Source organism: Dehalobacterium formicoaceticum (assembly GCF_002224645.1).
Lineage (GTDB): Bacteria > Bacillota > Dehalobacteriia > Dehalobacteriales > Dehalobacteriaceae > Dehalobacterium > Dehalobacterium formicoaceticum.
In genome coordinates this window covers 1,929,903-1,987,573 of the sequence record NZ_CP022121.1, presented here as the reverse complement: position 1 = coordinate 1,987,573, position 57,671 = coordinate 1,929,903, and the positions used below count along the sequence as shown (strand labels likewise).

The 57,671-nt window shown below is 45.9% G+C and carries 44 protein-coding genes, 1 pseudogene and 1 riboswitch (2 of these 46 cut by a window edge); of the genes and pseudogenes, 1 reads left to right on the top strand and 44 read right to left on the bottom strand.

Going from position 1 to position 57,671, the window contains the following annotated elements:
* The 6 genes from CEQ75_RS09655 to CEQ75_RS09630 all read right to left on the bottom strand — a co-directional run.
* Positions 1-905, bottom strand: partial view of an APC family permease gene (locus CEQ75_RS09655; protein ID WP_089612582.1) — the 5' portion only. It extends 586 nt beyond the left edge of the window; 905 of the gene's 1,491 nt are visible here — the first part of the coding sequence; it begins with the start codon at positions 903-905; its stop codon lies off the left edge, out of view.
* A gap of 349 nt (positions 906-1,254) precedes the next feature.
* Positions 1,255-2,052, bottom strand: coding sequence for an ABC transporter ATP-binding protein (locus tag CEQ75_RS09650; protein ID WP_242965083.1), 798 nt, complete (start codon positions 2,050-2,052; stop codon positions 1,255-1,257).
* Positions 2,031-2,870, bottom strand: a complete 840-nt coding sequence (locus CEQ75_RS09645; protein ID WP_089610175.1) for an ABC transporter permease — start codon at positions 2,868-2,870, stop codon at positions 2,031-2,033. The genes CEQ75_RS09650 and CEQ75_RS09645 overlap by 22 nt, the downstream gene beginning before the upstream one ends.
* Before the next feature lie 4 nt (positions 2,871-2,874).
* Positions 2,875-3,666, bottom strand: coding sequence for an ABC transporter permease (locus CEQ75_RS09640; RefSeq protein ID WP_089610174.1), 792 nt, complete (start codon positions 3,664-3,666; stop codon positions 2,875-2,877).
* A 101-nt stretch (positions 3,667-3,767) separates the two neighbouring features.
* Complete coding sequence (locus tag CEQ75_RS09635; protein ID WP_157677401.1) at positions 3,768-4,868, bottom strand: ABC transporter substrate-binding protein; 1,101 nt, start codon at positions 4,866-4,868, stop codon at positions 3,768-3,770.
* A 109-nt stretch (positions 4,869-4,977) separates the two neighbouring features.
* Positions 4,978-5,730, bottom strand: coding sequence for an ABC transporter ATP-binding protein (locus CEQ75_RS09630; RefSeq protein ID WP_089610170.1), 753 nt, complete (start codon positions 5,728-5,730; stop codon positions 4,978-4,980).
* A gap of 343 nt (positions 5,731-6,073) precedes the next feature.
* Here CEQ75_RS09630 and CEQ75_RS09625 point away from each other — a divergent pair, with 343 nt between their 5' ends.
* Positions 6,074-7,465: an IS4 family transposase gene (locus tag CEQ75_RS09625; protein ID WP_420828388.1), complete on the top strand. Its 1,392-nt coding sequence runs from the start codon at positions 6,074-6,076 to the stop codon at positions 7,463-7,465.
* A 281-nt stretch (positions 7,466-7,746) separates the two neighbouring features.
* Here CEQ75_RS09625 and CEQ75_RS09620 read toward each other — a convergent pair whose 3' ends face one another.
* From CEQ75_RS09620 to CEQ75_RS09435, 38 genes and pseudogenes are all read right to left on the bottom strand, one after another.
* Complete coding sequence (locus CEQ75_RS09620) at positions 7,747-9,336, bottom strand: PucR family transcriptional regulator (RefSeq protein ID WP_198306496.1); 1,590 nt, start codon at positions 9,334-9,336, stop codon at positions 7,747-7,749.
* A gap of 360 nt (positions 9,337-9,696) precedes the next feature.
* Positions 9,697-11,439, bottom strand: coding sequence for a sulfoacetaldehyde acetyltransferase (xsc, locus tag CEQ75_RS09615; protein ID WP_089610166.1), 1,743 nt, complete (start codon positions 11,437-11,439; stop codon positions 9,697-9,699).
* 199 nt (positions 11,440-11,638) lie between these two features.
* Complete coding sequence (locus CEQ75_RS18945) at positions 11,639-14,680, bottom strand: NAD(P)(+) transhydrogenase (Re/Si-specific) subunit beta (protein WP_242965082.1); 3,042 nt, start codon at positions 14,678-14,680, stop codon at positions 11,639-11,641.
* Position 14,681: 1 nt separating this feature from the next.
* The gene (locus CEQ75_RS09605) at positions 14,682-14,960 is read right to left on the bottom strand and encodes an NAD(P) transhydrogenase subunit alpha part 2 (RefSeq protein ID WP_089610164.1); all 279 of its coding nucleotides are present in this window, start codon (positions 14,958-14,960) and stop codon (positions 14,682-14,684) included.
* Positions 14,961-15,043: 83 nt separating this feature from the next.
* Complete coding sequence (locus tag CEQ75_RS09600; RefSeq protein WP_089610162.1) at positions 15,044-16,216, bottom strand: NAD(P) transhydrogenase subunit alpha; 1,173 nt, start codon at positions 16,214-16,216, stop codon at positions 15,044-15,046.
* A gap of 285 nt (positions 16,217-16,501) precedes the next feature.
* The gene (locus tag CEQ75_RS09595) at positions 16,502-17,677 is read right to left on the bottom strand and encodes a M20 family metallopeptidase (protein WP_157677399.1); all 1,176 of its coding nucleotides are present in this window, start codon (positions 17,675-17,677) and stop codon (positions 16,502-16,504) included.
* A 200-nt stretch (positions 17,678-17,877) separates the two neighbouring features.
* Complete coding sequence (locus CEQ75_RS09590; RefSeq protein ID WP_089610158.1) at positions 17,878-18,129, bottom strand: hypothetical protein; 252 nt, start codon at positions 18,127-18,129, stop codon at positions 17,878-17,880.
* An 18-nt stretch (positions 18,130-18,147) separates the two neighbouring features.
* Positions 18,148-19,581 (bottom strand): sodium:solute symporter family protein, encoded by a 1,434-nt coding sequence (locus CEQ75_RS09585; RefSeq protein ID WP_089610156.1) that lies wholly within the window; start codon positions 19,579-19,581, stop codon positions 18,148-18,150.
* Positions 19,582-19,602: 21 nt separating this feature from the next.
* A complete protein-coding gene (locus CEQ75_RS09580; protein ID WP_157677398.1) occupies positions 19,603-20,448 on the bottom strand; it encodes an amidohydrolase in 846 nt (281 codons plus the stop codon).
* Between the two features lie 441 nt (positions 20,449-20,889).
* Entirely contained in the window at positions 20,890-21,594 is a 705-nt protein-coding gene (locus CEQ75_RS09575; RefSeq protein WP_157677397.1) for a thiamine diphosphokinase, read from the bottom strand.
* A 22-nt stretch (positions 21,595-21,616) separates the two neighbouring features.
* Positions 21,617-22,078 carry a 6,7-dimethyl-8-ribityllumazine synthase gene (ribH, locus tag CEQ75_RS09570; RefSeq protein ID WP_089610151.1) on the bottom strand — a complete coding sequence of 154 codons (462 nt, stop codon included), beginning with the start codon at positions 22,076-22,078 and terminating at the stop codon, positions 21,617-21,619.
* A 111-nt stretch (positions 22,079-22,189) separates the two neighbouring features.
* Positions 22,190-23,395 carry a bifunctional 3,4-dihydroxy-2-butanone-4-phosphate synthase/GTP cyclohydrolase II gene (locus CEQ75_RS09565; RefSeq protein ID WP_089610149.1) on the bottom strand — a complete coding sequence of 402 codons (1,206 nt, stop codon included), beginning with the start codon at positions 23,393-23,395 and terminating at the stop codon, positions 22,190-22,192.
* Positions 23,396-23,637: 242 nt separating this feature from the next.
* A complete protein-coding gene (locus tag CEQ75_RS09560; RefSeq protein WP_089610147.1) occupies positions 23,638-24,294 on the bottom strand; it encodes a riboflavin synthase in 657 nt (218 codons plus the stop codon).
* On the bottom strand, positions 24,179-25,402 hold the full coding sequence (gene ribD / locus CEQ75_RS09555; protein ID WP_242965080.1) for a bifunctional diaminohydroxyphosphoribosylaminopyrimidine deaminase/5-amino-6-(5-phosphoribosylamino)uracil reductase RibD: 1,224 nt from the start codon (positions 25,400-25,402) through the stop codon (positions 24,179-24,181). The genes CEQ75_RS09560 and ribD overlap by 116 nt, the downstream gene beginning before the upstream one ends.
* Positions 25,403-25,668: 266 nt before the next feature.
* A riboswitch (FMN riboswitch) is annotated at positions 25,669-25,785 on the bottom strand.
* A 173-nt stretch (positions 25,786-25,958) separates the two neighbouring features.
* On the bottom strand, positions 25,959-26,675 hold the full coding sequence (gene rpe / locus CEQ75_RS09550) for a ribulose-phosphate 3-epimerase (RefSeq protein ID WP_089610145.1): 717 nt from the start codon (positions 26,673-26,675) through the stop codon (positions 25,959-25,961).
* A 1-nt stretch (position 26,676) separates the two neighbouring features.
* Positions 26,677-27,552, bottom strand: coding sequence for a ribosome small subunit-dependent GTPase A (gene rsgA / locus CEQ75_RS09545; protein WP_089610143.1), 876 nt, complete (start codon positions 27,550-27,552; stop codon positions 26,677-26,679).
* Between the two features lie 18 nt (positions 27,553-27,570).
* The gene (gene pknB, locus CEQ75_RS09540; RefSeq protein WP_089610141.1) at positions 27,571-29,472 is read right to left on the bottom strand and encodes a Stk1 family PASTA domain-containing Ser/Thr kinase; all 1,902 of its coding nucleotides are present in this window, start codon (positions 29,470-29,472) and stop codon (positions 27,571-27,573) included.
* A gap of 42 nt (positions 29,473-29,514) precedes the next feature.
* Positions 29,515-30,234, bottom strand: coding sequence for a Stp1/IreP family PP2C-type Ser/Thr phosphatase (locus tag CEQ75_RS09535; protein ID WP_089610139.1), 720 nt, complete (start codon positions 30,232-30,234; stop codon positions 29,515-29,517).
* Positions 30,235-30,293: 59 nt separating this feature from the next.
* A complete protein-coding gene (rlmN, locus tag CEQ75_RS09530; protein ID WP_089610137.1) occupies positions 30,294-31,349 on the bottom strand; it encodes a dual-specificity RNA methyltransferase RlmN in 1,056 nt (351 codons plus the stop codon).
* A gap of 1 nt (position 31,350) precedes the next feature.
* On the bottom strand, positions 31,351-32,739 hold the full coding sequence (gene rsmB, locus CEQ75_RS09525; RefSeq protein WP_089610135.1) for a 16S rRNA (cytosine(967)-C(5))-methyltransferase RsmB: 1,389 nt from the start codon (positions 32,737-32,739) through the stop codon (positions 31,351-31,353).
* Positions 32,732-33,421: a zinc metallopeptidase gene (locus CEQ75_RS09520; RefSeq protein ID WP_089610133.1), complete on the bottom strand. Its 690-nt coding sequence runs from the start codon at positions 33,419-33,421 to the stop codon at positions 32,732-32,734. The genes rsmB and CEQ75_RS09520 overlap by 8 nt, the downstream gene beginning before the upstream one ends.
* Positions 33,422-33,426: 5 nt before the next feature.
* Positions 33,427-33,968: pseudogene (locus CEQ75_RS09515) on the bottom strand (DUF116 domain-containing protein).
* A 281-nt stretch (positions 33,969-34,249) separates the two neighbouring features.
* Positions 34,250-35,182, bottom strand: a complete 933-nt coding sequence (gene fmt / locus CEQ75_RS09510) for a methionyl-tRNA formyltransferase (RefSeq protein ID WP_089610131.1) — start codon at positions 35,180-35,182, stop codon at positions 34,250-34,252.
* Between the two features lie 36 nt (positions 35,183-35,218).
* Complete coding sequence (def, locus tag CEQ75_RS09505; protein ID WP_089610130.1) at positions 35,219-35,665, bottom strand: peptide deformylase; 447 nt, start codon at positions 35,663-35,665, stop codon at positions 35,219-35,221.
* 8 nt (positions 35,666-35,673) lie between these two features.
* A complete protein-coding gene (priA, locus tag CEQ75_RS09500; protein ID WP_089610128.1) occupies positions 35,674-37,920 on the bottom strand; it encodes a primosomal protein N' in 2,247 nt (748 codons plus the stop codon).
* 129 nt (positions 37,921-38,049) lie between these two features.
* Positions 38,050-38,883 (bottom strand): uroporphyrinogen decarboxylase family protein, encoded by an 834-nt coding sequence (locus CEQ75_RS09495; protein ID WP_089610126.1) that lies wholly within the window; start codon positions 38,881-38,883, stop codon positions 38,050-38,052.
* Positions 38,884-39,092: 209 nt separating this feature from the next.
* A complete protein-coding gene (locus CEQ75_RS09490; protein WP_089610124.1) occupies positions 39,093-39,779 on the bottom strand; it encodes a vitamin B12 dependent-methionine synthase activation domain-containing protein in 687 nt (228 codons plus the stop codon).
* A 149-nt stretch (positions 39,780-39,928) separates the two neighbouring features.
* Positions 39,929-40,855 carry a glycyl-radical enzyme activating protein gene (locus CEQ75_RS09485; protein ID WP_089610122.1) on the bottom strand — a complete coding sequence of 309 codons (927 nt, stop codon included), beginning with the start codon at positions 40,853-40,855 and terminating at the stop codon, positions 39,929-39,931.
* Positions 40,856-40,940: 85 nt separating this feature from the next.
* Complete coding sequence (locus tag CEQ75_RS09480; protein ID WP_089610120.1) at positions 40,941-43,337, bottom strand: glycyl radical protein; 2,397 nt, start codon at positions 43,335-43,337, stop codon at positions 40,941-40,943.
* 1,295 nt (positions 43,338-44,632) lie between these two features.
* A complete protein-coding gene (locus CEQ75_RS09475) occupies positions 44,633-45,163 on the bottom strand; it encodes a 4Fe-4S dicluster domain-containing protein (protein WP_089610118.1) in 531 nt (176 codons plus the stop codon).
* Positions 45,164-45,178: 15 nt separating this feature from the next.
* Complete coding sequence (locus tag CEQ75_RS09470; RefSeq protein WP_089610116.1) at positions 45,179-47,401, bottom strand: molybdopterin-containing oxidoreductase family protein; 2,223 nt, start codon at positions 47,399-47,401, stop codon at positions 45,179-45,181.
* 306 nt (positions 47,402-47,707) lie between these two features.
* Positions 47,708-49,588: an ASKHA domain-containing protein gene (locus tag CEQ75_RS09465; RefSeq protein WP_198306495.1), complete on the bottom strand. Its 1,881-nt coding sequence runs from the start codon at positions 49,586-49,588 to the stop codon at positions 47,708-47,710.
* A gap of 25 nt (positions 49,589-49,613) precedes the next feature.
* Positions 49,614-50,510 (bottom strand): glycyl-radical enzyme activating protein, encoded by an 897-nt coding sequence (locus tag CEQ75_RS09460; RefSeq protein ID WP_089610112.1) that lies wholly within the window; start codon positions 50,508-50,510, stop codon positions 49,614-49,616.
* A 62-nt stretch (positions 50,511-50,572) separates the two neighbouring features.
* A complete protein-coding gene (locus CEQ75_RS09455; protein WP_198306494.1) occupies positions 50,573-53,020 on the bottom strand; it encodes a glycyl radical protein in 2,448 nt (815 codons plus the stop codon).
* A gap of 138 nt (positions 53,021-53,158) precedes the next feature.
* A complete protein-coding gene (locus tag CEQ75_RS09450) occupies positions 53,159-54,208 on the bottom strand; it encodes a hypothetical protein (protein ID WP_089610109.1) in 1,050 nt (349 codons plus the stop codon).
* A 146-nt stretch (positions 54,209-54,354) separates the two neighbouring features.
* Positions 54,355-55,749 (bottom strand): monomethylamine:corrinoid methyltransferase, encoded by a 1,395-nt coding sequence (locus CEQ75_RS09445; RefSeq protein WP_089610108.1) that lies wholly within the window; start codon positions 55,747-55,749, stop codon positions 54,355-54,357.
* A gap of 78 nt (positions 55,750-55,827) precedes the next feature.
* The gene (locus tag CEQ75_RS09440) at positions 55,828-56,463 is read right to left on the bottom strand and encodes a corrinoid protein (RefSeq protein ID WP_089610107.1); all 636 of its coding nucleotides are present in this window, start codon (positions 56,461-56,463) and stop codon (positions 55,828-55,830) included.
* Between the two features lie 733 nt (positions 56,464-57,196).
* A protein-coding gene (locus CEQ75_RS09435; RefSeq protein WP_089610106.1) for a uroporphyrinogen decarboxylase family protein crosses the window boundary here: on the bottom strand, positions 57,197-57,671 show its final stretch. 578 nt of this gene lie beyond the right edge of the window; the window shows 475 of its 1,053 coding nt (coding positions 579-1,053); its start codon lies beyond the right edge, outside the window; its stop codon occupies positions 57,197-57,199.

Below are 57,671 nucleotides of genomic sequence, written 5' to 3'. Positions count from 1 at the left end.
ATTAATACTCCCGCGACCAAAATTGCCAATCCAATGGGTCCTAACATATCGGTCATGGCCTGACCGGTAGCCCAAATGGGGCTGGCACCCAGCAATTCCTGCCAGGGATGGGCAATAGCGGTAGATAAGGTTACCAGGACATACATAATAGCGCCAAAAAAGATGGCTAAAAAAATCAGATTGCGGCCTTGTTTGGGTGAGAAATTAAATTCTTCTGCCGCCTGAGGAATGGTATCAAAGCCCACGAATAACCAGGGGGAAATGGCAACGATCGCCAGAATTCCTGCAATAGCGCTGTTTCCCGGAGCAAAAAGTGGCTGCCAATTGCTGAAGGTTGCCCCAGGAGAGATTACGGCCCCGCCGGCTAATAAAAAGACCGAGCCCACTAAGATCACGACCATCAATAATTGGAATTGCCCCACCACATCAGCACCGCGATAATTCATATAGCCGAAGAACAGAATTGCCACACTTGCCACAACGACATCGGCTAAATGAACATCCCAGCCGGCAATGGTATATAAATAATACTGGCTGAAAATATCCGGTAAGATAAACTGCCCTAAAATGGGGATCGCCGTTGCATTAATAGGAACGATGGAAAAATAACCTAAAGATAATAGCCAACCGCAAAAATAGGCATGATATCTGCCAAAAGTACTGTAGGAATAAGCAAACTCGCCCCCGGCCACAGGAATGGTTTTAACCATAAAACCATAGCTGTTGCCAATAACCATCATCAAAAGACCCCCTAAAGCCAAACCGATGGCTGCCCCTAAGGGACCCGCGATTCTCATCCAATCACCTGGTAAAACAAAACAACCAAAGCCTATAATACTGCCCAGAGCCAGCGCCCAAACATTGGACGGTTTTAAATTTCGTTCTAATTGCGCCTTTTCTTGCAAAAAAAACCCCTCCCAAATTTTATAAGTTTCGTAAACTATAGCTTTCTCCTTATTCCCTCCTTTAAATATTTTGATTTTCGTTATCATAATTATACGATAATTGAAATTTCCTTTCATTAAGCACTCTGTTAAGATGTTAATAAGATGAAATAGACAAAGTGTCAGTTAATTTATGTAAATTTATAATTTTTAAAGTAAAAAAAAGACGCCCATCAGGCGCGCCTTCAAAATAAAGAAACTAAGTTTATCCTTGGAATCATATTAATATCAACAGATGAAAAAAATCAGCCCTGCTGTCAGATTGCTATTTTGATTATTCCCCATCCTGCCATCATACATCTTGCACATTCTATAATACTAATTCGGTTTCATCCGTTATTTGCTGTCGTAATTTCAAAAATTCCAGGTCGGTAAATTCCCTGGGCCGGGGCAAATTGACATCGTAACTTCTGTTCATACGACCAGGCAGCTTGCCGTCTAAAGTGATGATGCGATCCGCCAGGAAAATCGCTTCATCAATATTATTGGTGACAAAACAAATCGTCCTTTTGTCTGCTTCCCAGATCCGACTGATTTCCTGTTCCATTAAAATTCTGGTCTGTGCATCTAATTGGCCGAAAGGTTCATCCAAAAGAAGCAGCTTCGGCTCATTTACATAGGCTCGGGCAATCCCTACCCGCTGCTTCATACCCCCGCTCAGCTGATGGGGATAACGATCTTCAAATCCTTCAAGGCCAACTAATTTAATATAATGGGCCGCCCGTTCTCTTCTTTCTTTTTTGGGCACGCCACGTAGTTTCGGACCCATTTCCACATTTCCCAACACGGTTTGCCAAGGGAAAAGGGTGTATCTTTGGAAAACGAAACCTACGGAAGGTCCCGGTCCGTCTACTTCCTTACCATCCACATAGACCTTTCCGGTCGTCGGTTGTTCAAACCCGGCAATCATGCGGAATAGGGTGCTTTTCCCCGACTGCCCCGGTCCCAGGATGACAACAAATTCGTTTTCATATACGGAAAAGTCCATTTCGCTCAAGACTTTTTTCTCATCAAAATTCTTGGTCGTGCCGACGAATTCGATCATCTTTTTCCCTTCCGGAGCCGTCGATTTCTTTTGCGTCTTCTTTAATCCAGCGTTCTTTTCCATGGACAAAGCCACCTTTCCACATAGTTTATGGCGAGCGAACTAAGAAAAGATACGAGACAGATGACTAACATCCCGGCAATAATCATCGCCGTATTATCCACATTCATACCTTGAACGATAATAAAGCCTACCCCTTCTCTCGCTCCCACCAGTTCAGCAGCTACGACGCAGGTCCATGAGGTACTGAGGGCTACTTGCAATCCGGCAAAAATTGCCGGATAAGAGGCAGGAAAGGTCACCTGTATATGTTCCTGCCGATAATTGGCACCCAGATTTCTGATACAATCATACAGTTCCGGCTCCACTAAACGAATTCCGTTAAAGGAGTTAATGATCACAGGAACCACGGCTCCAATAAGAATAATAAATATCTTAGAGGTTTCTCCGATCCCAAACCATAAAATGGATAATGAAATCCAGGCAATAGGAGGCATGGGTTTGAAAAATTCAAAAATGGGTTTAATTATGGCATAGGCATATTTATTAAATCCCATCAGGACCCCAATGGGAATCCCGATTCCGGCAGCAATGAAAAAGGCAATAATTACCCGGCGAAAACTGATCCAGACGTGACCAATGATCGTTTTTCCTGCCAGTGGTTCTATAAGCATCTGATATAAAGACTGAACAACTTCAATGGGCCTGGGCATTAATGGGGCGAATCCGTAAAGCACCAGCAAATCCCAGATGCCTAAAAAGGAAAGGATGGAGATTAGATTTAAAACACGCTTATTGCGCAGAAGGTTTAATAGCTGATTCGGTCCTTTGTTGACATTGGCATCGGCCGGGCAGCTTGCTTCTAATGCTTGTTTGCTCACTTTTTTACCCCCTTCTTAGCCCTTTTACGAGGCGTTTCTCTACCTTGTCAATAATAATCGCCATAATAACCCCGGTGAGAGCAACCATGACCATACCTAAGATAATCATATCAGGCATGAGCAACCGTCTGCCCATAGTGATCAAAAATCCCAGACCGGCATCAGCCCCAACCAATTCTGCGGCAACCAAACAGGTCCAGCAAGCCGCCAGCGCCACCTGTAAGCCGCCAAATACCATTGGTAAAGCCGACGGTACACAAATATTTTTAAATATTTCCCAATTATTCGCCCCATAGGTTCGAGCCATACGAATAAAGGTGGGATTGGTCATTTGTACACCGGCGTAAGAATTGATGACACAGGGCACCAAGCCGCCGACGAAAATGATGAAGGCTTTACTGGCCAGTCCCGTACCAAACCAGATGATGCATAAAGGAATCCAGGCAACTGACGGAATCGGACGAACAATCTCAAAGATGGGACGAACCAAACCGTCCAGGGTTTTAAACCATCCCATGGCCAAACCAAGGGGAATACCAATAACCAAAGCCAAAATATACCCGGTAAGCCCCTCCATCAAACTGACTTTCGCATGATCCCAAAGAAGAGCACCGTCGGGATTAACATTGGTCAGCTTATCAATAAACAGGGCAACCACCTGGGTAGGGGACGCCAATAACTGGTTCGGCACTACACCAAACACAACAATCAGTTCCCAAAAAACAAAGAATAAGACGATGGTGATTAAAGGCAACACTCGCAAAAATAAACTATTGCCGCTATTTTTGACCTCCATTTTATCACTCCCAAATTGATGACATCTGAACTAAAGGTGCAGCAATGACTTGTTAAAACGGAGGTAGAAGGCAACACCTTCTACCTCCGAGAAGTACATCATTATTCAGCAGGTTTTACTTCTAAAGCTGCTTTTAAGTAAGCCGGGTTAATCCCAAATTTCTTTGCTTTTAATTGATCAAATTCTTCCGGTTTAAATTTGTTTTGGTTAACAAAGAAGTTGGCGGCATCCGTGAGGGAAGCTTCTAATTCGCCGCTTTCCATCATCGCAATTTGCTCTTCAATGGTATATAGTTTATGGGTTTCGATATCCAGTTTAACATCTGACTCCGAAATATCCATAGCTGCCCAATCCTTGTAATAGGTTTGAATTTCCGGGACTAAGGCTACCCCTTCACTAAGATATCTTTTAGTTTTTTCGTTATTGGCTGCCAGGAACTGAGCGACTAATTCAGGATGTTCTGCGGCAAAATCTTTTTCAGCCAGGAACATCATCAATGTGGTAGCACCAACCTGCGAAGCATCTGCTACTGTTTTCCAACCTTTTTCAAAGGCACGATACATATAGGGCGTCCATAATACCAGGAAATCTCCCTCGCCGCTTTCAAAGGCTTTGATCGCCTGAGCTTGTTCCAGGTTGTTAATGACAACATCTTTTTCAGTCAATCCCAGGGCTTCCAAATATTTTGATAAGGTGTAATGGCCGCTGGATACGGTGGTTACCAGGAAGGTTTTGCCCCGCACGTCATCCGCGCTGCCAAAAGCTTTCGGAAAATCAGGATTGGAACCTTGGGTTTTAAAGACCGCATTGTCTGCTCTGGCCATAACCGCATTGGCCGGGGATTCATCGGAAGCGATACCGACCATTTCCACATCATACCTTAAGCTGGCCATCAGAGAAGGCACACTACCGGCATCCGCGATCTGCCATTGTTTTGCCGGCAAGGTTTCAATCATGGGCATCCCGGAGTCAAAAAACATCATTTCGATATCCAAGCCATATTTTTCATCAGTACCGTCCATAGTTGCGGTATAGATGGGCCAGGCATCAATTTGACCTAAAAAGGCTGCATTTAATTTAGTAACTTTATCCCCATCTCCTGAATCTGTGCCATTAGAGCCGCCGCACGCGGTTAACGCAAAAGAAAACAAAATCAAGCCGAGGAAAACTGCCAATAACTTAAAAGAAGAGCATTTTTTCATGTTTCTTACCTCCATTTTCTTTTGGAAAATCATAAGAAAAATCAGCGCCAAAATCTTGATCCTTGAAACAAAAAAACCATAAGTTATTCTATCTCACTGAACCCAATAATCACCACCACCTTATTAATTCAGTAACTTCTTTTCTGATCCGAATAAATTCCGGATCAAGATAATTACGAGGTCTTGGTAAATCCACATGGACCTCGGCCTTGATCGTTGTCGGTTTATTGCTGAGGATTAAGATTCTTTCCGCCACATAAACAGCTTCTTCAATATTATGGGTGACAAAAAGTACGGTATTTCCAAATTCCTTCCAGATACGGATCAGTTCATCCTCCAGATAGAAGCGCAGCTTCACATCCAGTTGTCCATACGGCTCGTCCATCAGGAGCAGGTCCGGATTGACGGAAAAGGCCCTGGCAATGGCCACCCTTTGTTCCATACTGGAAGAAATCTGGTTGGGATAAAGATCGGCACATTCTGTCAGTCCTACCACTTCCATCACTTTATCCAATTCTTTTTTTAGTTTATCGGGGGGAAATTTCTTTACTTCCATGCCGTAGGCGATGTTATCCCGCACGGTGCGCCAAGGCAGACAGGATGGCTCCTGAAAAACGAAGGAAATATTGTGTTTCTTGGGATCAGCCGGTTCCCCGTCAATTAAAATATTCCCTTTGGTGGCAGGATAAAGGGTGGAAAGCACATTTAAAAAGGTGGTCTTGCCACATCCTGTCGGTCCCACAATCACAAGAAATTCACCTTTACCCACGGTGAAATTAATGTCATTTAAGACCAACAGATCGCCAAAGCTTTTCGTTAAATTGTTTACGCTTACCTTGGCTTCTCTTTTTGTTACAGACATTTTATCACTCCCAACTCTGTACGTTATATGATCCTTGATCGAATTCCAAGACTCCCGCTTCTATGAGTGGGATTTCCTGTTTTTACCCAGGTGAGATCGTTCACAATCTGAAGCACCGGTATTCAGCTTACGCTGAACGAGTTCACTATCGTACTGCCAAAAGCATGATTAGTCTTCTGTTTATATTATCATTAGCATACAATAATTAATACCTCAACTTTCGCACTAGAAAAATGTCCTCAAACCCTTGGTAAATATGAAATTTAACAACAAAAACACCCCCTCGATATGGTAAAATTGAAGTGACAAAACCCAATTATTCCATAGAAAGAAGGGTGTTCTTGTGACTTCTATATTACCAAAAAAAATAGCTTCTGAAAAGGAGTCAGCCAATTACGTTGCAAACTTTTTCAAGGAACATAAAATTGGCCAAACATTAAAGCAGTCGAACTTTTTTAAACAGAAGGGCTTTCCTTGCAAAGACCTACTACAGTTTCTCGTGACGCTGATCTTTATGGGCAAAAACCTATGGCGCTATCTGAACACCGATGCCAACAACGCCCCATTTCAAAAAGATGCTGTCTACCGATTTCTGAACAACTGCTACTACAACTGGCGTAAGTTCTTGCTGCTGCTCAGCTCCCAGATCATTCAAAACCACATCGTACCGCTCACTGACGAGAAGCGAGTCAATGTCTTTATCATCGATGACTCCCTTTTCAGTCGATCCCGAAGCAAGGCAGTAGAACTTCTGGCTAGGGTCTACGACCATGTGGAACACAAATACGTCCGAGGCTTCCGAATGCTAACCTTGGGTTGGTCAGACGGCAACACCTTTTTGCCTCTAGCCTTCTCCCTGCTTAGCTCAGAGAAGGAATCGAACCGACTACAAGGCATGAATGCTATGGACAAACGGACAAACGGCTATAAGAGACGTAAAGAGGCTATCCACAAGAGCACTGAAGTGTTGTTGGAACTGCTAAAACAAGCCAAGGCGTACATGGTTCCGGCCAGCTACCTCCTGTTTGACAGTTGGTTTTCCTTTCCCGTCGTGATCAGAAAGGTATTGGAACAGCAACTTCACACCATCTGTATGCTTAAGTCGATGCCCACAGTCAAATATGAATACCAGGGACAAAATCTCACCCTGAACAAGCTGTATGCCGCAGTCAAAAAGAAACGGGGTCGGGCCAAAGTCCTTGCCTCTATCATTGTAGAAATTGGCCAGATGTCAAGCGGCGAACCAGTACAAGCTAAGATCGTATTTGTCAGGGACAGAAGAGCCAAGAAGAAATGGCTAGCGCTCCTCACCACCGATACTGAACTTCCGGATGAAGAGGTCATCCGCATTTATGGGAAGCGTTGGAACATCGAGGTTTTCTTCAAGATGTCCAAGTCCTATCTCGGGTTGTCCAAAGAGTTTCAGGGACGTTCTTATGATTCCATGGTGGCGCACGTTACCATCGTGTTTATCCGATACATCATGCTGGCTTTGGAGAGCCGAAACGGTGAAGACCCGAGAACCATTGGCAACCTTTTCTACATCTGTTGCGACGAGTTACAGGATATCAGCTTAGTGGAGGCGCTACAGAGAATCTTCTTCCTAATGGAACAATTTTTACAAGAGCAACTACAACTGGCAGAGGCAGAAATCCGCAAACTGATTGACTTCTTAATCAGCAATTTACCCTCGTTTTTCAAGGAACGACTGGCTGTTTCTTTCTGCGAAAGTTGAGTTAATACTTATAGGCAGCACTCATTTCGTAAATGTGTTCTTAAAATATATTTTACATTATGTTAATAATAATTTTACTTAATAAAAACACTGATCACAACTAAGTGTTTTATTATGATATCGTGAATATTATAATTAAAATCTTTAGTTGTTATGGCGTCAAAACCTCTGATTGTACTAATACCTTCAATCCTTAGGAACTGGCAGATCCTGACAGTAAAAAAAAGCCGGATGGTAATTAAAGGAATTAGTCCATCCGGCCGATCTGCGGTAATCATAAATCAAGAAACCGTTCTTTTGTAATTATAAGCACAAAGAGCCAGTTCGATGGCTAAACGTTTTTCCGCCTTCATAAAATCCTCACCCAAAAGATGCTCCAGCTTTTGGATGCGCAGATAGAGGGTTTGGCGTACAATGAAGAGCAGCTCCGCTGTTTGCTGTTTCGATCCATTGGAGCTTAAATAAACCTCCAGGGTTTTCATCAATTCCGTGTGGTGCTCTTGATCATATTTAATGACTGGTGTCAGGTATTCATCAATCATATTATCCAAATTACTGACCCGATCCAATAAAGAAATAATGCGATAAATGTGTAAGTCATCATAAATAGGCTCATTTTTCCCGGTTCTTTTTTGAATAGCAATGGCATCCAAAGCTGTCTCATAGCTGAGCTTTACCTCGTTTACCAGGGTAACTCTTTTTCCTACCCCGTAAAAGGCTTGAACACCTTTGGGCAGAGAATGATTCCTCAATTGCAGCTGATCAATAATTTTGGGCAGCTTCTTTTTCCAAGCGCTCCCTGAATTATAATCCAAGAGCACAAAAACTAATTGATCGGCTTCACATGTGCCTAATAAATAGAATCCTTCTTCCTCAAAGAGGGAGCGTGCCACAATCATGGTATGAGTCATAAATTTATTTAAATGCTTATCTTGTCTGGATGGGTTATTCAACCTTAGGACGCAAACCAGATAGCCGGAAACATCCGTCTTCAGCACAGATTGACTCAATTTATGGGTTACTTCGTATTCGGGAAGACGCCCCTTGAGCCAGCCCATAATCCAAAGGTTCTCCTCATGGTTTCTTTTCTCCTGCCCGGATAATTCCCGCAGCAGCTCCTGAGCTAGGGCCACAACCACCCGATCCAAAATTAAAATTTCAATATCCTGCAATTCGTGCTGCCCGGAAAAAAGAAACACATCCGCCCATTTTCGGTTTAGGACGTTAATGGGTCTGCTGACAAAAGAAAGGTTGAGGTCTCTGATCAGACCTTGGGCAGCAAATTTAAGAAAACCCTTCCGTTCTGCCATGGGTATAGAAGGCACAAAAACAGCTTCTCCCTGGGCCGGCACATAAACCACATTTTGCCCCGTAAACTGATGTACCACTGCTAAAATATCTTCCATATCATGAGAAGCCAGGAGGATCTCGTTTAGCTTTGCGGAAAACTCCTCCATCCGAGAAAAGGTAATGGAATCTTTGGTAATGATCATCGTGTGCAGATCCCGGGTGACATCGATGAAATTTACGGTATCACGAAATACCACCAAGGGAAAATCGTGTTCATCCGCCAATTTAATCAACTCATCAGGAATAGAAGTAATATGGGAAACCAATTCTACACATAGGCCGGAAACATTCCTCTTAATCAGATTCTGTAAAAAGGAAAGACCGGTCTCCAAATCAGTAAAAACACGTCCGGTGGAAAGAATAAATTCATTGCCTGTAAGGCTATCATATAATTGGGAGTCCAAGATATGCACCCACTTAATCCTGCGCTTAATTCCTGCCGTACCGGCGATAATTTCTCCTTTTTTAAAATGAGGAGAATTCAAAACGTGCTCAATTGTCAAGATAAAGTCCTTTTCCATGTTTAGTACCCCATTCTTAAAAATCATCAAAAAAAAGAAAATCTAAAAATTTTCTTACAGTCCGGTTCTTCTAATTCCTCTCACTGCCATGAAAGATTGATTCTTCATGTTATGTGGGAAATTATAATTTAGTTTGATCAGCAGGCAATTATTATTTACATTATGACAATATACATTTCGACACAATATAACACATTTCCTTTAAAATTAGCAAATTAATTACCTGTCACTTAGCTGTAAGAAATCCAGACTAAACACATAATGCAAAATAAAATGGCTTTCATGGGCAAAGATGATTTAAAATCATCATGCCCAGAAAGCCATAAAAGTAGTTTCTAAAATAAGAATCTATTTGTTTTTTTATTTATCCCAGTTTCTGTAATCCAAGTGAGCATATTTTTCTAAATGACGGGTCGGTAATGCCAAAGCATCCTTTCTGAAGGGAGGTGCCAACTGCGTTCCATCCACACAGAATTCCAGCACGGTGGGCTTTCTGGAAGCCAAGGCTTGCTCAAATGCGCCCTGAATCTGATCTTCTTTTTCAATTCTGACTCCCTCAGCACCTAATGCCTGAGCTACCGGCACGAAGCTGATAGGATTGGGGATATCAACGCCGACGAAACGGTTGTTGTAGAAGTCGATTTGGTTTTTCTTTTCTGCACACCAGCCCATATTTCTGAATACACAGGCGATAACCGGCAGATTGTGCTCAACAGCAGTGCTGATTTCGTGCAAGCTCATGCCCCAGGCACCGTCACCGATGATACATACAACCGGGCTTTCCGGATCAGCCAATTGGGCACCCAGGCCTGCGGGATAAGCAAAACCGGTGTTACCAAAGGTCAAAGCAGCAATATGTCTCCTGGATTGGGTAAATTTAAAGTAGCTGTTGGCAGTGGAGGAAACGTTCCCAATGTCGGTGCAAAGAATACCGTTTCCAGGCATCATGCCGCTTATTTCATAGAGCACTCGGCGAGGATTCATGGGTGTTCCCGGTTCCATGGCCAAATCTTTAAGTTCCTGATTCCAGTTATTCTGTAATTCTTTAACTTTAGCCAATCTTCCGGCATCCGGCTGACGATCACCCTTAGCCTTTAATTGTTTGTATAGTTCACTGGCAGCAAGTTTAGCATCGCCCACAATGGGAACTTCCACGGGATGACGGCGGCCGATCTGTTTGGGATTAACATCAATTTGGATGATCTTGGCATCTTCCGGGAAATAGTTGATATCATACTGAGGCAGAGTACCAAAAACGGATAGTCTGCAACCTACAGCCAAAATCACATCCGCATCCTTCACAGCATACATGGCTGCTTTGGAACCCATATAACCAATAGGTCCTACCCACAGGGGATGATCTGCCGGGAAAGCATCATTATGGAGATAGCTAACTGCTACCGGAGCAGATAAATGTTCTGCCAATGCTTTAATTTCATCAAAGGCTTCTGAGTCTACCGCACCACGACCGGAAATGATCACCGGATTCTTGGCGTTGGCCAGGATTTCAGCGGCTCGAGCCAATTCCACCGGATCCCCGGCGCCTCGGGTATTCAATGCACGATAGCGATATGGGGGCAGAATTTCTTCATTTACTTCTCCGTAGAAAAAGTCACGGGGTACATCCACATATACCGGGCCACGTTCTGCATAAGCGGTACGGAAGGCTGTTCTCATGACATCTCCAGCTCTGCTGGGATGAGTAACCTGTAAAACCGCTTTGGTGACCGCTTTAAATACCTGTACTTGATTACATTCCTGGAAACCGTCCCAGCCTACAGTGGAGGAACCGGCGGAAGGGCCGATTACAACCATGGGGGTATGAGCCATATTAGCAGCAGCTACTGAGGTCACCATGTTGGTCATCCCAGGTCCATTTTGTCCGATACAAACACCGGCTTTACCGGTAATGCGGCCATAAGCGTCTTCCATATGAGCGGCAGTTTGTTCGTGCCGCACGGGATAGAATTTAATACCTGCTGTGGGCCATAGATCCAACATATCCATAAATGCAGATCCTACAATCCCTGTTACGTGATCGACGCCTTCTTGCAAGAGCACTTCTGTCATTGCTTCACTGGGTGTCATTCTAACTTTTGCCATTTTTTAAAAACCTCCTTGAAGTTATTATTTTATAAATTTGTTGTTTCTGAATTTATAATCTTCTTCTTTCCTTAGTCATAAGTGTACACCATTTTGATCAAAGATGCATTGACCACAATGTTTAAGGGATTGAACTTTTGATTTTACAAAATGTCACCTGTTGTTTTTATCAATATTGTCAAGATCACAAAGCCCATGATTAGTTGATCTCAGAATCTAATTGGGCCACGGTTTCCTTGGCGTCCCCCAGGAGCAGTGTTACTTTGTCCTGGTTACTGTAAAGAGGATTATCCACCCCGGCATAACCGGGCTTGGTATCAAAATTGCAGATGATCACGTGCTTGGCCTGATCCACGTTTAGAATCGGCATGCCGTAGATCGGTGAGCCTTCCGCCGTGTTGGCGGCCGGATTCACCACGTCATTGGCTCCCACAACGATCACCACATCGGTTGCGGCGAATTCCGGATTGATGGCATCCATTTCATAGAGCTGATCATAAGGTACATCCACTTCCGCCAAAAGCACATTCATATGCCCCGGCATGCGGCCCGCCACAGGATGGATGGCAAATTTCACTTCTTTACCCTGTTTCTCCAGCTTATCCGCCAGCTTCTTGACTTCAAACTGGGCTTGAGCCAAAGCCATCCCATACCCGGGTACAATAATGATTCGTTTCGCATCGCGCAGAGCTTGATATTGGTCCTGTTTGGTCATCGGGGTGGCTTCATCGGGTGTTTCCTGGGCATCCAGAGCAATGTCCAGTTTTGCCACCGTATCCTTGGCATCCCCCAGGAGCAGTGTTACTTTGTCCTGGTTGCTGTAAAGAGGATTATCCACTCCGGCATAACCGGGCTTGGTGTCAAAATTGCAGATGATCACGTGCTTGGCCTGATCCACATTTAAAATCGGCATACCGTAAATCGGCGAGCCTTCCGCCGTATTGGCAGCCGGGTTCACCACGTCATTGGCTCCCACAACGATCACCACATCAGTTGAGGCAAATTCCGGATTGATGGCATCCATTTCATAGAGCTGATCATAAGGTACATCCACTTCCGCCAAAAGCACATTCATATGCCCCGGCATGCGGCCCGCCACAGGATGGATGGCAAATTTCACATCTTTACCCTGTTTCTCCAGCTTATCCGCCAGCTTCTTGACTTCAAATTGAGCTTGAGCCAAAGCCATACCATAGCCGGGCACAATAATGATTCGTTTCGCATCGCGCAGAGCTTGATATTGGTCCTGTTTGGTCATCGGGGTGGCTTCATCGGGTGTTTCCTGGGCATCCAGAGCAATGTCCAGTTTTGCCACCGTATCCTTGGCATCCCCCAGGAGCAGTGTTACTTTGTCCTGGTTGCTGTAAAGAGGATTATCCACTCCGGCATAACCGGGCTTGGTGTCAAAATTGCAGATGAACACGTGCTTGGACTGATCCACATTTAAAATCGGCATGCCGTAGATCGGTGAGCCTTCCGCCGTATTGGCGGCCGGGTTCACTACGTCATTGGCCCCCACAACGATCACCACATCGGTTGAGGCAAATTCCGGATTGATGGCATCCATTTCATAAAGCTGATCATAAGGTACATCCACTTCCGCCAAAAGCACATTCATATGCCCCGGCATGCGGCCCGCCACGGGATGGATAGCAAATTTCACATCTTTACCCTGTTTCTCCAGCTTATCCGCCAGCTTTTTCACTTCAAATTGAGCTTGAGCCAAAGCCATACCATAACCGGGCACAATGATGATCCGTTTTGCATCGCGCAGAGCCTGATATTGATCCTGTCCGCCTTGGGACTGAGATCCTGCTTGCTGAGGGTTTTTTCCATCTAAGGAGTCGTTCAGCTGCCCAATCGTTGCTTTGGCATCCCCCAGAATTAAAGTCACATTTTCATCGTTGCTGTAGAGAGGATTATCCACTCCGGCATATCCGGGCTTGGTATCATAATTGCACACAATCACATGCTTGGCCTGATCCACGTTTAGAATCGGCATGCCGTAGATCGGTGAGCCTTCCGCTGTGTTGGCGGCCGGGTTCACGACGTCATTGGCCCCCACAACGATCACCACATCGGTTGCGGCAAATTCCGGATTGATGGCATCCATTTCATAGAGCTGATCATAAGGTACGTCCACTTCCGCCAAAAGTACATTCATATGCCCCGGCATGCGGCCCGCCACTGGATGAATGGCAAATTTCACTACTTTCCCCTGTTTCTCCAGCTTATCCGCCAGCTTCTTAACTTCAAATTGGGCTTGAGCCAAAGCCACGCCGTAACCCGGTACCAGAATCACACTTTTTGCTTCGCCCAGTATTTGTTGGGGTGTCTTTTTCTGCGCAATCGCAGCCTTTTCCTGCTTTACTGCTGATTCTTCTTTTTTAGGCAACCCACCGCCTTTAGCACCGCCGCTTTTCCCGCTGAGGGTAGTTTTCCCTGCCAGTACATCTAATAAGCTCCGGTTCATAGCCCGGCACATGATTTCCGTTAAAAGATAACCGGCAGAAGCTACAATACCTCCTCCGGCTACAAGCAAAGGATCATAGGTGGCCATACCTACCATCGCTCCCGTAACCCCGGAACAAGAGTTGAGCAAGGAGATCGTAATAGGCATATCCGCTCCGCCCACCCGAATGGTAAACAAATAGCCGAAAAACAAGGAGACGATTAAACTAAAGGCTAAGATGGGAATCAAATAATGAGGCCAAATTACCGATAATAATACGGAGAGTAACATCACGAATATTGTGATGATGCTGATGGTATTATGTCCGGGGAAAACCACCGGTTTAGAAGAGATAACCCCGTGCAATTTTGATGCTGCCACCATACTGCCGCTAAAGGTAAGACCCCCTACCACCAAAGCCAGCATTCCTGTTGTCAAGGTAAAGGTGGTGATTTCCACAGGATTCGTTAACACGGTAATAGACAAGAGTACTGCTGCTAAGCCGCCTAAGCCATGGAGAAATGCTACCATTTCCGGCATTTGGATCATTTTGACTCTTCCGCCCAGATATAATCCAATTGCCCCGCCGATTAAAAGGCAAATCCATAAAATACCTAACCCAATTATTTGATAATAATAAAGGGTAACGATAATAGCTATAAATATGGCCCCTGCCCCGATAATATTTCCTTTAACTGCTGTTTTAGGAGAACTCATCAAGAATAAATCATAAAGAATAAAAAGCGCTAAAATAACAGATATGATAAAATACATTATTACACTCATCATCTCAACCCCTTCCCTTGAACATTTTCAGTATTCTATGGGTGACATAAAACCCCCCAACAGTGTTAATAGTGGCCAATACGATAGAAATTGAGCCTATCAATTTAAGCCCGTCAACCAAAGCTAAGGCTGTAGCTACCAAGCCGCCCAGTACTGTAACCCCGGAAAGGGCATTCATACCGGACATTAACGGCGTATGGAGCAGGCTGGGTACATTGCTGATAACTTTGTATCCGGCAATAGTGGCTACAACAAAGAGCACTACTAATACTAAAGCATCCATTATTTTTCCTCCCTTTTAATTACATTCTCTTGATCTAAAAATTAGGTCTCAGGCTTAACCTGAGACCCCTTTAATCATTTCAATTACATATTCATTGCTTCCAAAGTTCCGGCATGGACTAGCTTGCAGTCCTTGCAGACCAGGGATTGTGCCAGAATTTCATCTTCCAGGTTGATATTAACTTTGCCGTCCTGACAAAGATTGGCCACATAATTGTAAATGTTATGGGAGAACATCCAGGTGGAACTGGTGGGCATCATCCCGGGAATATTTTTGGTGCCGTCAATATTGATGCCGCCTAGTTCGAATACCTTTCCGGGATCAGTCATTTCGCAGTTACCGCCTTGGTCAATGGATACGTCCACAATCGCGGAACCGGGGCGCATGGATTTTACCATATCCTCAGTGATTAAGATCGGAGCGATTTTCCCTGGGATCAAAGCGGTCAAAACAAGGATGTCGGAATCGGCAACCGCTGCTTTCAATGCTTCTCGCTCTTTAACTAACCATTCATCAGAAAGTCTGTTGGCATATCCGCCTTCAGCGACGGCCAATTCATCCGGAATTCCCAGGTCTAAAATCTTAGCACCCAAGCTTTGGGCTTGTTCCCGAGCAGCCGGGCGAATATCGGCAGCCGTGACCACAGCGCCCATTCTCTTGGCAGTAGCAACAGCCTGCAGACCGGCAACACCGGTACCGATTACTAAAACATTGGCCGGTTTAATCATGCCTACGGCAGTCCCTACCATGGGCATAAATTTCGACAGTCTGTTAGCAGCCAATAATACTGCTTTATAGCCGGCAACGGTGCTCATGGAAGTTAAGGCGTCCATGTTTTGTGCCCGGGAAATACGGGGTACGCCGTCTAAAGTAAAGGCAACAATTCCTTTGGCAGACATGGCCTTGACCATTTCATGGTTGACAGGGGAGGCGGGATGAATAAAGGTGACCAGCACCTGACCCTTTTTCATCATTTCAATTTCATGCTTACCGGTATTATTATTCATCAAGGGTTCTTTTACTTTCAGGATGATATCGGATTGGTCATAAACAGCTTGGGCTTTGTCGACTAAAACTGCACCGGCGGCCTGGTAATCTGCATCAGCAAAATACGAACCATCTCCGGCTCCTTTTTCCACGATAACCTTGGCGCCTTCCGCCACCATTTTCTTTACCGTTTCGGGAATCGCTGCCACACGTCTTTCGCCGGGCATGATCTCGGTAGGTACTCCCAGTGTTAATCCTTGAAACTTCATTATTTATTCCTCCCTTAATATAATTCATTTTTAAAATACTGCCTGTACAGAACAAAAAATGTTAACTTATTACCGAAAACATATTACACTCATAACCATATCTTGAGTTTACACTAATCATATGAAGATTGCATTGCGCACATTGTCAATTCCCTATACTATCTCATTATACAAAATGTCATGTGTCTGATAAGTTTCCCAATATGTGATTAGAGGGAGGTTATCCTCCGCCTGATCCTGAGAATATTACACCGGACTTGAGCTCGGCATACCCTTCTAAATCTACTAAATCAGCATGGTTATCAGATACAATTGAACTGCCTGAGCTAATTGCTCCAAAGATACCTTTTCATTTTCCTTGTGAACACAAGCCAGATCCCCCGGTCCGATAATCACAGCCTCCATCCCGATGCGGCGAAAAATTGTCCCGTCGGTAGTGCCCGAGAAACCGTTTTCCCGGTAAGGCATGGATAACACTTCATATGCTCCCTTGATTTTTTGGATCATCGGGTCATCTGCCGGGGTTACCCAAGGTTCCCGCTGATCCAATATTTCAATTTCTGCCTCGAAATCCGGCACCTCTTCCTTGATTTCAGCAATCAGCTGCTCCATCAAATTCCAAATATCCTGGGGCATTTGTCCCGGCACCAATCTGGCATCCACCGTGATCGTACATCTGTCCGGAACAATCGCCGGTTCGACACCTCCCTTAATTACAGTGATCTGCCAAAAGGAGGTGCCCAGATAAGGATGTTCCTGATGGGGAATCTCATAACCCGCCATTTTGTTCATCAGCATCAATGTGCGGTCAATAGCATTGATCCCGGCTCCTTTTTGGGAGGCATGCGCGGTCAGTCCTTTCACCGTAATATCCGCCCAGGTTCGCCCCCGGCAGCAGGTCACCAGCTCCATACCGGTGGGTTCGCAAACAACCACATTTTTAGCATCGGCAACCACATCGGTTTTAATGATGGATTTGGCACCCCCCATTAAAGCTTCCTCATCCACAGTAGCCACCAGAATAATATCTCCCGGAGGCACAATACCGTTTTCCGCCAAATAACCCATAGCTACCATCGCCGCTCCTAAACCGGCTTTCATATCGGAAGAACCCCGTCCGTGCAAATTACCATCGAAGATTTCCCCGCCAAAAGGGTCGGTCTGCCAACGCTTCTCTTCATCCTTACTAACAGGTACAACATCCATATGTCCGGTAAAAATAATGGGATTCTCTTCTCCTTTTCCTTTCAAGCGGGAAATCACATTATAACGATCAGTTGCAAATTCCAGTGTTTCCGTAGGAATGTTTTTTGAAATCATATAGTTTTTAACATACTCCGACATTCCCTTTTCCAGTCCAGGAGGATTGATGCTTTTCAAACGTACCATATCTTGTACCACTTTTACAACTTCATCCGGATTTATTTTACTTAAAAGATCTTGCCAGGGATAAACATTCATGGTATCGACACTCTCCTTTTTTAAATATAAGTTTTGTCCGGCATTTAACCAAGCAAGTCGAACTTCCGGCATTTAAAATAAAATTGAAATTGCCATCCAAAGATAAGTCTCTGATGGCAATTTCTTTACTAACCCGACAGTATCCCCATATTTAACCGTTATTAGATCTGATGCCTTCAGAAACTGTCTCTTCTTGATTATTACATGGTTTGATTGGTGTGCTTACCTTTGATTTTTCCTTTACCCTGTCCGTTGGAAACAATTTTGTCCGACTTCTTTTTTGCTTGTATCTCTTGTTCAATTTCGGCGACCTTCAAATTAAAATGACCCTTCCACCAAACTTTGTTAATGATCCCGGCAATCACAATAGGCCCGAGAATCACCATCGCCCAGAGGGTAAAAAAACCGGTCCAAACTGCAGCTGTTGTATGCACTTCTGTAAGCGGCCACATAAAATTCTACCTCCTTTATCAACCTAAAATATTGTCCTTATGTTCCATCATTTGCCGATCCTTGATATAATCCCAGATCGTCTTGATATATCGGCCTTTGCCGCGGGTGAAAAGACTCCCTACAATAATCCCTACCACCATCCCAAGCACAGACCAATACATGCCGGGAATAGAGGATTGGAAAACAAATTGAGATAAGGTAGGTGCGATTGCGCCCAGGGCAATCCCTAAAAGGCCTCCTGGTACGGTGATAAATTTCAGAGAGGCGAACATCAAAGGAATAACCACTCCTAAAAGAAGCACCAATCGGAAGGTAAAGGCAAATACGGTGGCCGCGACAATGGATTTCACCAGCATTGCCAATCCCAAGCCGATGAGCAGAGTTACGAGCGAACTGATTCTGGACACCATGAGCAGTTCTTTTTCAGTGGTATTTTTCTTCATTGGTTTGTAAATATCATTAATGAAAATGGTTGGAGCAGAAAACAGCATCGGTGCTAAGGTGGAAAGAATGGCTGCCATAACTGCGGACAATAAGAAACCGGCAAACCAAGGGCTGATCTCCATCGCAATCATAGGCAGAGCAGTAAGGCTGGTGCCTTCCGGCAAATAAGTTTTGGCAACAACGCCCAAAATTGCAAAGGGCACGGAATAAAGAGCAATAATGGATGCGGAAATAAAGAAACTATTTTTGGCTTCTTTGTCGTTTTTGGCACTGGCAGCCGTACTGAAAGTGATCTGGTGGATAATAGGCCCGGCTGCTACCGCCAGAAACCAACCCATCAAGGTAGACATACCCATGCCTTGTACATGGAAATAGGATTGGGGGAGAGTATCAACAACAGTCTGGAAGCCGCTGCCAAAATTCATGGCCAAAGGAACAGCAATGACTGCGGATAAAAGCATGACAAGGGTGTGCAGCATATTTGTCCATGCGGCAGCAACCATACCCCCCATGACCATGTAAGCACCCACGCTGATCAAAGTAATCAACATACCCCAGTGCATGGGAATCCCGAATAATCCGGAAAAAATCCCGGCAGCTCCTAAAAACTGCATGGCAAGAACGATCAAATCCTGGGCCAGCCACAAAACCGCCGTAATCTTACGTCCCGCTTCGCCGTACATCTCACCGATAAATTCCGGTAAGGTGAGAATTTTTAATTTACGCAAAATCGGCACAAAAAAAAGCGCCGCCAGCACTAACCCAATGGTGAAAAAGCCGGTATAAAAACCAGGGTAGATCCCTTTATCATAAGCTTGCTGGGTAATACCGATGGAAGCTCCGGAACCTTCCCAGGCACCGCAAAGAATAGCCACCAAAAAAACCCAACCAAAATTACTGCTGGCGACCAGAAAATCCGGAGTGGATTTTACCCGCCGCCCCACAGCAAGTCCAATGATATTTGTTAAGATAAGATAACCAATAATACAGCCTAATACAATCTGCATATATTTCACCTCATTTTGTTATTAGTTAATGTTATCAGGATAAACTGTTTTACCACCAACAATGGTTTCAAAGGCGGGATTCAGGGCTACCCGAATCTTCAGATGACGATCCCTTACTCCTTGTTGATATGATTCAATTAATTTTAATGATTGCACCAAACCATCTGAAGCAGTGGTAACACCTGCTTGGGCGTAAACCTGTGCGGCCCTGTTAAAAGCGGCCATTCTTTGATCCTGGGAAAGATCCATGTTGAAGGAACCTTGCACCAGGTTCATAGCTGTTTCCTCCATCAAACCTGTGGGTACACCAGTCACAGAATCTCTGACAATCACGCCCCCTTCCGGGTTAGGAGTATCCTTGGTGATCCCCTTAATTGCTAAAGCTCTGCTGTTCCCAACCCCCATATGAAAAGATACATGACTGATCCAGATCGGATGCTCCGTTGATACCTTGTCAAAATCATCTCTAGTGAGATGACGCATCTCATGAATCAAAGTATCATCATATCCCGTGCCATAGATCCAATCACCAGAGGGTGTTTGTGCAGCTTTTTCTTTTAATGCGGCGATATAGTCATCGATGCTGACCTTTTCCCCCACCGGCGGACTTGAGAGATTCACCTTGAGCAATTGTTCAGAGGCAAAACTAAAATGTCCATGAGCATCATAAAATCCCGGAATCATGGTCTTGCCCGCCAAATCGACAATTATTGTTTCCAGTCCTGATAAAGCTATAATTTCCTTATTGTCACCCACTGCTAAAATTTTATCATCTTTAAGGGCCAATCCCTGAACAATTCGATCCATCTTGTCTACAGTGATAACGGTTCCATTGAGATAAATTTTATCAGCATATCTTTTTGGCACGCGTCCCTCCTCCAATTCATGATTATCCCAGGTTTTCTCCAATCCAATTCTGAAATAAACGGCCCCTTTCTTCAAAACCGGAAGTTTGTATGGACCAATTCACCTGCCAACATTTAATCATTTGCCATAACTTATAGCTTCCAGTTGTCTTATTTCTTTCATCATTAAATACTTATCTATATTGGAGTTTAAACTAATGCAGTCAAATATACATGTATCATAATGTAAAAATTTTCTTTTATTCTGATTAACGATTTGTTGGATTTCCCAATTCCTCTTTCTAATCTATATGAGAATCCTCAGCTTGGATCAAACTTTGGAGTGGGATGAACCGGAATTTTCTTTCTAAACAAAAAAATACTATCCTCAATCAAAAAGAATAGTATTTTTGTAATATTCATAAAATAGGTTGGTTAGTTGGTTGGTTGGTTAGTTAGTTGGTCATGATTTTTCCATTCCGTTCAGATCCCATTGATCAAATTCCAAGACTCTCGGTTTCTCCCAGGCTTTAATCACCAGGGCAATCCCTTCCTTGATTTCAATCATCGCTTCACTATCCGCCATTTCATTGGACACCCCCCGGGAGGTTCCTAAAAAAATGGTATCATCACGCAGCATATACTTCAAACCCCGGGTAGAGACCCCTTTCAGTTCATAGGAGAGGGGGATAATGGAAACCAGGTCTCCAGGTGCTCCGGAAAAAGTAAGTTTCTTTTTTAAGAGCATGATTTCATTTTGCTCATTGATCACTTTCACCCGCACCCCATCGGGAACCCCGAAGAGTAATAAAATATTGGACAGGCTGTGATCAATCCGGGTGCCTAAAGTCCCCATCAAAACAATCTCCTCCGGATGCTGATCCAAACAGCATTGCAGGGCCAGCTCAGTATCCGTCATATCCTTTTCTTTGGGGAAAGAACTGATTTGACAATCCGTACCCTCCAAAACAGCTTTCACATCCGGGGTAAGAGAATCAAAATCTCCCAGGACGATATCCGGGACAATCCCCATTAAAAGGGCATATCTGGTACCTCCGTCAGCGCAGACAATAAAATCTGATTCCTGTATTTGGGCCTTGTGCCAGAAATGATCTTGCATATCGCCGTGGGCAATCAGCACGCATCGCTTTATATTTCGGTCAGACAAGCGCAGCCACACCTTTTCCTCGTTAAATTTCTTTCAGCAGGTTGGCCATCTCCAAGGCAGCCATGGCGGCATCCCAGCCTTTATTGCCCGCTTTGGTTCCGGCTCTTTCAATGGCCTGCTCAATGGTATCCGCTGTAATCACACCAAAAATTACCGGTTTATCCTGTTCCAATCCCACATGAGCCACTCCCTTGGCTACCTCTGAGGCCACATAGTCAAAATGGGGCGTGGCACCCCGAATCACCGCTCCCAGGCAAAGCACCCCATCATAGTTGCGGCGTGCCATTTTCTTGGCTGCCAGAGGGATTTCAAAAGCTCCCGGCACCCAGGCAATTTCAATATCATCCGGGTTGACCCCGTGTCGTGTCAAGGCATCCAGAGCGCCTGATACCAGTTTCCCGGTGATAAATTCGTTAAATCTGGCGGCCACAATACCAAATTTTAATCCTTCTCCAATTAAATTTCCTTCGAAGATCTTTGCCATGAATATTCCTCCTCATAAATTAAATGCATCTGAAATGTCGTTTTATAATATTTCTTATCCTTTTCCATACTGTAACCTGATTCTCTCTTTCCCGGCGTATGGGTATCCAGGTTAATTGCTCGCCTCATGGAGAAGATGTCCCAATTTTTCTTTTTTGGTGTGTAAATAAAAGGAATTATTGCTATTGGGGCAAATTTCGCATGGTACCCGCTCAACCACTTCCAGTCCATAGCCTTCCAAACCTTTAATTTTTCGTGGGTTATTAGTGATCAAGCGGATTTTCTTGACCCCCAAATCCGCCAAGATCTGGGCTCCGATGCCATAGTTTCTTAAATCAGCTGGAAATCCAAGTGCCAAATTGGCTTCTACCGTATCCTTGCCCTCATCCTGAAGATGATAAGCTTTTAATTTGTTTAAGAGTCCTATGCCTCGTCCTTCCTGGCGCATATAAAGCAGGATCCCTGCTCCCTCTGCTTCAATCATGCTCATAGCCGTCGCCAATTGATCCCCGCAATCACAGCGGGCAGATCCAAAAACATCCCCGGTGAGACATTCTGAATGAACCCGCACCAAAACCGGCCGATCCGGGGAGATTTCTCCTTTCACCAAGGCGATATGGGTATGAGGGTCAATATCATTGGAATAGCCCACCGCCGTAAAATCCCCATAATGAGTTGGCAGTTTTGTAGTCACCTCCCGGTGCACCAGCTTTTCCGTTTTGCGGCGGTATTGAATGAGGTCGGCGATGGTGATGATTTTTAGTTGATATTTTTCTGCAAACTCCATTAATTGGGGGAGACGCGCCATGGTGCCGTCTTCGTTCATCACTTCGCAGATCACCCCTGCCGGATACAAGCCGGCTAATCTAGCCAAATCCACCGCTGCTTCCGTGTGGCCTGTTCTTTTTAAGACCCCGCCTTCTTTGGCCCGTAAGGGAAAAATATGTCCCGGTTTTTTTAAGTCATCCGGCAGTAATTTCGGGTTAAGAATAGCCTGCACCGTGTCGGATCTTTCAAAGGCGGAAATCCCGGTGGTGGACTTTGGTCCGTCCACAGAGATGGTAAAGGCGGTTTCATGATTATCCGTATTATGCTCCACCATGGGTGCGAGCTTAAGCTCATTAATTCTTTCGGCAGTCAGGGGCATACATACCAGACCCCGGGCATGGGATGCCATGAAATTAATGGCCTCCGGCGTGGCTTTTTCCGCCGCCATGACCAGATCTCCTTCATTTTCCCGATCTTCATCGTCTACTACAATGACCATTTTTCCTGCTTTTATTTCCTCAATGGCTTCTTCGATGGTATTTAATTTCATTTTTCTTCCTCCCTCTGTTATTGACCAAATAAATAGATAAAACTTGGCTTACGTCAAACCTCTGGTACCGACGGAAGCCCAGGTTGCACTTATACTTTCAACCTAAAATTTATACTTTTAAAAAGTATAAAAGCATGAAATAAATATATTTAAACCCACGGATCATAGATGCCAACATATCCGCTCTTTAATGCTAATTCCCATTCACTAATTACTAACTACTAAATACTAATCACTAACCACTAACTAAAGCCATGTTCCGCTAAATATTCCAAGGAAATCGATGATTTTTTTACTTGCCGCTCGTTTTCCTGGAAAAACATCAGGCGCTCCACATATTTCCCGATCATATCTCCTTCCAGATTTACCGTGTCCCCGCTCTTTTTATAGCCCAAGGTGGTCATTTTGGCGGAATGAGGAATTAAAGAAACGGTAAAACGGTCCTTTTTCACATCCACGATAGTCAAACTAACCCCATCTATAGCAATGGAACCTTTAGGAATCATATATTTCAAGACACCGGCGGGTGCCATAATTTCTGTCAGCAGGGCAATATCCAGCTTTTCCTGGCGGCCTACGGTACCCACCCCATCAATATGACCGCTGACCATATGTCCGCCTAAGCGGTCGCCCAAACGCACGGCCCGTTCCAAATTGACGCGATCCCCGGATTTTAAATCCCCTAAGCTGCTTTTCCCAAGGGTCTCCATCATCACATCCGCCTGGAAATAATCACGGCCGATCTCAACTACCGTTAGGCAGACCCCGTTCACAGCAATACTGTCACCGATCACTGTCCCCTTCAAGACCTTTTGGGCGGAGAGGATAATGCGGGCTGAATTTTGCCCTTTTTTCAGACCGATCACCCGGCCTAATTCTTCTACCAATCCGGTAAACATTGCAATCACCCCCGAATTCTGGATAGCCGGTCAAGAGAAAATCTGTTCCGATCTGATCCATCTTTAAATCATAAACCCTAACCGCATGGCCCATTTCCGCAATGCCCATGCCCCCCAGCATACCGGGGGCATGGTGACCGCCGATAAGTTTGGGAGCGATAAAAACATAGAGCTTATCCACCAGCTCTCGGTCAAAGAAGGCACCCTGAATTTGAGCCCCGCCCTCGATCAAAATACTGGTGATCCCTTTTTCGGATAAAATCTTCAAAACAGAAAAAATATCCACCTGACCCTCTGATCCCGGGCAGGAAATTACCTCCACCCCTTTTTCCGCCAGTAAAGCAGCTTTTGGTTCGCCATCGGCAATTTCACCTGTGAAGACCAGCGTAGGCGCACTTTTCGTATCCAGCACTTGAGCCTCCATTGGGATGCGCAACCGAGAATCCAGAATCACCCGCTGGGGATCTTTTAATCCCGGCACCCGGGTGGTGAGCAGGGGATCATCAGCGAGCACAGTGCCAATTCCCGTGAGGATAGCATCATAACGATGCCTTAATTGACGCCCAACCATCCGGGCTTCCTCCCCCGTAATCCACTTGGAGCTTCCGGTATAGGAAGATGTTTTCCCGTCTAAGGTTACCGCAGATTTAAAGGCAATAAATGGCCTCTGAGATGTGATCTGTTTAATAAAAACTTCATTTAAAACCCGGGCCTCATCTTCCAAAACTCCGGTAACTACTTCCATGCCGGCAGCCCGAAGCTTTGCGATACCACCCCCCGCTACCTGAGGATTGGGATCCACCATGGCCACCACCACTTTCTTAAGACCTGCCTTGATTAAGGCATCGGTACAAGGAGGAGTTCGCCCATGGTGACAGCAAGGTTCCAAAGTGACATACATGGTCCCGCCCAATGCCTTGGTCCCCGCCATCTGTAAGGCATGGATCTCGGCATGGGGTGTACCCGCCTTTTGATGATACCCTTCCCCCACTACTTGTCCTTCCCGGACAATGACGGCTCCGACCATGGGATTGGGAGAGGTCCAGCCCTCTCCTTTTCGCGCCAGATTGATGGCCCGCTGCATCCATTGTTCGTCTGTCACTTTCACTTGCTTCCCCTTCTTCCTGTTAACCACATAACTGTTTTTTTTACTTCACTTCTTATCCTGAATGCAGGGGAAAATCTTAAAAGGCAAGATCCTTCGCTGCGCTTAGGATAACAACCTTAGGTGCTGCAAGATACCGCTTTCACCTATGCTTTCAACCTTTAAAATTTATGCTTTCCTGAAATAAAATAAAAATCCCCGGGTGTTTTCCCCAGGGATGATTGGATTGCTTGACAAATACATATGAATCTATGTCCAAGAACACAGATTAACATCCTTTCCCATCCAGACTATAACTGTCGACTCCGGAATTGCACCGGATCAGCCAATTGGCTCGCGGGTTTTTACCGCCGATACGGAATTTCACCGATCCCCCAAGGATATATATAATTTGATTTTCTTTGACGTTTATGATACACATTATACACAATTTGAAGGATGATTGCAAGATTTTTAGTCCGTAATTTCAGTCCGTAAGATCCCCACATTACCCGTCAGGGGACACACCTGCTGAAGTTAAAGACCACACCTTGAGAACAGGATTGTATGAAATTGAACTTTATGATTCACCCAAAGGCTGGACCACTTTTTTCAGTTCTTCCTGCCAATATGCCTGATAGGATTTTTCCGCCGCTTCCTTTAAATCTATCACCGCTTTTTTAATATCCGGGGCACCAAACACCGCCGAACCGGCCACCAGCACATTAGCACCGGCTGTGACCACATCGCCCACATTACTTAAACAAATCCCCCCGTCCACCTGAATATCAATATCCAATTCACGTTCCCGGATCATCTTGTGCAAGCTTTCAATTTTTTTTAGCACGGAAGGAATAAATTTTTGTCCTCCAAAACCCGGATTGACACTCATTAAAAGTACCATATCCAGCTCCGGCAAAATTTCCTCAATCCCGCATAAGGATGAGGCCGGATTGAGAGACACCGCTGCTTTAACGCCTAATTCCTTGATATTTTGAATGGTGCGATGTAAATGGGGACATGTTTCCTGATGTACACAAAGCAAATCGGCCCCCGCCACCACAAAGGCCTCCGCGAATTGATCGGGATTTTCAATCATCAGGTGCACATCGAAAAACAAGTTGGAATGAGGCCGCAAATCTTTGACCAGACCTGAGCCAAAGGTAAGATTGGGCACAAAATGACCGTCCATCACGTCTAGATGGAGATAATCTGCGCCGGCCTCCTCAATTATTTTAATCTCTTCCCCCAACCGGCTGAAGTCTGCCGCTAAAAGGGAGGGGGCCAATTTAATCATGCTAATATCTCCTTTCCTGTTCAGTCACTTCCTGCAAAAAATGCAAATATCTTTGATAGCGGCCCGGATCAATTGTTCCCGCTGCCACAGCATCTTTCACGGCACAATCAGGTTCTTTATGATGGACGCAGGAGGTGAAACGGCAGCCGCCCCTGTAGGCACCGATCTCCGGGAAAAAGTCATCCAACTCTTCCCGGGAGATGCTCGGCGTTTCCAAAACGGAAAAACCCGGGGTATCGGCAACCCATCCGCCAAAATCAAGGGGAAGAAGCTCCACATGCCTGGTGGTATGCTTCCCCCGGCCGATTTTTTGGCTGACCTCCCCGGTTTTTAATGCTAAACCGGAGCTGACCGCGTTTAAAAGGCTGGATTTCCCTGCCCCGGAAGGGCCGGTAAAAACCGAAATCTTATCCTTTAAAACAGCACCCACATCTGCCAGTCCCAGTCCCGTTTTGGTGCTGCATAGGATCGTTTCATATTCGGCTTTTTGATAGGTTTGAAGGATTTCCGTAGCTACATCATTAGTTGCCAAATCCGCCTTATTAAAGATCACCGCAGCCGGCAGGTTTTTCTGACGGCTGATAAGAAGCAAACGATCCAGCAAGAGAAAGTCCGGGTCGGGATTTTTCAGGGCAAAAACAATCAACACCTGCTCCACATTGGCCACGGAAGGCCGGTTTAATTCACTGGTACGGGGCAGGATTTTTTCAATCACCCCCGTTTTTTCGTCCCGAAAAGTGATCAAGACCCGATCCCCCGCCAGTATATTTTGCTTTTGGTTACGAAATCTGCCCCTAAGGGAGCATTCCCATAATTGATCTCCTGCTTTTACGTAGTAAAATCCGCCGTAAAACTTAATTAAAATGCCTTCTTCCATGAAGCCTCCTTTATCACATTATGGCACGTTTTCACTTATTCCTAATTCATCATCCACATAAACATCGATTTTCCCTTTGCCGAAAAAGGGCACCTGCTGATCGATAAAATCTCCCGGCTGGTGTACCCGATCATATTCGGTACGCTCCCCCTTGAGATCAGAAACGATAATTCTCAAACGATGAGTCTCACCATCAGGGGGGATATCATAAGTCACCCGAGCCATCTGTGCCATAGGACCAGGCCCGCTGCTGACCTGAACATTTACTTTATCCCCCTCCAGCACCATATCTCCAGCCTTGATCTCCTGGCTCATGATCTGGGAAGGGAAATATTCATTGCTTTCCCGCTCTTCCGCTTTACCAATGGATAACCCTAAGTCTTTCAGGATTTTCTCGGCTTCATCCAGATATTTATTTAATAAATCGGGCATAGGCAGGTATTTGAGTTCTTTGCCTTTACTCACCACTACCGTCACCATGGTTTTTTCCGGAACATCCACGCCGGCTTCCGGCTGCTGAGAAATCACCGTCCCGGCAGGCACCCGATCATCAAAGGCTTCACTGAAATCACCCTGCAGGTTTCTGTTGTTCAGCTCAACAACGGCTTCCCGTTGTGTTTTACCCACCACATTGGGTACCCGGGTAGTTTTCGGCCCATTACTGATCACCAAGCCCACTACATTGGTTTTTTTAACCATTTGATTAGGCTCAATAGTCTGAGATATAACATGATCCTTTTTTATCGTATCATGGAAACTATACGTCAAGGTATGTTCTAAACCGGCCTCTTTTAATTCGGCCTTGGCTTCAATCAGGGATTTTCCCCTCATATCAGGCATTCTCGCTTCCCCAACGTTGAAAAAGCCGGTAAGCAGAGCATAGGCACCCCAGCCCAGCAATAAAAAGATCAAGACTGCAGCGCCGATAATCCCCCAAGTCGCCTGGGGTTTTAATTTTTTCTTCTTAGGGGGCGGAGTTTTTTCCTCTTCAGGAATCTTTTTTCCTTCCGGAGATCCGTTGCCGGATCTGACCGCAGGAATTTCCACCGTATCCTCGCTTAGGTTTTGCTTTTCCTTGATCATATTAATTTCGTGACTCTTGCCCGTATATATTTTTTCTAAATCAAAAGCCATGGCGTCAGCTGAAGCATAGCGCAAATCCGGATTTTTTTCCATGGCCTTGAGAATCACATGGGACAGCTCCATAGGAATATCCTCAACCAAGGCACTGGGGGAAGGGGGTTCCTCCTGAATGTGCTGCAAGGCAACAGCGATGGGACTTTCCCCTTCAAAAGGCAGATGTCCGGTAAGCATTTCGTACAAGACCACCCCGGCCGAGTATAAATCCGATTTCGGTCCTACGGACAGTCCTTTGGCCTGTTCCGGGGAAATATACTGCACGGAACCCACCATGGTACCGGAATATGTCATGGTCGCTTCATTGGCGACCCGGGCAATGCCAAAATCAGTGACCTTCACCCGGCCGTCCATCGTTAACAGGATATTATGGGGCTTAATATCCCTATGCACCACATGATGTTCATGTGCGTGTTCCAAGGCATGAAGAATTTGGATGGCAATGGGAACCGCTTCCTCAGGCGTTAATTTCCCTTGCTCACGAATATACTCTTTTAGATTCCGGCCTTCCACATATTCCATCACCAGGTAATGCAGGTCCAACTCAAAGCCCACATCATAGATGCTGACAATATTAATATGGGAAAGACTGGCAACAGATTGAGCCTCCCGGTGAAATCGTCTAACAAAATCTTCATCACTGGCAAACTGTTCCCGTAACACTTTGATGGTTACCCATCTGTTTAAAAGGGTATCTAACCCCTTATAAACAATGGACATACCGCCGGAACCTAATTTTTCGATAATTTCATAACGGTTGCCAAACTTCTTTCCGATCATCATGTTCACCTCGCTTTTCAAGGCATCTAATGCACTAAAATTGGTTTAAGAAACGCTCACGCGATAAATCAAAATGGCGGTAATATTATCAGAACCGCCCCGTGCCAATGCCAGCTTAAGCAGTTCATCAGCAGCTGCTCTCAACCTTTTTCCCGGGGTCAAAAGAGCAATCATTTCTTCAGAACGGATGAGATTTGACAATCCATCGGTGCACAGAATAAAATAATCTCCTCCATATGTATCCAGTTCCATGGTGTCCACTTCCACATGGGCATTAACACCCAAAGCGCGGGTGAGCACATTCTTTTGGGGATGGGTCATGGCTTCTACTTCCGTAAGTCCGCCCCCGCGCATCAATTCCCCCACCAGGGAATGATCCTGGGTCAGAAGACGGATTTTTCCTTCTCTGATCAAATAAATCCGGCTGTCCCCCACATGACAAAAATAAGCTTTCCCGTCCACAATCCAAAGGGCGGACATAGTGGTGCCCATGCCGGAATACTCCTTGTGCTCACGGGATTGCTGAAAAATACTGTTGTTAGCCTGATAAAATGAATGACGCAGAATCTCCCCGGGCGGATCATTGGAGGGAAGAGCAACCATCTGGGCTACAGTTTCAATGGCCATCTTGCTGGCCACCTCTCCTGCCAAACTGCCGCCCATGCCATCTGCCACAGCAAAAAGCTGCTGTTCCAAATCACACCACAGGGAATCCTCATTATTTTTTCGTACCAAACCCACATCCGATACCACTTCTGCGTACATGCTTACACCTCTTTATCATCATCAAGTCTGTGTAAAACTATCTGTTGGGCAGATTACTCTTATTTGCCTCTTATTCTTCTTCTTAATTGTCCGCAGGCAGCATTGATATCCCCGCCTTTTTCTTCTCTGACCACAGCATTCACCCCGCATGCAGCCAGTTTTTGTACAAATTTGGCCAAAACTTCCGGTTCCGGCGATTGAAAACCGCTCTCCGGCACCTCATTGGAAGGAATAATATTGACATTAGCCAAACGATTGTGCATTAAACGGCATAGTTTTGCTCCATCTTCCTCACTGTCATTGACACCGCGAAAAAGTGCGTATTCATAGGTTACCCGGCGGCCTGTTTTTTCTGCATAATAATCCGCTGCTTTTAAAACTTCCTCCAAGGGGTATTTTTTATTAATAGGCATCAAGGAGCTCCGGCCTTCATTATCCGGTGCATGCAGGGACACCGCCAGGGTGACGGGCAATGCTGCGTCGGCTAACTGATAAATCTGAGGTACCAGGCCGCAGGTAGAAATAGTCATCCGGCGCATCCCAATCCCCAATCCTTCCGGATGGTTTAAAAGATGAATGCTCTTTAATACCACCGGTAAGTTGGCCAAAGGCTCACCCATACCCATATACACCACATTAGTCACCTGGTCCAGTTTATATTCCCGGCAATACCTTTGGGCCGTCCAGACCTGAGCCATAATTTCTCCTGCCGTGAGATTTCTTTCCATCCGATCCATGCCCGTGGCGCAAAAGACACAACCCATGGCACATCCCGCCTGTGTACTGACACAAACGGTATTGCGGTCCCGGCTTGCGGTTCGTTCATAGGTCATAAGCACGGTTTCTACCATCACCCCGTCGGAGAATTTTAAAAGAAATTTAATGGTATCTCCCTTTTTTGACTTGGAAGTTGTAATCAGCTTAGGCCGGGTAATAAAAGCTTTTTCACTTAGTATTTCCTGAAGCTTCCCGGGAATATTACTCATCTCACCAATGGCCGTGACTCCCTGCCGATGAACCCAATGAAAGAGCTGTTTGGCTCGAAATCGGGGAAGATTTAATTCATTTGTCAAGTTTTCCAGATCGGCAAGATCTGCGCCTAATAAATCCAACATTTTACTTAACCTCGTGCCTTTTTTTCATGCGGGCCATAAACAAGCCGTCGGTGCCATGGCGATGGGGATAAAGCTGCAACATTCCCTGGGACGGCTTTTCATGATCTCCTAAATCTCCTAAAGGGAAACCCAAAATCTGATCAATGGGATCCAGGGCAAAATCCTCATGCTCCCTTAAAAACCAGCACACCAATGCTTCGTTTTCTTCCGGGGTAATGGTGCAGGTGGAATAAACGAGAATCCCCCCGGGTTTTACGGTCTTGGCGGCAGCAGAGAGCAGCTTTTTTTGGATGGCGGCCAAGGCGCCGATATCTCCCTTTTCCTTATTCCATCTGGCGTCAGGCCGTCTTCTTAGCACCCCTAAGCCGGAACAGGGGGCATCCACCAAACAATAATCCGCCCAGTGGGTGAGAGAATCCGGTAATTGGGTACCATCCTGGACCGCTGTTTCCACGATGGTGATGCCCAGCCTCTTACAGCTTTCGTCGATTAAGGATAATTTATGGGGATAGAGATCAAAGGCCTTGATCTCCCCCTGGTTTTTCATCAGCTGGGCAACATGGGTGGTTTTCCCTCCCGGAGCGGCACAGAGATCCAGCATGCGGCTGCCCGGTGATGGCTGTAAAACATGGGCCACCAGCATGGATCCCTCATCCTGCACCTGAAATAAGCCTTCCTGATAAGATGGTAAAGAGGCAATGGCGGTCACTTCTTCCAGGATGATGCTCTCCGGGACAAACCTCCCCGGGCGGCTTGCCACCCCCTCCTCTTTCAAGCGTAATAAGAGACCTTCCCGGGTCGTTTTTAAGGTGTTGGTGCGCAGGGTCACCTGGGGGGAGGTATTATTCCAGGCACATAGCTCCAGGGTTTCCTCCCGGCCGAATTGCTCCAGCCAGCCCTCTACCATCCACTGGGGATGGGAATAGAGAAGAGCAATATGATTCACCGGATCCTGTTCCAGGGAAGGATATACGATTTGATCTTTTTGACGAGTGATATTTCTCAGCACCCCGTTCACAAGCTTCACCGTACCGGCATGACCGTACTTTTTCGCCAGCTTAACAGACTCATTAACTGCAGCCCGTTCCGGCACCTTATCGAGAAACATAATTTGATAAACACCCAAACGTAAAATCAATAGGATCCACAGGGGCAGGGTATTTAAGGGTTTCTTAATAAACAGACCTAAAATATAATCGATCCGTCCCTGCATCCGGATGGTGCCGTAGACCAGTTCGGTAATAAAAGAACGATCCAGCCCCCGGTAAGTGCCCCGGTTCAGGACCTTGTTCAGTTCCAGATTGGCAAAAGCACCTTTTTCCGCCACCTGGTAAAGAATGAGGAGGGCAGTCTCCCGGGGAGACGGCCCTGTTTTTTCGGTTTTAGTCATCACTTCTCCCCATGCCGGAAATGATAATCAAACGGATTAATTGTAAAATGCCCATCAGGGCGGCGGCGACATAGGTCAGAGCAGCCGCATCCAGCACTTTTTTCGTTTGCGGAATCTCTTCCCTGGTTAAATAACCTCCCCCTTCCAAAAGAGCCAAGGCCCGGCTGGAGGCATTAAATTCCACAGGCAAGGTCACCAGCTGGAATAAAACCACGGCGGCAAAGGCATAGACACCAATGCGAGCCAGGCTGGGTATCCCCATTAACAGCCCGATTAAGAGCAAAATCCAGGCTGCATTGCTGCCAAATTGGGCCACAGGCACCAAAGAAGAGCGAATGGCCATGGGCGCATAATTAACATCATGCTGAACGGCGTGCCCCGCCTCGTGGGCGGCAACACCAATGGCGGCCAGGGAAGTACTGCCGTAAACTTCCTGTGACAAACGCAATGTCCTATCCCTGGGGTCGTAATGATCAGATAACTTCCCGGGAACCATTTCCACCCCAACCGCTTCCAGGCCTTGTTGATTTAATATTTGACGGGCCGCCTGAGCGGCGGTGATGCCGTTTAATGATCTGACCCGGTTAAACTTATCAAAGGTTGATGTGACCTTTAACTGGGCCCAGCCCGCAAGAATGATCCCGGGAATCAATAAAATAAAAGTCGGATCCCAAAAAAACATTATAATTAAACCTCCTCAGCGATTTTCACTTTTCCAAACTTGTGCATTTCCTTAGCTCCTACCGGTAAAAAATAGCGGATCCCATCCTCTACCTGTTCCAATGAGACGGTGGTATTCAGGCAGGGCCCTTCCGGCCGGATATTCAAAATCCCTAAAACCGGCAGGGGATTAACATCAATAATGCCGCTGGTTAAATCCCGCTCACAGGCAATGGCTACAATGCCCTGGGGACGATACTTCTCAATAAATTTTCTGGCCAGGGTCCCCCGGTGGCGACCACCAAAGCTACCCCATAATAATCCGTTAAGTCCAGGAGATCATTGACCACACAGGCTCCGCACCTTTGGCAGTTTCTCACATCCATAGTAATCTTATAGGGACAGGTATGCCTTTGGAGACAATGGGGCGCCAGAATCATGATCTGATTCGGCTGTAAATAAAACTGATGGGAATAAACCATCTGGTTATTGACCTCAATAAAGGAACGTTTAATCAGTTCTTTGTTCAGTCCGAACACATGACCCACCCCAAGAGCCACAGGAAACATCAGATTAATGGCAATGCGCATCATCCCCTCCATAGAAGGAAACGCTTTCGATTGGTAGATGGTGAGCACCATGCCCATAATCCCCAAGCCGATTAATAGAATCACACCCAGGAGCATGGCGGCAAAAAGCACCAGCAGCACCCGGTAAAACATGAGTTCCCGATGAATGGCGAGAAACCAGATCAAAACCACCGAACCAACCATGAGACATAAACTGATGAGCAGGAGCCCGATAAAAAGTCTTTTTCTTACTTGTGGTTGATCTTTTATTGTTTGAACCTTCATCCTAAAACACTGCCCTTCTCGAGGCGCACACCGCGAGCCCAATCCTCACCGGGCATGGGGCGTTTCCCCTGAGGCTGAAGGAGACGCAGCCAAAGGCTGCCACGACCACAGGCCACCAGAATACCCTGACCGTTCCTGATATCAAGCACCAGTCCGGGACGTTCCTGAACCCCTTCATCCTCCACCTGGGTTTCCCAAATTTTAATCGTTTTGCCCCCAAAAAGGGTGTAAGCCCCCGGCCAGGGATTTAAACCCCGCACCTGATTGTGCACCTCCCGGGCATTTTTCTGCCAAATAATTTGTTCATGCTCTCTCTCCAAAAGGGAAGCATAGGAAGCTTCCTCATGGCTTTGCGGAACCGGCCTGATCTGATCATTGTCCAGTAAAGCCAGAGTTTCCATGAGCAATTCCCCGCCTGTCTCAGCTAATTTATCATGGAGACTGCCCACGGTATCCTGCTTTTCGATAGGTACCTTTTTTTTGAGCAGCATCGCCCCGGTATCCATACCCCGATCCATGAGCATGGTGGTGACACCCGTCTCATCCTCCCCTTGGATGATGGACCAATGAATCGGCGCCGCGCCCCGATATTTGGGCAAAAGGGAGGCATGGACATTAATACAGCCCTTAGGAGGCATGGTTAACAATGCTTCATTTAAAAGCTGACCGTAAGCGACCACCACCAACACATCGGGAGCAAGGTCTTTAAGCTGAGCAATAAAACCTCCCTCGTTGATTTTTTGCGGTTGCAAAACCGGGATTCCTTTGGCTAAAGCCCGTTCCTTTACCGGAGTAAAGGCCATTTGCTGCCCTCTGCCCTTGGGCCTGTCCGGCTGGGTCACAACTGCCACCACCTGATGAGGAGATGACAGCAGCTGATTCAAACTGGGCAGGGCATAATCGGGACTGCCCATAAATATTACGCGCATAATTCACCACTTCTTTAAAAACTTAATTGACTGCTCTTATTTTACCATTCTATCAACAAAAAGCACACCATGCAAATGATCGATTTCATGCTGCAGGGCTCGGGCCAGAAGTCCCTCTCCTGTGATATGGACATCCTGCCCTCTTCGATCCAGCCCCTTGACCGTAACCTTAAGGGCGCGCATCACTTTGCCCTGCATATCAGGGACACTGAGGCAGCCTTCCGCATCCAATTCGTGCCCCTCCTGGGCGATAATTTCCGGATTGATCAGTTCGATCAAGCCCTCTCCCACGTCAATAACCACGACACACTTGGAAATACCAATTTGGGGTGCCGCCAGGCCTACGCCGTCAGCCGCCCGCATGGTATCCGCCATATTGTCCAAAAGCTTTTCAATGTTGGCATTAACCTTGGGTACCTTTTTTGCCTTTTCTCTTAAAAGAGGATCACCTATTTTAACAATTTCATAAACAGCCGTTTTCAGCCCCTCCTTTACATCATATTCAGCGGTTCAACGTCAACCGCCACCAGAATATTTTTATGGGGATAACCTTCCCCCCGTGCCAAATCTAATCCCCGTACCAGGTCCAGCCTGGTCTCGGCTAAATTCCTCGTCTTGATCATCATTTGAATCCGGAAACGATCCTTGATCTTCTCTAAAGGCGCCGGCGCCGGTCCTAATATTTCACTTTCTTCATTTAACTCTGCCTGTACGAAACGGGCGATGATCAGAGCATCTCTTTGCAGATGGCCGTAATCTTCCCCGGAAAATAAAATCCGAATCACAGAGCCAAAAGGGGGATAACCTGAGATCCTTCTCCTCTCGATTTCTCCCTGATAATAGGTGCTGTAATCCTGTCTGGCCGCAGCGAGCAAAGTAGGATCCTCCGGGTTATAGGTTTGCAGCACCACTTCTCCCGGGAGAGCACCTCTTCCCGCCCGTCCGGAAACCTGAGTAATCAACTGAAATGCCCGCTCTCCGGCCCGCATTTCCGGCAGATGCAAGGCCATATCGGCAGATATTACTCCCACCAGAGTCACTAAAGGAAAATCCAGACCTTTGGCGATCATCTGAGTTCCTACCAAAACATCAACCGCCCCGCTTTTGACACCAAAATAAATTTCGTCATAGGCGCCTTTCCGGGCAGTGGTGTCCCCGTCCGCCCGGGCCACCCGGGCCTCAGGCAAAAGCTTTTTTACCTCTTCCGCCACTCGCTCCGTACCGGTGCCAAAATGACGGATGGCCAGGGACCCGCACTGAGGGCAGGTCTTCGGTACAGGAATACTATAACCGCAATAATGGCAGCTTAAACGGCGGTTCCCCCCATGGGAAGTGAGGGAAATATTGCAATGAGCGCATTTCAGCACCATGCCGCAGGTGCGGCAGGAAACGAAGGTGTGATAACCCCGTCGATTTAAGAAGAGCAGGGATTGCTCGCCCCGGGAAAAACGCTCTCTTAATTTTTCCTGCAGCAGGCGACTGAAAATAGAACGATTGCCTTCCTTTAATTCCTGCCTCATATCCACAATTTTTACCGTGGGCATTGGCCTTTGATAAATCCTGTACTTTAAAGTGATTAAACGGTATCTGCCCTCTAATGCCCAATAATAGGTTTCCACACTGGGTGTGGCACTGCCCATAAGAAAAGAGGCCTTTTGCAGACGGCATCTTTCCAGGGCCACCTCCCGGGCATGAAAGCGGGGCACATTATCCTGCTTATAGCTTTGCTCATGTTCTTCATCCATCACAATTAACCCTAAATGAAAACAGGGAGCAAAAACCGCGGACCGGGCGCCCACCACCACCTTGACCACACCTCGGGCAATATTGACCCAGGCATCCCTCCGTTCACCCCAGCTCAAACCGCTGTGTAAGACCGCCACTTTTTCACCTAAGCGGGACTTAAAAACCGATACCAGCTGGGGGGTCAGAGAAATTTCCGGCACCAAAATAATTGATTCTTTCCCATCCGTGAGCATCCGCTCAATCAAACGCAGATAGATTTCTGTTTTACCGCTGCCCGTGACCCCATGCAACAGTATTGGTCGGTTATTTAATGCATATTCAGTTTCGATGGATTTCAATACATTAATTTGTTCCTCTGTAAGCTGATGCTGATCGGCCTTAGGTAATTTTCTTTGGCCGTAAGGATCCCGATAGACCTCCTCCCGCGTCACCTCAACCAGCCCTTTTTCCAGAAGGGATTTAAGAGAGGAACGGGAAGCACCGGTTGCAGCAAGCATCTGAGTGACAGGGCTGCCGGGATGTTCCCCCAGGTATGCCAAAATCTGCTGCTGTTTTGGTCCGATTCTCCCCGGAGGTTTGCCTTCTTGCCCCAGGCCACCGGATGGTTGCACCAAAAAAGCAAATTCAGTATTCTTCCCTTTGAGCCCGGTGGGGAGAAATTTTAAGCCTCCCGGCAGCATCGACTGCAGAGCCGAAACCTTGGGGCAAAGATAATAATCCGCCATCCAATAAGCCAGATCAATTAATGCTTTGCTTAAAAGGGGGAAGGGAAATACCAGTTCATCAATTTCCTTGACCTGGGCCACCTCCGGTTCCGCAACAAAGCCCACGACAATTCCTTCCAGTTTCTGTCTGCCAAAAGGAACTATCACGATGGAACCAACCTCGATTTGAGCTGCTAATCTATCCGGTATTTGGTAATGAAATATCCGGTCAACTGCCTGGACTGCTTTATTCACAATGACTTCCGCAAACTGGGGTTTAACCGGCAATTTCTTCCCTCCTATATACTGCCCTACTTTACCATTATACCAGAAAAATGGCGGTGAAAAAAGATATCCTCCCGGGATGAAAAAATAGCATCCCTTTCAGAATGCTATTTATCGGAAAATTTTCAGCCATTAACGCACCAGATCATAGGCCGCTTTAATGATTTCAGGTGATAAATCCTCATACAGTCCGCCGGAAGACCCAAAGATATACCGGGGATGATGCTGCCATTTTTTTAATAACAGAGGAATTTCCTCTTTAACCCGTTCCAGAGACTTAATGTCCGGACCGTCTTCGTATTCAAAATTACCCCAAAAAACCCAATCGTCGTATTCCTTAAAATCAAAATTATGCGGACCAATGCCGCAAGAAGGCTGGAGACACTGGATGCCCCGAAACCCGGTATTTTTCAGCATAGGCACCAGATCCAGAACCTGGCCGTCCGAATGAAAAAGGAAAGGGACTTGATCCTTCCCGTATTCAGCAATCAAATCTGCTAGCAGAGGAAAATAATATTCCTGCAAGAACCGAGGTGAAACCATTAAACCATCAGTTCCCGCCAGGTCATCCGCCAATAAAACCCCTTCGCAGCCTTCCTTCAGGGCACGGTCAATTTGACCCCTCGTATCCTGAATGATGGCTTTCATGGTTTTGGCTGCTTCCTTCGGCTCCCGCACAACCAGATAACACATCTGAGTAAAATCAGTTTGTTTAATTAACATCGTAAGCGGCCCCTGATAAAGGCCCATGGTAAAGTAGCCTTCCTGACGCCAGGAATTCCAGGGAATTTCCGGCTGCCACATTTCAAAGGTCACTAAATCAGCATTAAGATACTGCAAAAGAGAAGGTAAATCCTTTTGCTGAAATAATTTCATCATCCCCGGTGCAATAAACATCTCTCCCTTGGGCGGGCGATCCGCCCCTTGACCCGATATTGCCTGCCATACTCTATCCCGACCATTCAAAGAAACCTACTCCCCTCCATCTATAATAATGCATTAAAAACTCAGCCCACGTCAAGCTGGAATCCCGGCCAAATCCTTAATATCTGATCAAATCTATATTAACAGGACGACATGCTGATATGAAAAAACCCAGTCTTGTTGACTAGGTTTATTATAGCAGAAAAAAACAGGGTGTAGAAGAAATTTCTTAAATCCTTTCTTATCCTTTCTTATTTTGAAAGCTGATATTTGTTCTCATAAAGATCTTTGTCAAAGGGTGCTTTTCTGTCGGGACACTTTTCATGGAGACAGAGCTGACAGTTGGCATAATTGGATTCCGTGGGAAAATAAAAACCGGATTCTGATTTGATGGGTTCCATTAAACAGCTCTCCGATAACTCTACACCAATTAAACCTTTCACATCTCCCAGCAATTTAAATAAGGGTTTTTGCTCTTCCAAAGGCCATTCCGGCAAAGATCCGGGGTTCATCATTGCTGTTTTGCCGAAATCAAATTCTTCTGAGATGTCAGGGAAAAGTTTGAGGGTTGCGCTGCGCAGTATTTCTTCTTTGATGCCATCAGCCACCAGCTTACCAAAGGCATCGTCAAAAGCTTTGGACCATTCTTCCAGCTCCGTGCCGCTGGTCACTACAAAAGCTGCCACCCTATTGCTGTCGGCCAAATTAATCGGCAGAATTTTACTGGTAAATTTAATGCCGTCAATAACGACATAATCATCACCCTTTTCGTCCACATAGGCCAGCTTATAGGCAATTTGGGGTTTTCCGATCGCCAGGGCCTCTTCAATTAATTTATCAACCTTTTTGGCATAGGAAGCAGTCTCTTTCAGATGTATATGATTAAACAGGTAGGCACGGTCAATTTCACAGACTGCATTTTTTACCAATGTTTCCACGTTCTGAACAACCTCCTTTATGATTTAAAATGTGAAACCTTGAACTAAGCATGTTTAGGTCAGCATACTGATAGAAGTTAACAGTTGCAATTATGATCATAATTATAATTAAAACGGCTTCGACCTTGCCGGCGGAAACCGTTTTTTAATTAAACTACATCAACTTCCAAATCATAGGACTCCAGGATATTAACGGCTTTTTTTACATTCTCTCTCTCCAGGGAAGGTAAGTCTCCCAGAAAATATCTTTGGCCCAATGCCTCATATTTATTGGACCCCATGCGGTGATAAGGCAGAATGTCGATCTTGTCCAGGCCCCATAATTTCATAAAACGACCCAAAGCTTTCAGGTTTTTTTCATCATCATTGTACCCGGGAATCATCGGGAACCTGATATGCATCTCAATACCCATATTTTTAATTTTACCGGCATTTTCCAAGATCAGCTGATTGTCAACGCCGGTGATTTCTTTGTGCTTCTCGGGATCCATGTGTTTGATATCAAAGAGCACCATATCCACCTTTGATAAAACCTTCTCCAATACTTCCCAAGAGGCAAAGCCACAGGTATCAACACAGGTATGAAATCCCATATTGTAACACTTGTCGATCAGCTCGATCAGAAAATCCGCCTGGGCAGTACACTCCCCGCCGCTGAAGGTTACCCCCCCATCGGAATTGGTATAATAAACAGAATCTTTTTTGATGACCTCGAAAACTTCGTCCGCTGTCATCCATTTACCTGACATCTGTCTGGCATTAGCCGGGCAAACATCGATGCAGGCGCCGCAATTTTGACAAATTGTCCGGTCAACAACTACAGAACCGTCTTCCATCTTTTTATTAGCACCCTTGGGACATGCCTCCAGACAAGCGTAACACTGGACACATGTTTGGGGGAAAAACATCATTTGGGGTTTATGAGAGATGGACTCCGGGTTGCTGCACCAAAGGCATCTGAGGGGGCAGCCTTTAAAAAAAACAGTGGTGCGTAGTCCGGGTCCGTCTTCCGTGGAATATCTTTGGATATTATAAATAAGTCCTTTGACTTCTGAAGACGCATCTTGTTGGGTCATTTTCCCGTCCTCCTTTTTTTTTAAAAAAAGCCTCCCGCTCTTTTCCAGGCGGGAGGCTTTTTAATTGCCTAGTTTAGTTTAATTTTTATTTGAAGGTTAATTCGGTTCTCTTGATGATTTCATCTTGAACCCCTGGATCCAGTCTGGTGAAGTAGGCGCTGAATCCGGCAACCCGAACGACTAAGTCTTTATATTTTTCCGGTTGCAGTTTCGCATTCTGCAAGGTTTTGCTGCTCACGATGTTAAACTGAATGTGCGAACCGCCTTGATCCATATAGGTTTTAACCAGGCTCAGCAGGTTTCTCATGCCCCGAGGAGTTTCCACTGCCGAAGGATTAAATTTCACATTAAAGTGATTGGAGTTAAATTTAACGGTATCAAGGGCATAGGCTGCTGAGTTAATCAGAGCGGTCGGTCCTTCATGGTCGGTACCAGGTGTAGCGGAAACACTGCCGTCAGTCAGGGCACGATAAGCAGGTCGGCCGTTGGGTAAAGCACCCATAACCGCACCAAACAGGTTGTGCAAGCTGTTGGAGTATGCATCCGGTTTGCCCAATTTGCCGCAGTAGTTACGGCCGGCTTTATAATAAGCTTCCCAAACTACATCGTAGCATTTACGTACAAACTCGTTAACTTCTTTGATGTCGTTACCATGTTTAGGAGCATCCAAGCACATCTTTTGGATGTCTTCATATCCTTCAAAGTTAGCCAGCACAGCTTCTTTCAATTGTGCCATGGTCAATTTCTTTTGATCAAATACCAGGTCTTTAATGGCCAGCATGGAGTTGGCAGCATCAACAGTACCCACGTTAATCATCAGCTCAGCTGTATATTGTGCGCCATCATTCCAGCAGTCCTTACCGCTTTCCATGCAGCCATCGGTCATCACGGAACGCAGAGTTAAGGGTAGATTGGTAGCCTGATGATCGTTACCGACACGACCATGGCGGCGCATGGTTGCTACTGCCCAATCAGCCTGTTCACGGTAAGCTTCAAACATTTCATCAAAGGTCTTGAAGTCAACCGGGTCGCCGGTCTTAGGTCCAACTTCGATACCGGTCAGAGGATCTACACCGTTATTGAAAGCCAATTCAAAAGCTTTGCCGATACAAACTTCACCTTCTACCGGGTGGGAGGTTTTGTTGGCAATGTCAGTACCAACACAACCAAAGATGGCTACACGTCTTGCATCTTCTAAGCTAACGCCTTCTTCATGGAACATATCCATCATTCTGGTAATAGCTACCGGGGTGTTCATAATCTGGGGATGACCAACACCGGTTTTTATTACTTCTACACATCTAAAGAGGAAATCTTCTTGCATCATCGGATGCCAGAACAGAGCCAATGGGGGCTGAATATTCTTTAAGTCGATATGGGCATCACAGCAGATATAGTCCATTTCGCAGGTAGCATCCTGGCCTTCTCTGGTCAAGCCGCCGATACACAAGGTCTGCCCCACGTGGGAGGACCAAGCTTTAGCAAATTTAGGTCCATGATAGTAACCGATTTCCTGTAATTTAATGAAGGCTAATTTGGTCATGGTGAGAGCATCATCTCTGGTGATTCTGCCTTCGGCAATATCCTTTTCATAGAAAGGCTGCATGTATTGTCCCCAATACCCTAAGGAGTAACCGCAACCGGTAACTTCGATTTCCAGAGCCAGATGAACAAAGAGGAAACTCTGCATTGCTTCTTTCAAGGTACGAGCAGGATTTTCCGGAACCCATTCACAGGTTTCAGCCATTTCCAATAATTCCATCTTGCGTTCGTAATTTTGTTCTTGGGCAGCCATTTCCCGAGCTAATGCCGCATAACGATGTGCCCAGGTAATCATGGCATCCATGACGATAATTACTGCTTGATAGAAATGGAATTTTTCTCTGTTTTCACTGGATACTACCAATTCATGCATACGTTCCTGGGCTTCTTTTTTAATGTTAGCAGCGCCCTGGTTAATAAATCTTTCATAGTTCATGGTTCCGCCGCCGGCCGGCCAAGAGTTGCCGTCATAGAAAACACCGGTTTCCTGTGCAGGCATGGAGCTGTAGCCATAAACTTCTTCAAACATTTTGTTGGCATTGTCGTAACAGTTGCGGGTGCCCCAATAGTTAACAATATCACCGAAGGTGGCACGGTCTGCTTCCGTAACTTCTACTTCGCCCAAGTGGCTGATAATGGTACCTTCATTGTTTTTCATCCAGTCGCAGTTCCATTCCGGGAAAGCATAAACGCCGCAAACATATTGGGTCAAGCTGCCGGCAAAGATGCTGTCATCAATATACAAAGTTTTATTTTCTAAAATATGGGCAAGTAATTTTGCTCTTCTGAGGATCTGCGGCTCGCCATCTGTTAAAGGATAAATTTCATTTAATAATTCCAGACGTTCGTTATCCAGCTTTTGGGGAGCATCCAGTAAAATTGCTTTTAAATTGTGAACTCTTTCATCACTGTACTTACGAGCCTTTGTTTCAACAGCCATTTTTTAATTGCCTCCTTGTTTTTACCTTTAATTTATTTTTTAACTAATATTTATTGCCCTTCTTCAGGGCTTATTACCTAAGCTGAGGTTACCACAAAACCTCTTTCCCATGGTTTCATGTTATAATCAATCTTAACCGGTGTTACCTTCTCCTTGAGATCCTTAGCAAAGATAAATTCGATCCCGCCAATCTCAATTACTTCATCATCTTGATTTATTTCACCTAACGTCAGACTGACCTCCGGGGTTCTGGCTCATCCACACCCATCCTCAATTAATTCCAGCCGCACCGGCTGCTTTTTGCTGCTCATCAGCTCTGTCAGTTTTTTTAAGGCAATATCAGTTACCTCAATGATATTTACCACCCCCTTGCATCTTTATCCCGGTGTTGATGGAATCGTCCGGTTCCAGAGAAATATATCCGCATTTTACCCTAATACTTCGTTCCAATGATCACGAGCATCTTAAAAGTCAATTCATGATGTTTTTAATCTGTATGCTCTTATATTATTGCAAAACCCATGCCAACTTTGTCAGTAATAGTTCTTATTTTTGATTTTAAATGATCCGAAACTCCCCTAACCCGTGTTGATCAAGGGTTTTTTAATAAATTTTTCCGGCAAATTATATTTTCTCTGTTAAAAGAAACTTAGCTTTACCTTAATCTATATTGCAAATTCGATGCCAACATAAGCCGGATGTAATATATTCCAAAACCCTTTCCTTGCAAGGGTTTTTGCTTTTATGGCCCCTCTTTTCCCGCTTTTGGTCGTGAATTTAAGAACAAATTGGCCTAATAATTTTTGTGAAAATGGTTGTTTGATCGTGGTGCATTGCCTGGTTTTTTCTAATTTTAAAACAAAACTGTCTTAAAACGATACATAAGTGTTTTATTTCAAATCATATTCATGATATTTATCCATTAGAGGAATTTTTTTGTTTTATTCTGCAACAAGAAACCATTTTTTAAGGGTCTTCCCAGTGAACTCGTTCAGCTAAAGCTGAACATCGGGGCTTCAGATGGGGAATCTACCCCACCAGAAGTGAAAATAGGAGCTCCCACTTATAGAAGTGGGAGTCTTGGAATTTGATTAACAACGAAAAAATTGGCCATGAAGAAACCCCTGCAGCTTGACGGCAGGGGCTTCTTCAATCACGGGAAATTATTCGGCATCCTTCAATCGTAACATGGAACACTGCCGGCAGATGTCCATTCCGGGCCATTCCTGCCCCCGATCAAGCAAGGAAGCACCCTGAGAGTATCCTGTACACCGCATGCCGGAATCTTCTTCTCTTCAATCCGAAAAAACATCTCTGATATAGGATAATTTTTTTTGGCAGGACTGGGCATATTTTTCACGTACATAAGCTATTATTTCCTCCATGGTACCCACTTTAATTGCTTCACCGCAACAAGCCCGGGCACAAGCAGGGAGTGCTCCTTCTACCAGAGAATGGAGGCACAGATTGCATTTTTCCATTTTTCCGTTGATACCAACCTGAGGTGCTCCAAAAGGACAGGCCCAAAGACATACCCGGCAGCCGATACATTTACTTTGATCCACTACCACCACCCCATCTTCCATCCGCTTGGTGATGGCATTGACAGGACAAACCTTGGCACAGGGGGGATTACCGCAATGCATACAGTTCATGGGGAAGAACTCACAATGATCTCTGTCTTCCCTTGTTACTTCTGTCTCGGTAACAACCAAATATCTGGGACCTGCCGGCAAATTCTGTTCCATTTTGCAGGCAACTTCACAAGCACGGCAATTCATACAGCGGTCCGTATCCACATAGAATATCTTCTGGTTATTTTTCATCTGTGATCACTCACCTTACTGCATTTTTTCAATATCCGCCAAGGTGTTAAAATAGGCAGTGGTATTACCATCCACAAAAGGCTGGTATTCATGCATAATCCCATCAGGAAATTCCCTGGGTCCTCCATAACTTAAAGCAGTCAATTTGTTCACGCTCCAGCCAAGTTTCACCCACATGCCGCTGCTTAATTCCACCACCCCGGCTTGGACCCGATTACTAACCTTGGCCAAAATGTTTTCCAATCTGCCCCGGTCATTAAAAACAGCCACCTGATCCCCGTCTTGTATCCCTCTGTCCAAGGCATCCTTTTTATTGATAAACACTTTCGCCGGACCTTCGATTTCTTTAATCCAGGGCAGGTTGTAAAATTGGGAGTGAGTGCGAAAAGCCGGGTGCTGGGAAATAATAGTTAAGGGATATTTGGCAGCAAGTTCGGGGGTAGCCATCGGGCTTTCGTCCGGCTCGACAAAATGGGGCACCGGTTCAAAATCACCCGTAACTTCTTTACCTCTTTGTTCCATGCCCACAGAGTAGAGTTCAATCTTCCCGGTGGGGGTGGTAAACTGATAATCATGATAAGGAACAGTGGGACACCAGCTTTCCGGCAACAGGGCTGGTCCTTTGGGTGAGACCATTTCATCCACATTACATTCGTATTCAATTAAGACACGAATCCAATCCAAACCGGTAATATCACGGGGAAAATATTCTTCATAACCCATACGCCGAGCCAATTCCGACCAGATCTCAATATCCGGCACCGCCTCATAGTATGGCTGGCATACCGGTACCACAATCTGGTTGTAATGATGCCAATAGGAAGGATGTAACCCATACTGTTCCAGGAAATGGCAGGCGGGCAAAACAATATCCGCCCAATCGGTATCATCGGTCATAAATTGTTCGATGACCACAAAGAGGTCCAGTGCCTTCAAGGCTTCAATGGTGTAATCCACATAGGGCTGCTGAGAAACCAAGCCGCCCCGCCAGGAAATAACCGCTTTCAGAGGAGGGTCCTCTGCTGCACGCATCGCTTTGGCAAAAGCGGCAATGTTGATCATCCGGGTTTTACGGAGGAAAGCACCCTCGGGATTGGAAACCTTGGAACAGGCAACAAAACCAGATAAGGAAGGAAACCCCATGGCATCCATAAAATTATAATTGGCACTCTTTTTGCCGATATGACCGCAAACGGCTGCCAAACAGGCTAATGCTCTCTGGGTCTGATGACCGTTGCTATATCTTTGCTGCCCATAACCGCACTCCATATGAGAATCATGGGTGGCATACATTTCGGCCGCCAATTTTATTTGATCCGCCGGAATTCCCGTTACTTCTGCTGTTTTATCCAGAGTCCATTCCTGAACCAGTTTTACCAGATCCTCAAATCCATGGGTATATTTAGCGATAAAATCCATGTTATGCAGATCATTTTCAATGATGTGACGGATCATGCCCAAGGCCATGGCCCCGTCTGTGCCCGGACGCGGACGCAAATGCACATCGGCCTTGGATGCCACTGCCGTAACATAAGGATCAACAACAATCAGCTTGGCCCCCCGCTCCATGGCATGATATAAGAAAGGATAGAGGTGGGGGTTGGTCGCCGAAGGGTTACGACCGACCAGCATGATCAATTCGGTATGCTCGGACCAAATCTCCGGTGACATGGTATGCTGAAAACCTAAGGTGTGATAAGACCCGGCAACACCGGAAAGCACACAAAAACTGCCCACTGTTTGGCTGGCCCCGTAAAGATTTAAAAAACGTTTGCTCACAGCCTTGGCCATATGCTCCCGATTACCGGAATAAGCATATTCGGCCAGGGCTTCGCCCCCATACTTTTCTTTGATATCTTCCAGTTTTTCTACAATATAAGCGAAAGCTTCATCCCAGCTGATGCGTTTAAATTTCCCCTCGCCTCGGTTACCCACCCGCATTAAAGGATATTTAACCCGATCCGGACTGTTGATTTTTTGTACATTAGCATACCCCTTAAGACAAAGATGTCCCCTGGTTATAGGATGATCCGGATCACCTTCGATTTTGATGACTTTCTCATCCTTAACATAAACCAACATACCGCAGGTATCATAACAATTGTGGGGACAAGCCGTTTTGACAACCCTGTCGGCAAGCACTTTTTCTCCGCCTACCCAGACGGGAACCTGTGTTGCAACAGCATATTTATCCAAATCTTCTTTTAAAGGCCATGCTCCCGTCTTTTCTGAAGTCATATTCTAGCCCCCTCTTCCCCCATAAAGCAGACACTTCGTTCATTTAAAATAAATAATCGAATGGAACGCAGAAAATAAAGAAACTGATTCATTCATGCAAACCATAAAAATTTTCTTAATTAATTATAACATGTCGGTGTTCAAATCAAATCTTTATTTTCCATCCTCAAAAATTTAATTTTTTTAAAAAAACGGTTAAATAAACCGTTTTTTTATAGTCCTAATCTATACGATAAGATATGATTCCAATGCACAAGCAACCAATAAAACAAACCCTAAGACTATTAAACCCCCTGCTTTCCTTATTTATTTAACCACCTCTTGCCCAACCTCCTTTTTGGGAAAAATCATTTCCTTCATAAAGCTGGTATAAAAGGCATCACTGGATGAAAGCTCAACATGGTGCACATTATCGGAGAGATGATCAGCCAACTCTCTTTGTTTTTTGGACAAGAGTGCCATCTTAGCCCCTTCCCCTGCGGCATTTCCCACAGGTATGATTTTCTGCACGTCGATGCCCGGAAACATACCCAGGAGCACGGCATTTTTTTGGTCGATGTAGTTGCCAAAAGCACCCGCTAAAAATACCCGGTCGATCTGAGCAGTGGAGATGCCCAGGTCTTCTGCCAAAACTTTAATGCCCGCAGCAATAGCTCCCTTAGCCAGCTGCAGTTCCCGAATATCCTTTTGGGAAATAATAATATCTCGTTCATTGCCGTATTCACCTTTAAAGGCCAGCACGAACTCCCAGATATTATCATTGCGGCGCATGCGTTGTTTCAGGTTTTCATCTACCGACCCTTCCAATTTGCTGCTGTCAAGAAGCTGCCCCTTAAAATTCATTAGGTTCGCTTTATATAATGCGGCAATGGCATCAATGATACCGGAACCGCAGATCCCTTTCGGCGCCATATCGCCAATGACCTTTAGTTGAACCTTGCCGTTTTTAATGCTCACTTTTTCAATGGCTCCATCCCCGGCACGCATCCCATCATGTATTTGTGCCCCTTCAAAAGCCGGGCCCGCGGCAGTGGAACAGGTGAGGATCTTACCGTCACCGGCTAAAACGATCTCACCGTTGGTGCCGATATCAACCGCCAGACTATACCCTTCCTGATCATAAATTTTCGTCGCCAGCATCACACCCATGGTATCAGAACCAACATAGCCGGCAATGTTAGGCAGGACAACAATTTCTCCCTCCGGATGCATGGGGAAGCCCATTTCTTTGCCTTGCACCGTCATCCGGCCTTTAAAACAGGGGATAAAAGGTGCTTTAACCAGATTCCTGGGATCAGCTTGCAAAAACAAATGACTCATGGTTGTATTGCCCACAACAGCTATATGATAAACATATTTTTCTTCTATGGAGTTTTCATGGAGTAATTCTTTCATTAAATTGGCCATGGTTTCTACAACCAGGTCGTTTAACTTTTTTAAATTATTAAAATCTTCAGACACGACACTGATGCGGGTCACCACATCTGCGCCGAAGGAGGCTTGGGGATTTGTCTCCCCACCGGCACTAATTACTTTGCCGGTTTTTAAACAAACCAAATAAACGGCAATGGTGGTCGTCCCGATATCAAAGACAAAGCCGTATTGACTTTCCCTGGTATCGCCAGGTTCCACTGCTATTAAAGCATTATCCATTAAAACTGCCGTCACTTCATAAGAAGATGATCTGAGCAACTCCGGCAATTTATTTAAAACCCCCAGAGGCGCCTCTCTCTTTACCCCTGTCTTTTTAATATCCTCCACCTGCTGGAGCAACCGTTCCAAATCAGGCAGCTGATCATGAAGATCAGGTTTCTTTAGAGTAACAAAGAACTTTTCCAGATTGGGATCAGTAAAACGCTCCTGACTAAAATTCTGCAATTCGATCTTTCTGTTCACGGCATCTTCAATCTTGGGAATCTCAAGCACGATATCTTCTTTAATCAAGCGCTGGCAGGAAAGGACCCACCCCTCGTCCAACTCTTCCTGGGAAAAATGCTTTAACTCCACGGCTGTGACGGTCGAAAGCTGTCCGGACAAGATCTTGACGCCGCATTTGCCGCAAGTGCCTCTGCCTGCGCAATCACTGTTTAACAAGATACCATGGTGCACCAAAAAATCCATAAGATTGCTGTTTGGCTCGGCCTGGTGACGCTCGGTTTTTTGATTTCTGATAATTTCTACTTGCATTTTTTTCATTCCTTCATATTTTTATTTACGCCAAAACGGCCCTGACGCCGCGGGCTACCATGCGGTCACGCACAAGTATCAACCTCTCCTTGGACAGAGCGGGAACGCCCTCAAGGGCATATTCGAGCCCAAGCCGGCGGTAGGTGATGGTGCCCATCTCATGATAGGCCAAGAGGTCGACTCGGTTGAATTTGTCACCCAGGGTTTTGATAAAATCACAGGTCGCGTCGATGTTTTCTTCTGAATCGTTGTAGGTCGGAATAACCGGATAGCGTAGGATCAGATCCTTCTCATGGCTGATCATTTGAATGTTCTCCAGAATCTGCCGGTTGGAGACCCCGGTGAGTTCCCTATGCCTCTCGTCATCCATGTGTTTCACATCGCAGCAGACATGGTCCAGATAAGGCAGAAGCTCCTGCACCTTTTCCATGGGGGCGAAGCAACTGGTTTCGATATTGGTGTTGATTCCGGCTTCATGACATTTTTTCAGGAGGGCCTTGGAAAACTCGAACTGTAAAAACACTTCACCGCCGCTGATCGTCAGCCCGCCCGGCATTCTGTTCCAGAAAGAACGGGAACGTTCGATCACGTTGTAGACTTCATCCAGGCTCATAATCATTCCGGAAAAACGCAGGGCGTTATTGAGACAGGCATCCTTGCACTTCCCGCAATGCTTGCAGCGCTGCCGATCAATAATAACTATTTTTTCAAGCCACAACGCCTTTTCGGGGCAGGCGGCCACGCAGCGTCCGCAACGGACGCAAAGCGTCTCCATATGCAGCAATATTGGATCTTTCTGCTGGGATTCCGGCGTGGAACACCACTTACAACGCAAAGGACATCCTTTCAGGAACACGACCGTGCGCAGGCCTGGTCCGTCGTGCTTCGAACCCCTGTCTATCTTGAGCACAACCCCATCCATCTTTACCACCTCATTTCAAAAAGGCCGGCCCGGGGCAACCCGGGCTGGCACTAGATTAAGAGTTAAGAGTGAAGGGAATGCTCTTCCCGCTGAAGAACCAGATCCTGTACGGTGGGCGGCAGGGTGACGAAGTTGGCGCTGTAGCCGACAACGCGGACAACCAGATCCTGGTACTTCTTCGGCTCTTTCTGCGCCTTGCGCATCACCCCGGTGGACAGGCAGTTCACCTGCATCTGGGCGATCTTCTTGTCAACGAATGTACGAACCAATCCGGCGAAGTCCCTGCGCCCCTCAGAGGTGTCGCAGGAACCGCCATAGATGCGCACATTCCAGATGGTGTCATGATCACCGTATGAATTGATCTTGCCCTGGGAGTTAAAAACGCCAACCAATCCGTTAGATTCGGAGCCCAAGCTGGCGCCGACGCCGTTGGCCAGAGGCTCGCCGGCCTTACGGCCGGTGGGCAGGGCACCGCAAACCGCGCCGTGGGGCACGAATACGGACATGGACACGCCGCCGGGCTTCAGGCAACCACCGCGGGCGTTTCTGAGCTTGATCACAGAGTTGCTGTACAGGTCATGCACATAGTTGCACCATCTGTCGGCGAAATCGTTGTCATTGCCGAACTTAGGCGCTTCCTGCAAGGCTTTGCGCAGTTCGTCGTAGCCCTCGAAATTAGCGTCAAGGGCATCGCATAGGTCTTTCATGCTATATTTCTTGTCGATGAAGATGACCTTTTCGATGGCGGCCAGGGAGTCGCCGGCATCAGCATAGCCCACGCAAGTGCCCGGGCCGCCGAAGTTGTAGCGGGCGCCGCCCCGTTCCTTGGGCAGGCCGCGTTCAACGCAGTCTTCCATGAAAGCAGACTGCCAGATGGTGGGGAAGTACTCGCTTTCTATGGTTTCCTGGCACATTACCAAGCCTTCGTCCACATCCATGATGTCTTTGAAGACCGTTTCCAGGGCGCCTACCACTTCGTCCATGCTGGTAAAGTTGCGGGCGTCGGGAATGGCCGTAGGAATCATCCGGCGCTCGTAGAGATGGCTCTCTCCCTTGTTCAGGGCAAGTTCGATGAGGGCGCCGTAGTTGATGTAGCTATGCATGGGCGAGCCGTAGTGGAACGGGCCCGTGTGCTCGACGCAGCCGGTGGGGTAGTAATTTCTGACCATTTCATATGTGAGATCGGGATCGTTCAGACCGCGGGGCATGGCCAGCATGCCGGGAATGACGACATCGTCGTTCACGATGGAGGGCTGCCCGCCGCCTAAGGCCACTACCTCACCAATCTTTTCCAATAGCGCCTGGGGGCTCTGACTGTGCACGCGCACCGACATGGAGGGCTGGAACAGGTTGGTGTGGATATAGGCATCAAGAATCATGTAGGTCAGCTCGTTGGTCATGTCAAAGCCGTTCTCGCCGATGCCGCCCACAGTCATATTGTGGAAGGAGCCCGCCCCGGAGTACCAGGATAACACGTTGGTAGTGAAATAGTGGGCCGATTCGGCGAACCAGATGCTGAACTCTTCCAGCATGGCCAGGGCGTCGTCTTTGGTGATGCGGCCTTCTTTTAGATCCCTTTCATAATACGGCAGCAGCCAGCGGTCGACAAGGCCGGGACCATTGGCGTGGTCGGTGGATTCCATGCGGGTCAAGGTTTTGAAAAAGACATAGGCTTGCAGGGCGTCATGCATGCTGCGGGACGGCTTAGCGGGAACCTGGCGGCAAGTATCCGCGATTTCCATGAGTTCCTTTTTGCGCACCGGGTCAGCGCACTCTTTGGCCTGACGTTCGGCTTCGTCGGCAAAGCGGTTTCCGTAGGCAATGGCCCCGTCCATGGCGATAATGGTGGCTTGCCAGAATGGAATGGCTTTCACCTGATTGAGATCGGTCGTGTCGACATTGGCCAGCTTTTCTTCGGCCTGCTTCTTCACGCCTTCCGCGCCCATATAAAGGTAACGGCGCCACGGGAAGTCGAAATGGCCCACGTCGGTGTCGCGGCGATGGTCATGCCCGCAAATGTTGGCCGGCATAGGCGGGAAGCAGCTCGCATCGGCGAAGTTGGTGTTTTTCAAATTTTCCGGCATGTTGTTTACAAGATGGTAAACCATGGTGCGGGACCAGTCGCCGGTGCCCCGCCAATAGGGGAAGATATCTTCAATAAGGGTTTTTTCGTCTTCGGGGCTCAGATCAAAATGTTCATACTTACGTGACTTGCAGGCCTCGATGTCGTCAAGGAATTGGGGGCCGTTCCAATCGGGAAATACGCCGGCGCATTTCACGTCGCAGTCGCGATAACCGACCAGGTAGTCTTCCGGATGGATAATGACCGGCATTTTATTGCAGCAGTTGGCGAATGCCTTTGCGCGGCGTATCATGATGTTTTCGCCTTCGGCGTTGGCGAAACCTTCCGTGTAGGCCTTGGTGCGTTCAATGTTGATACGCCACGGAGTTTCGAACCAACGGTCAAGTCGACGCTGAACCCGCGCGTTTTTGATTTTTCCTTTTTCCATGATCATTCTCCTTTAGATAATGGTTTTAATCCTTACCTTTTGTTACCTTTTTCCATGCATTCCATCAGCTTAAGCAAAGCTTTGTCGGTTACTTCCAACATCTTAAAACCATCCACCTTGAGCTTGAGATGGCTGTTTTCAATCCACATCGTCCCAGGTGCCCGGTGTCTTTTGTCCTTTCCAGAGATACGGCTGTTGGCCGATCCCGAAACAATACACCCAGGAAAATCCCCAGAACACAGTATGCCAAGCAAAGACCTGAGCCTGCCAGAGGGAAGTATCGCCGGGAACGAGGGTATTAAATAATGGTATGATGGCAAGGGTGATTAGATAACACCAGGTTAAAACTGATAAAAGTGCGATCGTTGTGCCCCATGGTTGTCTGATTCGGCAAAAGGGCCAAGCTTGGGTGCAAGCAAAGACGGCAAAATTCAAGCCACAGGTAAAGGCAAAAAATAAATTAAATTCCGCAGAACCGGCACCTAAATTCCAAGTCCAGAACTGAGGCGCATTATGATCAATCGTAAAATGACCAAGCCATGATGCCACTGAAACAAAGATCCACATTAATCCTAACAATAAAGACCAGGAGAGGATACTAAAGGTGGGTTGTTTAACACGCCGAAACAGATATGCTAAGCCCCCGGTTATAATAATGGGCTGCAGCATGGCAAACCAGGTAGAGGGAAAAATCACAATAGTACGTAAAAGAACGATAGTACCACCTACAGCAATGAGTAAATTAAGAAACATTTTTCTGACAGGCGGAATATTTGGCAGGTGCGCATCTCCGCCGATAAAGCTGGTAGCTGCAAGAATCAACCAGGAATTAGATATAATAGGAAAGGCCCACATCACAATATTGACATGCAGGAAACGTACCAGTACGATCCAGAATGCGGCAGCAATAACCTTTGCCAACAAAATCAACAAAATCCCCTTAACCCATCTGTTTTCAACCTTTTGAAAAGGCCATTGCCCGGCGATGCCAAAGATACTGACTAAATAGGCACCCATTGTTGATATGCCAATGGAAGCATATTGAGCAGATTCTGCATCCATAAACATGCTGAGAAATGGTTCCCAAAACAACCAAGATAAGAAAGCGAACACCAAAATCATGATGACCCAGGGAAGAGCTACAAGGAAGGAACGCGAGGTAGGTATCTGGACACTCGTTTGATTCATCTTTTTTTCATCTCCTTTACCCACTTACACTTTTATCAGAAGACAGCTATATGTAACGTCAAAAAGACGTTACATATAGCTGAACTTTGACCTTTATTTATTTGTACAGTTGCTTTAGAAACAATGCACTATTATTGACTTTAGGATTAAAGATTTTTCAATCCTTGTTCTCTTAATTCAGCTTTAACCTTTTCGTAAAGATCAGTGAATTCAGGCAATGGCGTACATGATTCGATATCATAGCATTGATCGAAAGGTTTGCCGCCTTCATGCAACGTACGAGCAAGCATTCTCTCTTCATATTTTGCTAAGCAATATTTAACCAGTCTGTTGGCTTCGGCAAATCCGATTTGAGCTTCACAGACAGCGTCGCATACTTCACTGGCGAAACGAGCACCGATAGGAGTTGCGCCCATATGGCCGCCGCTCTGCCAACCTGTACCGCCGGCGGAGAACATACCGGTAACAGCACAGCCGATAGCACCGGCAGCATGCTCCCAGAAATAGGACTCTGTGCAAGGACCGGAAACCACAACGCCCCAAGGAGCACCGGCCACGGAGAAGGTATTGGTGTTATTGGTCCAGGCAGCACCGGCATGGAAATTGGTCCATAATGCGGTACGGCTGGTGGTGGCGAAGTACATACCGTCAGCACTCCATAATCCCAGGTAGGAAGGATTGTACAGCATGCAATAAGCAAACAATTCAGCAGTGGTAACAACGGCAGCCATATTGGGTGAACCTGAAAGTCCGCCTACATAAGCTTGGCCGATACCCCATTGATGATGTCCGAAAGCGAAGGTGGACACGGTTCTGGTGAATTGTTCATAACTGGTTTTCAGATGGGGCATGATATAAACGTGACGCACGTCACCTTTGCGCATCCCGGAATCAGAGTTCATGGCAGCCATGGCAGCCTGTAAGGACACAGGTGCACTGGAGCAGTCAGCTAAACCGGGACGACCGGCAGCTTTTCTGGCCCATTCCACAGCAGCAACCCTTTTCAATTCACTGGTCATTTCAGCGGGGCTCCAAGGTCTGACATCAGCACCGCCAATATGGGGGATAATGCCCTGGAAGCAGCAATGGTCAATTCTTTCTTCTTGGGCATAAGCATAAAAGACGCGGTCAATCAAAGCAGGATCCTGGCTGCCCAAGACACGGGCTAAAACATTTCCAGTAGGTCTTTTGTCATGAAGGGTTCGTTTCACCATGGTGGTAGCATCTCTGCCTTCCCCAATGGTGGAGGAGGAGGGGAAGACCTTCATAATAGCGTCAACTTCTTCTTCCGTCCATTTAATAACTCTGTTAGTGGTTACATTATAAACACCGACTTCGACAAAAAGTTCTTTGGCAGCTTTATAAATATTGTTGATTTCTTCAATGTCCTGAGGAACGATTTCATCCGGTTTATATTTAATATCATATTTTTTGATCAGTCTTTTTAATGCCGGCCAATATACCTTTAAATCAAATTCCTTTTCTGTCATCATAGGGCCTTCTTCAGCACGATTCCAATAATTAAAGAGCTTACCTTTCACTCAAATCCCTCCATTTTTTATGTTAGATTATGGCAAATATTAAAAATCAATTTCCGTATCTATTTAAATTTAAAAGCATTATTTCCCGATGATTCTCTTAGCTTCAACTACTGCGTCAATGGCATCTTTGGCATATCCATCAGCACCGATTTTATCTGCGAAATCTTGATGTACAACACCGCCGCCTACTAATACCTTATATTTATCCCGAATACCTTTGGAATTCAAGAAATTAATTACATCACCCTGGCTGGGCATAGTAGCTGTCATCAAAGCAGACAAAGCAATAATTGAGGCGTTATTTTTTTCTGCAGCTTCGATAAATACTTCAGGAGCTACGTCTTTTCCAAGGTCAATTACTTCGAAGCCGCCGGTAGCCAAGGTTCCAACCACCATGTCTTTACCAACAGTATGAACGTCACCTTGTACGGTTCCAATAACTACAGTACCAAGTGATTCAGCTTGGCTATTCGTTTTAGCCATTTCAGGAATTAATATATCAGAAGCAGCCTTCATCGCATCAGAAGCCAACATAACTTCCGGTAAGAAGAATTCCATATTGGCAAACTTTTCACCAACTTCTGTCATCGCTTCGCTTAAAGCATCAAATAGATCTCTGGCTGCGGAGCCCTTAGCTAATTCTTCATTCACCAGTTGTACGGTTAATTCCTCATCTTGGTCCAATAACGCTTGTTTCAAATTGTCAAATGCCATTTTATATCCTCCTTAAATTGACTTTTAATATTAATCTTTGTATTATTGTTTGCCGAGCACTCTTCACCTTTAGGAAAGCTATCAAGCCTAATAATAAATATTATCTAAAACCTGTTCCGCCTCCCCCCCTTAGCCAATTTTTCAGCTTTTCCCCGAAGAATGCCATCCCCGCTTTGTGTTGAATGATCATCAATCCCGTTCCTCATTACCGGAACTTTCAAAACGGTTTCTCGCCATGTGAAACTTGACGCTTATTATACCTATAATCAATTGCAAACCTTGTGCCAAGATTGCACATTTCCCTTTGATAATTGTTTTTTTATTTGATGCAAACGTAATTACTTATGGAAACTAAAGCTTTATTGCTTTAATTGCTTAAATGTTTTTTTATAATTTGCTTTTTGAATTAAATCAAAACTTTTTCATATTGCCATTTACCGTTATCTATTCCTATTTATGTAACCATCTTAGCAATTATTTTGATAAAATTACCATTTAGTTTATAATCTTGTCCTGTTTTGCAACATTCGTGTTTTAAAATGGAACAAATCTATTCTTCTAATCAAAAATGGTGTTTTATATTATGACATTCCTAGTTATACACTAAGCATTGAATAGGTTGTTTGTGATCAATATCCCTTATAGATAGTAAAATGGCATCACAGTTTCCGTATTTTTGCATGAAGAAAAATGGAAAATATGATGCCATTAAAATATGAGCATTAAACAAGTATTACTTGTGCTTGGCTGCGTAATCTTCAGATGCCCTGGTCATGGCAAGAAGATTCTCGATGGTAGTTTTGGCCGGAATATCGCATCCGGGCATTAAGATATAGCCCCCATTTAATCCAGCCAGTTCAATTCTTTTATAAGCTTCATCATAGCAACGTTCCGGGGTGCCAAATAACATATCGTCTACCGTATTCATATTCCCCATGATTGTCAACTCATCCCCTGCCACCTCCAGAGCATATTTCAAATCTACCGGAGAATCAATGGAGTAAGCATCGACAAAGCCCAATTTCTTTACTTCGGGAATTCTCATATCTGTTTTGCCGCACATATGCAGGAAGAAATATTTACAGTTACGTAATTGGTCATTAAACTGTTTCATCGCCGGTACAGAATAAGCATCAAATTGCTTGGGACCAATCATATCACCACTGGACGACGGATCACAGATAAAAATGATATCAACACCGTTTTCA

What these genes read in the sequence shown, in the direction of transcription:
- CEQ75_RS09650 (WP_242965083.1), bottom strand. Translation starts at nt 2,052, where the DNA reads ATGGAAAAGAACGCTGGATTAAAGAAGACGCAAAAGAAATCGACGGCT.
- CEQ75_RS09640 (WP_089610174.1), bottom strand. Translation starts at nt 3,666, where the DNA reads ATGGAGGTCAAAAATAGCGGCAATAGTTTATTTTTGCGAGTGTTGCCT.
- CEQ75_RS09635 (WP_157677401.1), bottom strand. Translation starts at nt 4,868, where the DNA reads ATGAAAAAATGCTCTTCTTTTAAGTTATTGGCAGTTTTCCTCGGCTTG.
- CEQ75_RS09630 (WP_089610170.1), bottom strand. Translation starts at nt 5,730, where the DNA reads ATGTCTGTAACAAAAAGAGAAGCCAAGGTAAGCGTAAACAATTTAACG.
- CEQ75_RS09620 (WP_198306496.1), bottom strand. Translation starts at nt 9,336, where the DNA reads ATGGAAAAGGACTTTATCTTGACAATTGAGCACGTTTTGAATTCTCCT.
- xsc (WP_089610166.1), bottom strand. Translation starts at nt 11,439, where the DNA reads ATGGCAAAAGTTAGAATGACACCCAGTGAAGCAATGACAGAAGTGCTC.
- CEQ75_RS18945 (WP_242965082.1), bottom strand. Translation starts at nt 14,680, where the DNA reads ATGATGAGTGTAATAATGTATTTTATCATATCTGTTATTTTAGCGCTT.
- CEQ75_RS09605 (WP_089610164.1), bottom strand. Translation starts at nt 14,960, where the DNA reads ATGGATGCTTTAGTATTAGTAGTGCTCTTTGTTGTAGCCACTATTGCC.
- CEQ75_RS09600 (WP_089610162.1), bottom strand. Translation starts at nt 16,216, where the DNA reads ATGAAGTTTCAAGGATTAACACTGGGAGTACCTACCGAGATCATGCCC.
- CEQ75_RS09595 (WP_157677399.1), bottom strand. Translation starts at nt 17,677, where the DNA reads ATGAATGTTTATCCCTGGCAAGATCTTTTAAGTAAAATAAATCCGGAT.
- CEQ75_RS09590 (WP_089610158.1), bottom strand. Translation starts at nt 18,129, where the DNA reads ATGTGGCCGCTTACAGAAGTGCATACAACAGCTGCAGTTTGGACCGGT.
- CEQ75_RS09585 (WP_089610156.1), bottom strand. Translation starts at nt 19,581, where the DNA reads ATGCAGATTGTATTAGGCTGTATTATTGGTTATCTTATCTTAACAAAT.
- ribH (WP_089610151.1), bottom strand. Translation starts at nt 22,078, where the DNA reads ATGGCAAAGATCTTCGAAGGAAATTTAATTGGAGAAGGATTAAAATTT.
- CEQ75_RS09565 (WP_089610149.1), bottom strand. Translation starts at nt 23,395, where the DNA reads ATGAAATTAAATACCATCGAAGAAGCCATTGAGGAAATAAAAGCAGGA.
- CEQ75_RS09560 (WP_089610147.1), bottom strand. Translation starts at nt 24,294, where the DNA reads ATGTTTACCGGATTGGTAGAAGAATTAGGCCGGGTGATCGGTCTGAAA.
- rpe (WP_089610145.1), bottom strand. Translation starts at nt 26,675, where the DNA reads ATGATTAAATTGGCCCCCTCCCTTTTAGCGGCAGACTTCAGCCGGTTG.
- rsgA (WP_089610143.1), bottom strand. Translation starts at nt 27,552, where the DNA reads ATGGAAGAAGGCATTTTAATTAAGTTTTACGGCGGATTTTACTACGTA.
- pknB (WP_089610141.1), bottom strand. Translation starts at nt 29,472, where the DNA reads ATGATGATCGGAAAGAAGTTTGGCAACCGTTATGAAATTATCGAAAAA.
- CEQ75_RS09535 (WP_089610139.1), bottom strand. Translation starts at nt 30,234, where the DNA reads ATGTACGCAGAAGTGGTATCGGATGTGGGTTTGGTACGAAAAAATAAT.
- rlmN (WP_089610137.1), bottom strand. Translation starts at nt 31,349, where the DNA reads ATGTTGGATTTATTAGGCGCAGATCTTGCCGATCTGGAAAACTTGACA.
- rsmB (WP_089610135.1), bottom strand. Translation starts at nt 32,739, where the DNA reads ATGACTAAAACCGAAAAAACAGGGCCGTCTCCCCGGGAGACTGCCCTC.
- CEQ75_RS09520 (WP_089610133.1), bottom strand. Translation starts at nt 33,421, where the DNA reads ATGTTTTTTTGGGATCCGACTTTTATTTTATTGATTCCCGGGATCATT.
- fmt (WP_089610131.1), bottom strand. Translation starts at nt 35,182, where the DNA reads ATGCGCGTAATATTTATGGGCAGTCCCGATTATGCCCTGCCCAGTTTG.
- CEQ75_RS09485 (WP_089610122.1), bottom strand. Translation starts at nt 40,855, where the DNA reads ATGACCCAACAAGATGCGTCTTCAGAAGTCAAAGGACTTATTTATAAT.
- CEQ75_RS09480 (WP_089610120.1), bottom strand. Translation starts at nt 43,337, where the DNA reads ATGGCTGTTGAAACAAAGGCTCGTAAGTACAGTGATGAAAGAGTTCAC.
- CEQ75_RS09475 (WP_089610118.1), bottom strand. Translation starts at nt 45,163, where the DNA reads ATGAAAAATAACCAGAAGATATTCTATGTGGATACGGACCGCTGTATG.
- CEQ75_RS09470 (WP_089610116.1), bottom strand. Translation starts at nt 47,401, where the DNA reads ATGACTTCAGAAAAGACGGGAGCATGGCCTTTAAAAGAAGATTTGGAT.
- CEQ75_RS09465 (WP_198306495.1), bottom strand. Translation starts at nt 49,588, where the DNA reads ATGCAAGTAGAAATTATCAGAAATCAAAAAACCGAGCGTCACCAGGCC.
- CEQ75_RS09460 (WP_089610112.1), bottom strand. Translation starts at nt 50,510, where the DNA reads ATGGATGGGGTTGTGCTCAAGATAGACAGGGGTTCGAAGCACGACGGA.
- CEQ75_RS09455 (WP_198306494.1), bottom strand. Translation starts at nt 53,020, where the DNA reads ATGGAAAAAGGAAAAATCAAAAACGCGCGGGTTCAGCGTCGACTTGAC.
- CEQ75_RS09450 (WP_089610109.1), bottom strand. Translation starts at nt 54,208, where the DNA reads ATGAATCAAACGAGTGTCCAGATACCTACCTCGCGTTCCTTCCTTGTA.
- CEQ75_RS09440 (WP_089610107.1), bottom strand. Translation starts at nt 56,463, where the DNA reads ATGGCATTTGACAATTTGAAACAAGCGTTATTGGACCAAGATGAGGAA.